Origin of the sequence: Roseimaritima multifibrata (assembly GCF_007741495.1) — a bacterium.
GTDB lineage: Bacteria > Planctomycetota > Planctomycetia > Pirellulales > Pirellulaceae > Roseimaritima > Roseimaritima multifibrata.
Genome location: NZ_CP036262.1, coordinates 2883572 through 2941242 on the forward strand (window position 1 = coordinate 2883572; position 57671 = coordinate 2941242).

Sequence of the window (57671 nt, forward strand, 5' to 3'; positions counted from 1 at the left end):
ACTGTGGTCGATCGATACCGATCTGACGGCGATGAATGTGTCGGTTTATCAATCGGGAGGCACGACTGCTCCCGCAGCAAACGGTTTTGTTGGTCCCGTGCGAAACATGGGGCCTCAACCTACCGCGACAACCGCATTGTGGTCGGAGCCTAACCTCCAGGTTCAGGGCGTGTTCCGCTATGACGATACGACCGGAGGAGCGGTTGCCGATAAGGTACAGATTGAAAGCGAGTGGTTCCGAACAACCGTTAATGGGCATTTAATCTGGAATGATATTCTGGGCGAAGTCAGCTTGAAGGGGCCCGCGGAGATTCGTATGCCGTTGGTCGCTAATCGATTGTCCGCGTTGTCGGGTCAACCTGTTGAATTGACCGGCGTGCATTCAGCGCCTCTTGATCTACTGGTGCAGCGTCGTGCCGATGGAGCGCTCGCGGTTGACCTTCGCGGCTCGTTGGGATGGCAGTCTGGAAGGATCTCCGGAATCGCCTTTGAATCGGCTGTGGCAAATTTTAAGGTAACGGACACGACCGCGACGATCGAACCGACGACGATACCGATGGAACTGGGGCGTCTGCATATCGCAGGCGATGTCCACTACGACCAAAATCCCATTTGGTTTGAGCAGCAGCCTGGGCGGTTCGCCGAAAATATTAGGCTTGAACCGGAGATGGCCAGGAAGTGGCTGAAATACCTTGCCCCATTGGCCGCCGATGCGACCGAGATTGCGGGGACCATTGATTTGGATTTGGCGCAGTGTGTGGTCGTTCCTGATCAACCAGAACGCACGCTGGTTTCTGGGCAGTTGTCGGTGCAGGGCGTCGAACTGAATGCCGGACCGCTAGCCAATCAAGTGATCGCCGGAATCGAACAGCTGAAGAACGTCAGTCGTGGGCTGACCGCCGGGCAGCCGGCCACTCGGACGCGTCGTCTGCTGACGATCCCCGCTCAGGTTGTTGAATTTGACATGCGTAACGCGGTAGTCACTCATCAACGCATGTACTTCACCGTCGATGATGCTCGCGTGATCACAAGCGGAAGCGTCGCTGTGGATGGCCGCCTAAGCATGACCGCGCAGGTTCCTCTGGATGCCAATTGGTTGGGGCAAGACCTGCAATCATTGGCGGGGGAGTCGATCACCTTGCCCATTTCGGGAACGCTTTCGGCGCCTCGATTGAATTCAGCTGCCATCGGCCAAGCCATCACCAGCTTGGGAGCGAAAGCGGCTCAGCAAACGGCTGAAAATTATCTGCAGCAGCAAGTCAATCGAGGCCTCGAAAAACTTCTTGGGCGGTAGCACCGACACTTTCGTCGCTACGCTCGCCAGTGCGTGGACGGGGCCGGAAACCGTCACCAAGCGATTTCACATCGCGGCGCGAAAGGCGACGCTCACTAAATCGACAGCTCGGTTCGTTTCTCGCGGCTTTAGATCGTGGTCGAGGAGAAGCCGCCGTCGACGACGATATTTTGGCCGGTGACAAACGACGAAGCTTTGTGAGAAGCCAACCAGATAACCGCTCCGGCAAGTTCTTCTGGTTTGCCGAATCGAGCCATGGGCGTATGTCCGATGATTTGGCCGCCGCGATCGGTGTAGCCACCGTCTTCTTTGAACAGCAGTTTTCGATTTTGTTCGCCGGGGAAGAATCCGGGGCTGATCGCGTTAACGCGAACGCCTGCGGTCGCCCATTCGCGAGCCAAAAACTGAGTCAGGTTGATGACCGCTGCTTTTGCTGCCGAGTAGGCAACCACTCTGGAAAGTGGGATCATTCCGGACATGGACGCGATGTTGATAATGCTTCCTTGTCCCGTTTCAAGCATTCCCTTTGCAAAGATCTGCGTCGGCAACATCACTCCGCCAGAAAGGTTTAGTTCGAAGACTCGGTCCCAAGCTTCGCGAGGAAGTTTGCAGAAGTCACCGCCGGGAGGAAGCGTTGCGTCGGGGTGATTGCCACCCGCAGCGTTGACCAGGATCGAAGGGGTGCCCAGTTGATCGGTGATCCGGTCACGAGCTTCCGAAAGCGATTCAGCTTGCAACGCATCGGCTTGTTGAAAACTTGCGACGCCTCCGGCATCGACGATTCGCTTCACGCATTGGTCGCCACGTTCTTGGTTGCGTCCGACCACAACCGCGTGGGCACCGGCTGCGGCGAGGGCTTCTGCCATTGCGCCACCAAGCGCTCCGGTTCCCCCTAAAACGATCGCAACTTGCTTGTTTAGGTCAAATAGATCGATGGTCACAGTCTGTACTTTGAAAAAGGAGGATTCAGAAAGATTGCAGGCTAGATACCCGCGTAGGGAAGGTCGTTTCTGCGGATCGAAAGCGGCTGCGGACCGCTACTCTCCGGAAACATCCACGACGGCCTTAAGAACGCCTGCATCGGGCCGTGTGTAGGTTGGGAAGGCTTCAATCATATCATCCCAACTGACGCGATGGGTGATCCAGGGATCGGTGTTGATGGTCCCTTCTTCGATCAACCGAATGATGCGAGCAAAATCGGTTGGCATCGCATTCCGGCTAGCCTTGATCGTCATTTCCGGCTTGTGCATGACCGCGTGCGGGAAACAGAGTTCTTGGTTCGTGATCCCAACGTATACCAAGGTGCCGGTCTGGGCAACGTAGTGCATTGCACCGGTCATCGAATGAGGGTTTCCGGTGGCGTCAATGACCAGGGCAAAGCGATCTCCGTCGGTGATTTCCATAATCGCTTGCTTCGCTTGCTCGGGATTTTCGAATTGGATTCGGTTCTCGATCCCGTAAGTCTTTTCACAGAAATCCAGTCGCGATGCAACTTGGTCCATGACGGTTAATCGCGCGCCGGTCAGTCGTGCGAACTCGATCGCTGACAATCCGATCGGACCCGCGCCGATCACCATCACGTGGTCCCCTTCAGCCGGCGCTCCACGGTCGACAGCATGGCATCCGATCGCCAAGGTTTCGACCAACGCCAGCTGTTCATAAGTCAGTGATTTCGACACGTGCAATTTGTCTGCACGGATGAGAAAACGTTCGCACAATCCACCGTCGCACATTACCCCTAAGGTCTGATTCGTTTCGCAACAGTTGGTGAACCCACGGCGGCATGCGTAACAGTGTCCGCAATTTAGGTAGGGTTCGATACTGCAGGAATCACCGACCGAGACGCTATCGACATCGGGCCCAAGTTCTAGGACTTCGACGCCCAGTTCATGACCGATGATTCTTGGATAGCCAAAGAAGGGGAACTTGCCCAAGTAGCCACCGACGTCGGTACCGCAAATCCCCATGCGATGGGTTTTTACAAGGACCTGCCCTGGCCCCGGCGAACCCGGATCCGCGATCGTCACTTGCTCAAATCGTTCCGGCTTTAGCAGGGAGATAGCACGCATTTCTCAATCGCCTTTGAAGTGATTTATGATCGCATTTACCGGAAAGCATAAACCGTATGCAGGGCGGTGTTAACCCGTGCCGGGGGGCTGGAGAGCCAGACGCAGAGACGAATCCTCCGGAGCTTTGAGCAAGCTTTTTCGTGGTTCGTGTCGCTCCCTGATCGGTACTTAAGGTCGGCAGGCAGCCGCGGTGTACCGATGCTGATGAAAGGGCCCACGCGTCACTGCATCGGCTTTGGGACTGCGTGTCAGAAGGAACGGCCGACGTTTTCGCGGCAGGTCGGGCGTTCTACTGCTGGCGGGCATCCAGAAACGGCGGTTGCCAGCTGGGGGCAAGCGTGGCGTCGTTCAGGTTGATTCCCGCAGCAATTTGTCCACGGTGATTAAGGAAGGGATGATCCTTCGTTAAGACGGCATCTTCGCGTCGCATGAACTGAACCCGGCCATCTTCAAACAATAGATTGACCCCTTTAGCCTCATGCCCGTAGTTGCCGCCTGATAGTCCTTCGGAATCGCTTTGCTGATCCTTCATCGGGACATCCCCCAGGATCGCAAATGAAGATCGTCCTTGGTATTTCGCTGGGCGATAGACCTTGCCATCCATCACCCCCAAACTGAATCCGTAACTACCCCCGCTATCGCGTTGGAGTGCGGCCAGTTGTGGGCTGCTTGAAGCCGCCAGTTGAGTGACCGTTGGGATCGATTGTCCAAGCCAGTTCGGGCGATCGAGCGATGGGCACCATAGCAGGCTGCGGGAATCGATCAGGCCGGCTTCGTGCAATCGCACCGCATAGATCCCTGCAAAGGCTTCAGGGCCTTCTGCCTTCAGTGCAGGCAGTTGCTGACGAGGATCGCTGAGGGCGTAGTTTGTAACTGCCACCCCGATCCGCCGAAGGTTATCCTGGCAACTGATCTTTCTTGCTTCATACCGTCGGTTCAGGATGCTTGGCAGTACCAAACTGACCAGGACCACCGCCGCGACTCCGCTGGCAATGACGTCGCTCCAACGAAAGCGATCGGATTGTGCGAGATGGGCTTTGCCCAACGCCGATATTCGGGAGGTTGTAGGTCCCGAGGTATTGGGTTTGTCGGTGGTTTCGCTCGATTCTAAGTCACCGTCGGAATGTGCCGGAGTCCCTGAAAGTGGGGGGATGCCGGCCATCGTTTTGGAGATCAAATCGGACGGAGGCTGAAAGACCGTTGGAGACGTATCTTCCTCAAGTGGCTCCATCGCAGCCTTCAACCGAGCTAATTCCGCTCGTAGTTCAGGGCTCGCTTGCAACGCCGCTTCGACTCGGCGCATTTCAAGCGGTTCGAGTGCGTTGAGCAAGTATCCTAAAAGGTCTTCATGCATGACATGAACCGTGGAAACGAGAAGGAAACAGCTTGGTGCGCGAAAGGAATTGCTAAGAAGAGGCAATGCAAACCGAACCATCTAACTTGATTCGTTTTTACGCCACCGCACGGCTTGGGCCGCATCGGGCACCGGGGGGGCGTACGGTTTGTTGATTTAGAGATTGTCCCCTTTCGCGCCGCGAAAGGCGACAATCTTTCTCCGCTTTGGACTAAATCAACAGGCCGCTTGCCCCGTTCGGTTCCCTCCCGATCTTGCAACTTCAACCTCTTACGCTGTTTCTACGCAGCAAAGTTGCTGCGGGTTCAATGGATCGCCAGGGCTATGGCAATGAATTGACTGCGTGGGAGTCTTCCCACATGTTTCGCAGTTGTTGCACGGTCGCGTGCATGCGGCTCTTGACGGTTCCGACTGGAACTTCAAGGCATTCCGCAGCTTCGCGATATTTCATTCCCTGGTAGTAGACCAATTCGATAACTTGACGCATTGGGTCGGCGAGCGAATCGACGGCCTGACGAACCCATTCGCCATTTTCTTTCATGGAAGCTTCAAAAAGCGGATCCGGAGTCGCTCCGATCAGCGTTTCGCTCCATTTCGTCTCGTTTTCGCCCGCGACGTTCACTCGGTCAAGGCTGGCGATGTTGTGACGGCGGTTGCGACGCTGAAGGTCGATCGCTTGGTTGGTCGCAACGCCGTACAGCCAAGGGCGAAAGCGTCGCGTCAGATCGAAGGTTTCGATTCGCAAATGGATTTGTAGGAAAGTCCCTTGGAAAGCGTCTTCTGCCATCTCGTTGTCTCCCAGGTACCTGCGGAGATAACAATAGATTTCGTTTTCGTAGCGCCGCATCAATGTCTCAAACAGCGAGCGATCACCCGTTTTTTGATACTCAGCCAGCAACGTTTCGTCGCTCGCAGCTCCCGAATCGGGTAGTGACATGCCATGGACTCCCACATTTCCGCAGTATTGAAAAGCCAAACCTGCTCCATAAAAGCCGTAAACAGGTCTGCGGAAGGACCTGTAGCAAGCCGTCAAAAAATAGAAATAAGAACCGGAGCAGGAACGTTTGACTGGATTCGGTAGAAATAAATGAAATATGCCGAATCCAGCTCAAGTCCATATTATCCTCGATGCCGAGTGCTAGGTCAAAGCCTGAGGGGCTAGGGCCCCAGAAGAATGCAAAAAACTTGAGTTTTGCGGCTTTGGCTGGATGGCATCGTTTCATTATCAAAGAGGCCACGATAAAGGAAGATTTTCCGGTTCTTCCGCTAAAAGGCTTTTGCTTCGGGGCGTGCAATTTTTAAAGTTGGCGGATTGCAGTCGTGTGGCAAACGCCGAAAATCCCAACCCGCTGCGTGAGCGAGGGATTGCAGACGGTATTCCCGGTCCCTCGCTTGCGCAGCGGGTTAGGATTTCGAGGCTGCCGCCAGCCCGTTTCAGGGGCGGTCAAGCGTTAGGGGAATCGCCTGCTGCCGAAGCGTTTCAATTTTCTTGACCATTTCGCTTTCCGGAATGGTGCCACGCGAACAAATCGCGGTGCTATTCAGGATCGCAGACAGAAGTCTGTTCGTTTGTTCAGATAGCTCGGTCAGTTTTTCCTGGACCCATTGCGGGTCTAGATCAACCATCCGTCCTTCCATGCGGTAGGTGTTATTGGCTCGCTCGCGGCGTTTCAGTCCATCCGAATCCGCGATCCACTGATGGTCGTCGAAGAAAAGACGCTTAATTTTTCCCTCGGCGGTGAAGTGAAGGACGGGCTGTTCCCCAAAGTAAATGCTCGCTGCACCGGTTGGGCGGAATCCGATAACACACGGTTCCGAGTGCCCCGGGACCTGCCACTCGGCTCTTGCGGTCATTGCTGTAGCATCGCGCACGAGGTCTTCGCGTCGCTCTGGGGAACGTGCCATTTGTATCGCCTGGGAGAACTTTTCCGGTTTTGAGGATTTTCTGAAGTTTAACGACTGGGTAGGCCGATAGACAAACAGGTGCGACGAGCCGCAGATTTGGATAGACCCAAAATCCAGGCGAAACCGGTCGCTCAACCTCCCCCCAACGTTACGTGCTGAAAGACAGGAAGTCGATCCATGCGTCTACCGAAAAATACTCGTTCAAGTTTTCTTACCATCATTGCCTCGGCTGCTCTGTTGGCGACCGGCTGCTGCGGACCATGGGCTTGTGGCCCGATGGCATGTGGCCCCGTCGGTTGCGGCGGCGGCTGCCAAAGCGGATGTGGCGAACGTTACATCGATCCGTGGATCAACGAGCCCGCCAGTTGCGGTGATTCCTGTGACCAGTGTGGGAATTACAACGGCCAGTCGTGCGGAAGTTGTCGCCCCGTTTTCGGCGGCGTTGCCAGTCTATGGGGCTATCGTTACGACGCTGGTTGTTGTGATTCGGGATGCAGTGGTGGCTGTGACGGCGGTTGTGATGCCGGTCCAAGCTGCGGAGCCGAGTGCGGCGGTGGCGATTGTGGATGCGGTGGCGGGGGCGGCGGACACTATCATGGCGAGCAAATCTACAGTGGTCATCCAACCCCCGTCGATGGATCCATTGTCGAAGGCGAAGTGATCCACGAAGGCTATCAGCCTTCGCGTACGAAACAGATTTTCCGCCAACGTGGACCTGTCGTTAATCGCTCATCGGCTCGTCACTACTAGTCAGTACCGACCACTCCTTGTTTGGGGGACGCTGGTCGAAAAGCAGTGACATTGGATCTCCCATTTAAAGCCCTGCAATTCCTGGTTGGATTTGCGGGGTTTTTTTGTTCCGGGGATATTTGTCTCCAGGATGGATTGTTTCGAACCTCAAGGGATTTTGGTGAGAGGTGCGGAAAAAGACATTCACATCGATTCAATGGTGAGGATCGGCTTTCTTGCGGCTAAAAAATCGCTGAGTCCGTCGGGCGGGAGGGGACGACTGCTTCTTAGTTGTGTTAAAACATCCCCTTTGGTTTTTGGGCTTAGCGTTCTACTACAACTACGAGAAATCGGATTATGCGTGCAGCGATCGTCGGCGTCGGCTTCATGGGCTGGATTCATTACCTGGCCTATCAAGCATCTGAGCAAGCGGAGCTTGTCGCATTTTGCAGTCGAGACGAAAAGAAGCGAGCGGGCGATTGGCGCGGGATTCAGGGAAACTTTGGGCCTCCCGCATCGCAGATCGATGTCTCCGGTTTAGCCACCTACAGCACGCTGGACGAACTGCTTCAAGACGATTCAATTGACTTGATCGATATTTGCTTGCCGCCCCATCTGCATATTGATGCTGTTGAAAAGTGTCTTGCAGCTGGCAAGAAGGTCCTTTGCGAGAAACCGCTGGCGCTAACCGGAGCCGCCGCGGCGGCCGTCGCCGCTAAGGCTCAGCCCGGTCAACTGTTGGTCGCACATATTTTGCCGTTCATGCCGGAGTTCCGGTTGATTGCAGAGGCGGTTGAGGATGGGCGATTTGGGAAGCTACTGGGTGGTTCGTTTAAGCGGATCATCGGGCCTCCTGATTGGATCCCTGATTTCTACGATCCCGAAAAGGTTGGCGGTCCGTTGATGGATCTGCATGTCCACGATGCACATTTCATTCGAATGCTATTTGGCATGCCAACCAGCGTCTTCACGCGCGGTCGCATGCGAGGTGAAACACCGCAGTATTTCGAATCGACTTTTTCAACGTCCGATCCCGATGTCGTGTTGTCGGCCTGTTGTGGAGTCATAGACCAGTCTGGCCGTGGGTTTACTCACGGCTATGAGGTGCATTTCAAGGAAGCAACCGTTCGCTTTGAATTTGCCGCCTACAGCGATGGATCGACTTCGCTGATCGCACCGGTGATCTTGCACGCCGACGGATCGATCGAGCATCCGGAGCTCGGAGACGGCGATCCGGTTAAATCCTTCGTGTTGGAACTGGATGCCGCTGCACGAGCGGTCGATCAGGGTGAGATCCATCCAGCACTTTGCAGCCAAGTGGCTGCGGATTCACTCCGGCTATGTGACGCACAATTAGAAAGCGTCCGAACCGGCAAGCCCATCGAGATTTCTTCGTAGGCGTGGATGGGAATTAGGTTCTTAACCAAACGCGGCGCAATGGCCAAAGCCCATTGCCGTCGGCTTTCTTAGCGGAACGGCGAGTGCCGTCGGGCAATCGTATTGAAAGCCCAATGGATTTGCCGGTCGGCTTGCGCCCAGTGCCATCTACTTTCTTAGCGGCCCGGCGCACGCGGCCCGGCGGCATCGAAACCGCGTGCGTTGCCAAGCGGTTACCCTGCATCGCTTATCGTTGATGTCTGGAATCCGCTGCCGTTACGGAATCATCAAAAGGTTCGGTCACGGTCTCGGTGCCGGCGCTCCAATGCATCGCCTCTTATGCATCGCCTCTTAACGACAAATCGTGCACATAAGCACGTTTGGGTCTGCGGTTTTTCGCACACTTCGACACATCGTTTCCAATCGTTTACTTCATGGTGTGGTATTCCGGCGCAGGGAGAGAAATTCGTCGCTTGGGTACGGGAACTGTAACTTGTTTGGTGCTATTCTATAGGCCTCGCGTTCCCGCTCGGATAGGAATGCTGTTCAACACTATTTAATGCCCCCAAGATCCCATGGCCACAGTGACCGCGAATGGCGCACAAGACTCTGCGCCTTCTCATCCTGACTCCACCGGTAAACTCGAGCATTTTCGATACGACGATCAGATCGTTCGAATGTTCTTGATGGCAACAATTTTCTGGGGATTGGTAGCAACCCTCGTCGGGGTTGTTGTCGCAACACTTCTGGTGGCTCCGTCCCTATCAATGGGGTTTCCGGAGATCAATTTTGCCCGGCTGAGACCGCTGCATACGAATGCCGCGATTTTCGCATTTGTGGGCAACGGGATTTTTGCGGCGGTTTATTACAGTACACAGCGACTGTGTAAAACGAGAATGTGGAGCGACATGCTGAGTGGGCTTCACTTCTGGGGCTGGCAGCTGATTATTGTCCTGGCAGCGATAACGCTCCCGCTGGGAATCACGCAAAGCCGTGAATATGCCGAATTGGAATGGCCTATCGATGTGCTGATCGCCATCGTTTGGTTGTTCATTTTTGGTGGTAACTTTTTCATGACGTTGCTAAAACGTCGCGAACGGCACATGTACGTCGCCTTGTGGTTCTATATCGCCACGATCGTTACGGTTGCCGTACTGCATGTCTTTAACAACTTGGCAGTCCCCGCTGGCTGGCTGAAAAGCTATAGCATTTATGCTGGGGTTCAGGATGCGTTCATGCAGTGGTGGTATGGGCACAACGCGGTTGCGTTCTTCCTGACCACTCCTTTCCTCGGGCTTATGTACTACTTTCTGCCAAAGGCGGCCGAACGTCCGATCTTTAGCTATCGGTTAAGTATCATCCATTTCTGGTCGTTGGTCTTCATCTACATCTGGGCTGGCCCCCATCACTTGCACTTCACCGCGTTGCCGGAATGGGCAAGCACCTTGGGGATGCTGTTCAGTATCATGCTCTGGATGCCCAGTTGGGGCGGCATGTTAAATGGTCTGCTGACCTTGCGAGGAGCCTGGCATAAGGTTGCCGTCGATCCGATTCTTAAGTTCTACGTGGTTGGTATCACGTTTTACGGGATGGCTACCTTTGAAGGTCCATTGCTTTCGGTGAAGGCAATCAATGCTTTCAGCCATTATTCTGACTGGACCATTGCCCACGTTCACGCGGGAGCGCTGGGGTGGAACGGTTTCATGCTGTTCGGAATGATTTACTGGCTGGCTCCGAGAATCTTCCAGACGAAGATCTGGAGCCCACGATTGGTTGGAACCCACTTCTGGTTGGGAACCATCGCGATTCTGCTTTACATCATTCCGATCTACGCTGCCGGTTTTGTGCAGGGGATGACTTGGTTGTCGTTGGACGACACCGGAAACCTCAGCAATCCAGAATTCATTAAGACGGTTGAATCGGTCATCCCACTATGGTGGCTGCGAGTTCTAGGCGGTCTGCTGTACTTCAGCGGCGTTGTGATGCTGGCCGTGAATGTCATGATGACTTGGATTGGACGGCCTGATAAATATGAAGACCCTGTTTTCTCGGCTCCGGCATTGTTGCCTATTTCCGATGAAGACGAAGTCCCAGCAAAGAGTGACCTGGATGACGTTCCGGTCTTAGAACTGGGTAAGAAATTAGACCTGTTTGGTAAAATGGGTTGGCATCGTCGATGGGAACGCCTGCCGGTTCGCTTTACGGTATTGACCACTCTGGCTGTGGTCATTGCAACGCTGTTTGAATTGATTCCAACGTTCTTGATTCGCTCAAACGTTCCGACCATCGCTTCGGTGAAACCTTACACGCCACTCGAGCTTGTCGGGCGAGATATTTATGTTTCCGAAGGCTGTTACAACTGCCACTCCCAAATGATTCGTCCTTTTGTGGCCGAAACCAAAAGGTATGGTGAATACAGCAAGCCGGGTGAATTCATCTATGACCATCCGTTCCAGTGGGGGAGCCGCCGTATCGGTCCCGACCTGGCGCGTGAAGGTGGTCTGCGGAGCAGCTTCTGGCACTGGACCCACTTTGAAAACCCCGCGTTTTCGACGCCAAGTTCGGTCATGCCTAGCTACGAGCACTTGCTGACCGAAGACTTGAATTTCAAAGCCATCGCTCCACATGTTGAAGTAGCCGCCTACTTGGGGGCTCCCTATAGTGAAGAGGAACTGGCGAATGTTGAATCGCTTGCCAGACGTCAAGCTGAGGAAATCACCGCCGATATTGTCCAGCAAGGTGGACCTGCTTCGGTGCATGAGAAACAGGCGATCGCCTTGATCGCTTATCTTCAGCGTTTGGGAGTCGATGCGATGAAAACCGATACCCCTGCCGCAGCGGAAGAAACGGCTCCTGCCGCCGAAGCTCCAGCGGGCGAAGAAGCCGCTGCGGATGAAACCCCTACTGAAGACGCTTCAGGCAATCCGTAATCGATTCCTTTTGGACATGGCTAAATGATTAAAGACCTTGTAGCGTCGCTTGATTATTCACTCTGTGCCGAAATCGCACTGGGGTTATTTGTAGCGACTTTTGTTGTCATTTTTTACGGAGCACTTCGCTTAAGTAGCGATGCTTCCGAACGTTTTGCTTCGATCCCACTGAGTGATCAAGTGGAGGACCCGCGTGATGAGTGAAGCTCCGAAAACCGACCATTGTTACGATGGGATTGAAGAATTCGACAATCCGTTGCCCGCGTGGTGGACCGCAATCTTTGTGCTCTCCATCTTGTTCGCTCCCCTGTACTGGGTTTATTACCAGACCGGAGTCGAAGGGCGATCGGCGATTGAGCAATACGAGCAAGCGAGTGCCGAGAATACTCGCCTGCAGTTCGCCGAGATCGGTGAATTGACACCCGATGCACCCACCATCCTGCGGTTTACCCAGCAGGACAACTGGCTAAGCGTTGGTAAGTCCGTCTTTAAGAGCCACTGCGTCTCCTGCCACGGTGCCGATGGACAGGGGCAAGTTGGTCCCAATCTGACGGACGAACATTTCAAGAACATCAACCAGATTCAAGATATTGCGACTGTCGTTGCCAATGGGGCAGGAAACGGTGCGATGCCTAAATGGTCCGATCGATTGAACGTCAATGAGATCGTGTTGGTTTCCGCTTACGTGGCAACACTACGCGGTAAGAATATCGAAGGTGGACGTGTTCCTGAGGGCAGGGAAATCGCTCCTTGGCCGGAACCGCCTGCCGAAGAAGAAGCGGTTGAACCAGAGGCCGAAACTGCCGAACCCGAAGAAACAAAGGCTTAGCTCGCGATGGAATCGCCGACGCTTCCAGTACTCAGTACGATGCAACAAGATGGCAGTCGTCGTTGGTTGCTCCCTCGGCTTTCGACGGGAAAGTGGTGGCATCGTCGTCGGTTGGTTGCCTACTCCCTGATGGTGCTGTTTGTGGTGGTTCCGCATTTGCGAATCGCTGGCAAACCGATCCTGCTGTTGGATATCGCGGAACTGGAATTCACGATTCTGGGGAAGACTTTCTTGCCCACCGATACGATGCTGTTGGCATTGTTGATCCTCAGTTTTTTGCTGTCGATCGTCTTGATAACCGCGTTGGCCGGGCGTCTTTGGTGCGGGTGGGCGTGTCCTCAAACGGTCTACATGGAGTATCTGTTTCGCCCCTTGGATCGTCTTTTTGACGGTACCACGGGCAAGGGAGGAACGCCCCGCAAAGGTCGTTCTGCAGGCTGGAAGATTGCTCGCCTGGTGACGTACGTGCTGCTCTGTATGTTTCTAGCACATACGTTCTTAGCCTATTTTGTCAGCCCAAAAATCCTGTTGTCGTGGATTCAGAGTTCGCCAGCGGAACATCCGATCGCATTTCTGGTCATGGGGGGAACCACTGGCTTGATGCTGTTTGATTTTCTCTATTTTCGCGAGCAGATGTGCACGTTGGCCTGCCCGTATGGACGTTTTCAATCGGTCATGCTGGATGAGCAGTCGCTGATCGTTGGCTATGACCATGTCCGAGGCGAACCGCGTAAGAAAGGTAAACATCGCGAAGGGGAAGCGGTTGGCGATTGCGTTGATTGCAATCAGTGTGTGGTCGTCTGTCCAACCGGTATCGATATTCGTGAAGGTTTGCAGATGGAGTGCATTAACTGCACCCAGTGCATCGATGCGTGCGATCATGTGATGGATAGCGTCGGTACGCCTCGGGGGTTGATCCGTTACAGTTCGCAGGATGCGATCGCGGGGAAGAAGAATCGCCTGCTGCGTCCACGGACGATAATCTACAGTATGATCCTGGCGGTTGTTTTCGGAGGGCTAGCGTTTGCGTTGGCGACCCACGCGAACTTCGATGCTCAATTATCTCGAGGTCGTGGTGAGCCCTATTCGGTTGTGCGGATCGGGCAAGTCACCAATCGCTTTTTTCTGGAGCTCACCAATCGCTCGGCTCAGACCCAAACGTTTACTGTAACGGTCGTATCGCCCGAGAAGGCGAAATTGCAGATTCTGGATCCCGAGCGGCTGACTGTGCCTGCTGGCGAACAGACTTCGATCCCGGTCAACGTCGACTTCCCGGCATCCTTGACCCGAGACAAAGGGAACGCGCCAGTCGAGCTAGAGGTCGCCACCGAAAACGAAGCCGGGCAATCGATCCGGTTTCATCTGTTAGGCCCACGCTAAGGCAGCGATCGGTGGCAGCTTTTTCCAAAGCCGCCATCGTCCCGTCCGGCGTGTGCGCGTGCTATCTCTTAGCGGAACGGCGCGAGCCGTCCGGCAAGTGCGCGCATCGACAATGCACCTGCCGGACGGCTCGCGCCGTACCGCTAAGAAAATTTGGCAACCTAGTCAGCACTGAACGCAAGCCGCCCAGCAAGTGCGAGCATCGACAATACACCTGCCGGACGGCTCGCGCCGTACCGCTAAGAAAATTTGGCAACCCAGTCAGCACTGAACACAAGTCGCCCAGCAAGTGCGAGCATCGACAATGCATCTGCCGGACGGCTCGCGCCGTTCCGCTAAGAAAATTTGGCAATCTAGTCAGCACTGAAAACAAGTCGCCCGGCAAATGCGCGCTTCGACAATGCATCTGCCGGACGGCTCGCGCCGTTCCGCTAAGAAAACTTGGCAATCTAGTCAGCACTGAACACAAGTCGCCCGGCAAGTGCGCGCTTTGACAATGCATCTGCCGGACGGCTCGCGCCGTTCCGCTAAGAAAACTTGGCAACCCAGTCAGCACTGAGCGCAAGCCGCCCGGCAAGAACTCCCAACTCCCACCTCCCAACTCCCACCTCCCACCTCCCAACTCCCACCTCCCACCTCCCAACTCCCACCTCCCACCTCCCAACTCCCAACTCCCAACTCCCAACTCCCAACTCCCAACTCCCAACTCCCACCTCCCACCTCCCACCTCCCACCTCCCACCTGTTCAAAAGGCCAACTGCCGTCGACACCGCGCGGCAATTTCTGTATAGCCAGAGAGTCGGTGAATCCCACCACTCCCCCCGCCCTGCACGGAGGCTTTGCTATGAAGGCCATCCCAATGATCTCACATGCCCGTCTCTTCTGTATTCGTTTCGGTTGCGTAGGGCTCGCGATCCTGTTGATTGGTTTCAGTGGTTGCAGCTCGGAGAAAAAAACGGTTGCTTCGGCTGAGAGAACCGAGCAACCGTCTGCGGAGCAAGAGCCTCAAGCGGCGGAGGCCGTTCAGGTACAGCCGAAATCGATGCAAAACGCCAGCGATACTTGGCCTGATATCGAACCTCCACAGGCGATCAAAATGCGTCGCCCCGATGAGGCTCCAGCGGGTTCCGGTTTCCCAAAACCGATGATGGCTCCTGCGGAAATTCAGTCAATGGCTCCGCAGGCTTCGCAAGCTCAGTCGTCGCGTGCACGAGCATTAGCACCTCAGGCGTTCTCGATGGAGTCCGCTGAAATGGCTGCACCGCCTAAGGCCGCGGCTATCCAGAACCCACCGGTCGCGATGCAGGAAACGCTTGAACCGCCCATGGCTTCGATGCCTGCGGGTAGCGAGGCGGGGAACGGATTTGCAACCGTGCAGGTCTTTTATGCGACCGACCGTCAGTTAGCCGATTTTTCCTTAGCTGACATCGACGTGAAGGGGAAGAAACAATGGCTGTTAACGTCGGCTGTAGGTGGTTTGGTTTTTGTTGTCCTGGCGTTGGTAGCCTGGACGACAGGGCGTTCCAAGGTTGCGGTGATGACCGTCGGAGTTGGAGGTGTCGCGTTTGCTTTGGCAGCTTTTTTGGTCTTCAGCGGGGAAGCCAATATCGAAAAACATGGTGTGACCTACTCGGGGGAACGGGGGAAATTAGTGCAGGGGGTTTGCGAGGTCACGGTCCCCAATTCCCATGAGCGGGGAATGGTCGAGCGTCCCAGCTTGTTACGCTTTGAATTCACTGAAAATCAGCAAGAGCATCTGGTTTTGACCAGTGCCGTTGAGCTGAGTGAAGGTGACTTTCAACAACGACTTAGTCAAACCGTTCAGCAGTCTCCTCAGAAAGACTTGCTGGTATTCATCCACGGTTTTAATGTCGATTTCCAGTCAGCCGTTCGTCGGACCGCGCAGATCGCCGTGGATCTTCCCTTTGAAGGCGTTCCGGTTTGCTACAGTTGGCCAAGCCAGGGAACGTTGTGGGGATACCCCGTTGATGAAAACAATGTTGAGTGGTCCGTTGTCCATCTGAAACAATTTTTGCAGGACCTGGCACAAAAAAGCGGAGCCGATTCGATCAACGTGGTGGCTCATAGCATGGGCAACCGAGCCATGACGGCTGCCATGCAACAGATTCGTTTTGAACTTGGCCCCAACGATCCAGCACCTTTTGATCGGGTGGTGTTGGCCGCGCCCGATGTCGACGCTGACCGCTTCCGTCGTGACTTTGCGCCAGTGCTTTTGGATGTCGCCGAACAGGTCACCCTTTACGCTTCATCAGACGACCAAGCGCTAGTCGCCTCCAAACAGGTGCACGGGTATCCGCGTGCCGGCGAGAGCGGCACAGAGATTGTTGTGGTTCCAGGAGTCGAAACGATCGACGTGAGTGGGATCGATCTAAGCTTGCTCGGACATAGTTACTACGGCGACAGTGAATCGATCCTAAGGGACCTCTATCAGATCGTCCGCGATGGTTTGCCAGCCAGTCAGCGAACGGCTTTGGTCGCAAGGCAATTGGGAGCAAACACGTATTGGGAATTAGCCCATCGCCCAATCTCCACCGTGCCACCTCCAACGCCTGCACGTCGCTAACCGCCGGTGGTGAGTGCTTGCGGGGCATCAAGCCTAAGTGGGCGAAATTCGGATTCTAAATGGACTCGGATTATTTCCGCTCCGTTTGGTCTGGAATCCGTTGTCTCGACGCTTCAAGCCCGCAGGCTGCCTGAATCGCAATCCGCTGCGTAGCGGTTTGTTGGTTTCGTTGGAAGCGAAGAGAGAATTTCCTTGCTTATTCTTTTCACGTCCCCCGCGAAAGAACTCGCTATCTAGCTATTTTCGCCGATTCAACGGCGACAAAATCTTTGCCGGAGCGAAAACCTTGAATCTGGGCGTTCTATGGTTCCCGCGAATCGGCACTGCGTCCGTCGGCTATCGATTTCTTCAGCAGTTCCGCCAGTTCCATTGCAATTTCCACACGAGCTGCCGCCAGGTTCTCTCGCTCACCTGGATCCATATCTAAATTGAAAAGCTGTCCTTCGGCTTCCGGCGCCGTGTCCGGTAATTCGTATTCTCGCAGCATCGGATGATTGTCATATCGGTTTCCTCCCGATCCCTTGTGTGCAAGGTATTTCCATGGGCCGCGGCGAATGGCCAAATACCTAGAACCTCCGAATCCTTGCTGGAGCAGGTAGGGGCGAATGGGGCCGTCCTGTCGTTGCTGAAGCAGGGTCGGCATCAGACTAAAGCTGTCTTCCCCAGCATCGTTAGGCAAGCGTGATCCCGTCGCTTCCGCGATCGTTGCCATCACGTCGGTAAGAGACGTCAATTCATCGGTCTTCGTGCCGGCGGCGACCTTTGAGGGCCACCGGACGATCAGCGGGACGCGGTGTCCGCCTTCCCAGTTGTCGCGTTTAACACCACGCCACGGACGAGCTCCATCGTGCTGGTGGTCGTGCCGCATGTGGTAGATGGTCGGGACTTCCGGCCCGTTGTCGCTGGTAAACAAGACGAGCGTGTTATCAGCAATCTCCAGACGATCCAGTGTCTTCATCAGTTCACCGACCACGTAGTCCAGTTCAAAAATAAAATCACCATGCGGGCCCGATTCCGTTTTCCCTTTGAATTGGTTCCCGGGGAAAGAAGGAAGATGAACCGCTTGCGTTGAATGCAGCAGGAAAAAAGGTTTGTCGGGACTCTCTTTGACGTGCTTTTGTAGAAACTGTTGGCTCTTGTCCAGAAACAGCATGTCCACTTCTTCCAAATCGAAATCGGGTGCCACCATCCCGGGGCGGTTGTCTTTGGAATACGGATGTGAAGGGAGCGTCGATTTATCGAGTTTTTTGACCGGCGGGACAGGAATGCGTTTGTTTTCGATGTAGGCGTAAAGCCAGTCCGTGGTTGGACAACATGCGGTTCCAAAAAATTGATCGAATCCACAATCGATTGGGCCTCCCTGAATTTCCCGAGAGTAATCGATACGCTCGACGCCCTTGGGGCTGCCGTCGTGAATCGGATTTCCGGCTTCGTCATAGAATGTCAGTCCAATGTGCCACTTTCCGATGCAGGCGGTGGTGTACCCGACATCACGAAGCATTTTCGGTAGCGTCAGGCGGTCCGGAGCGATCAAGGAAGGACCTCCCGCGCCGGAAAAGACACGTCCGCCATTGGGCACACGAAACGCCATTTGACCGGTCATCACACTGTAACGGGTGGGGGTGCAAACCGTGCACGGACTGTGCGCATCGGTAAACCGCATCCCTTCCGAAGCCAGCCGGTCAATGTAGGGAGTTGGTATTTTGGAATCGGGGTTGTAGCATCCAACGTCTCCGTAACCCAAATCATCCGCCAAGATGATCAGGATATTAGGGGCCGACGTTTGTTTCGCGATGGCCGCATTCTGCCCTGCGATCAGCAATGAAACGACCGCAACCACGATGGTCTGCTTGGTTGAAATTGAAATTTTCATCAGTTGGCTAGACCCGTTGGATTTCGATCTGTCAAAGAAAAGAGCTCGCGGTTTGCGGCTGGCAACAAACCTAGTTTTTATATTCCTTCTCGCGATCCGTACCCCGTTTTTGGACTTCTTCGCGAATCTTCTGTTTGCTTTCCATCAGCCCAGCAGGCCATTCAAAACGGGGAGCGGTCGAAGGATCGTAGCCAGCAAGATGTTTGGATAAGCGGTTGATCGGTTTCGTGTACACCAATTCGGTTTTGCCAAAAACCTCTTCGCAGAGAGAAGCTAATCCGGGATCGTATTCAATCAGTTCCGCTCGAGTGTCGACATGATTGTGGTCATGGTCGGGCTGGCGATTGTTGTTGAACCAAGACTGCACCCCCTCGGCAAAGTACTCGGCATGGTTCGTCGATGCATATTTGCTTTTCCATAACCCCTGTTCCATCGCTCGGTCGTAAGCCAGTTTCAAACGATCATCAAACGTCGGATCAAAGTTCACCATCCCGCGTAAATGGATATTGTGGGCAAATTCGTGGATTAAAATGTTCTCGGTAGAGTACGGGTCGCCGGGAAACGCAAGCAGGTTTTCTTCCCCACAAGAGCAGACCGGTTCGGTGCGCGAACCGCCCAGGCCACGAGCTCTCGCGTTCCAGTAGTCTTTAGGCGTGAGGTTGGAATGTTCCGGAATGTCCGTAGTGAATTCCTGATAGCTCATTACGATTAATCGCGACCCATTGGCGACCATCACTTTTCGCAGATCGGGACGCTCGGCCAGCATCATATCGATCAAGTAGGCGGCCTCTTTTAGTGCGTAATCATTGACCTTTGCAGAGCTGACAATGGGGTATCCACTGGCGCTGACGTACTTGGCGTAAAAGGGGCCGACTTTTAAATCAGAAGGGGGAGCCGTCACCTGGTAGCTCGCGATGTGCTCACGCTCGCTTTCAGCAGGATCTGCTGGCTTGTCGGCGACAGCCGCTGAGGCAATCAGAAGGGTGGCGGCTAGAAGAAGCCCCGGACGTTCAAGCTGTAACATTTGAAAACACTTGATCGAAGGAATGAAACGCGACCGAAAATCGGCGTGATATCCATCATGCTGTCGATTGTTCCAATTGTAACCTATCGATTGCAAGCGACGTGGTCCGGCGCTGCATCGCATTGGCATTGATCCAAAGCGAAGCGTATGACGGGATCGATGCCATGGTGCCACGAACCCAGTCGGGCTGTCGTTTGGATGATTGTCGCCTTTCGATCCGCGAGAGTAGCTTTGAAGGAGTGTTCTTTCGCGGAACGAAAGGCGACAATCTTTTTCCGCTTTCACTTCAATCGACAGGCCGCTGCGTCTTCGGTCGTAGTCCCCTGTTTTCTTCGCCAGACCTTAACCTGTTGGTTCCCCAAACCAGCGATCGTTCGGTTACATTCTTGTCAGCATAGGATCCCAGTCATCTCGGAATGTCGACATTTGCATCGCTCGTCGAATTGCCCTCCCGGAGTCGTTATGAATGAAAGAGTTGATACATCGCTTGCGGATTCGCTTGCAAATGTTCGCACAGGGAAGTTAAAAGTGGACGTTCTGTTTGCGTATATGGAACGCAATGGCAATAGCTTTTATGACGAATCCGTAACGGAACTGGAGCACGGCCTGCAGGCCGCTTTTTTGGCGAAAGCGAATCAAGCGACCGACATGCAGGTAACCGCGGCACTGTTGCATGACATCGGTCACTTCGTCATGAATGAGGAAGCTGGGCAGGGCAATTTCTCGCAAGAGGATTGGTGTCACGAGACCGTCGGGGCGGAGTTGCTGGAACTCTATTTTCCCGACGTCATCATTGAATCGATTCGCCAGCATGTCCCCGCGAAACGCTATCTGTGTGCCATCGATTCCCATTATCACGAGGGACTGTCGCCCGCGTCGCAGAATAGTTTGAACCTGCAAGGGGGTAAATTTTCGCCTGCTGAGGTGTTGGAATTTGAGCAAAATCCACATCTTGAAACCATCCTCTTGGTTCGGCGGTGGGATGACGGTGCAAAAACCGAAGGCTTAAAGGTGCCAGGATTGGAATCTTATCGCGACGCGGTGGAAAGTTGCCTGCTTGCCGGCCATGGATAGTGTTAGGTTGGTAGGCAATCGTTAAATTCAATGCGGTGATGATGATTGCGGTGACGACCGATGATTTTAAAAAAGGATAGTCGAATGGCATATGAAGCGTGGGTGGCGGATGAAGTCGGCGGTACTTTCACCAAACGCTCTCCTGAGCGAGGGGAACTTGGGCCTGAAGAGGTAGAGATCGCCGTGGAGCACTGTGGTATTTGTCATTCCGATTTATCGATGTGGAAGAACGAGTGGGGGATGTCCGAATTTCCCACAGTACTCGGGCATGAAGTTGTGGGGCGGGTGACCGCTTTGGGAGCCCACGCAAAAGGATTAACCGTCGGCCAGCGAGTTGGGGTCGGTTGGAATTGTGATAGCTGCATGCACTGCCGGCAGTGTATTTCGGGAGAGCAACATTTGTGCAGTCAGGCACAGCCGACGATCGCCGGTCATTTCGGCGGGTTCGCAAATTCGGTTCGGGCGCATTGGGCGTGGGCGATACCATTGCCCGAATCGCTCAATGTTGCGGATGCGGGGCCCTTGCTCTGTGGCGGGATCACCGTTTTTAATCCGCTGGCAACCTTTGCCACGCCGCAAAGCCGAGTCGGTGTGATCGGTATCGGTGGGTTAGGGCATATGGCGATAAAATTCGCCGCCGCCTACGGATGTGACGTCACCGCGTTTACTTCTAGCGAAAGTAAATTCGAAGAAGCTCGCGGTTTTGGAGCAAACCACGTCGTATCGAGTCGAGATTCAGAAGCGATCCAGAAACTTGAAAAATCGTTCGATCTTTTGATCGTGACGGTCAATGTTCAGCTCGACTGGGATTCCTTCATCGCGTCTTTGGCCGCCAACGGCCGGATGCACATGGTGGGCGCCGTTTTAGAACCAATCCCGGTTAATGTCTTTCCGCTGCTTGTTCGGCAAGCTAGTGTCGGAGCTTCGCCAACGGGCTCTCCGGTCGGAATGGCGGACATGCTTTCGTTCGCCGCGCGGCACAACGTTTCGCCCAAAACCGAACATTTCCCGATGAGCCAAATCAATGAAGCCTTCGCCCACGTCGAAGCTGGCAAAGCCCGCTACCGCGTCATCTTAGATCCCGACTTCTAACGCATTTTCGTTTGTCTAAATCGTAAACGCTGTGGGACAAGCAAGATTCTTGTTGCGAGGTGTTGGCGATTCGTTCTTGTTGGCTGATGGCTTTCTGGTTCACGGATTCGCAAAGGCATCGCCACCGCTTCGAGCCTTAGGGGCCGATTCGTCAATTCATCGATTGCCGTTCTTATCCTGAACGTTTATCAGGATCGGCGGCGTCACCAAAATTATTCTTGAAAAATATCTCCGTTTCGCGCAGCGATTGCTCGGTCGCGTTGTTCTGTTGGTGTCACCCACTCCAGCCAAACGAGCAGAATATGTTTCTTCGCCCCCAAGAACGTCAGATCCCACGACGCAAACGTCTTCAGTATGAGACTCTGTGCAAGCGAAATTTATTCGCGGGGGACGTGTTTATTTCCGAAGATTTTCAGGACCAGTCCGCGGATGGTTTTGCACCGATCTTTTCGAATACAGTATCGAATGGAATCGTTGAGGTTGCCGACGGAGAGTATGCCTACCAATCGGTTTTCGACTCGAATGAAACTCAGACCTTGCTTGGCAACAAGTTTGGGGCGACAGATGGCGTTGAGCTGTCGTATCGTGTCAAGTTTCCCGACGGAATTCCCAGGAACTCTTCAGAAGCACACGACTTCATTGCCGTCAAACTGTCTCGGCTTGTTGCACCCGACGGGACGGATGTAGAGCACAATCTTCAGAATGAACTTTCGGTGTTTCGAAACCCAGATGGCAGTAGCTATTACCAGCTTCTCTTCTTCGCGGAGAAAAATGGGACCGCCGATCGAGTCGATATCGATTTTTCACCCGATCAATGGATTGATATTCGGTATCGGGTCACCTTTAACAGTCCGGGCCTGGCTGACGGATCGTTGGTTGTATGGGTCAACGGCGTGGAAGAAGTCCGACGGAATGAGATGGTTTGGGCCGATGCCGTCACGGATCGGCCAGATAGTTTTTGGGTGGGTGGGCCGCTAACAATGCGAGGCATCGATCCTGCTTCTCCAATGCGGAGGCAACTTGACGATATCAAACTGGTGACAAATCCAAGTTCCACTGAGACCCCTCCGCTTGCCGAATGGACGGCTGTTCAACGCGATCGATATGAAGATGGACGAACTATTTCAGAACTATTGCTTGAGGGGACGGACCGTGACGACAGTGTTGCACTAAATGGAACCTCCACGTCGCTGACGGTGACGGACGGGGTTCGCGAACTGATGTTTGCAGGGGTGGACCGTGTTCTTGTCGATTTGGGGGAAGGGGATGATTTTCTAGATGTGGAGCGATCGCTCGCAGGCGTGATTGGAACCATCTCGAACACCGAATCGATTGATTTTGTCATCGGCCAACTTCCCGATCCAAGCGATCCTTCCCGATTTGACGTTAACGGCGATGGGCATGTGACCCCGTTGGACGCGCTTCATGTTGTCAACGCAATCAATCGCAATGACAATCCGCAAAATATTGATTCGGAGTTCAATTGGCTTGCGGATGTTTCACGAGATGGGTTTATCTCTGCAAAGGATGCGCTCCAGGTCATTAATTTTCTCAATACACAAGTTTCAGTGCCCGTTTCTAGCCCAGACGTCGTGGAATACACTTCATTCCAAGGCGAGACCGTTTCGCGGTATGCGTATGAGGGGAAGCACGTAACGCTGCTTGCGAAATCACCAAATCTTGCCGTCAAAGATATTGATGGACTTATCGCCGAGATCGATCGTGGGTACGAAGTCTATGCACAGACGACTGGACTTGAACCGAGTGACTATGGGCTATCTGTAGGTAAAACGATCATCGCCCAGGTCGATCAGACTTGTGGTGCGGGGTGCGGGTACCTTGGGGTGCGTGGGATCGAAGTCGACACGGAATTTTTTGACGTTGCAGTGGAAGAGTTTGCTTCATCGGGCACTCCAGATCATCTGTTCTTTTATGAATTGGGACGCAACTTTTGGTTTTATCAGTCGAAGTTAGAATTCAACGATCTGCGCTCGGATCATGAAAGTCGTGGCTCCGGTGATTTTATGGTAAATGGTTTCCCTATCCTGATGGAGCGTGCGATTAGTGAATTCTTAGAAATCCCGTTTAGTGGGCCGCCGGAAGGGGCCGGAACGCCTGCTTCGCAAGCTTCCATGGCGCGATGGCTTGACACGTACACGAGCGATCCAGAAATGAATTTCGATAGTGTCTTCTTGGATTTCGAAGGTTCGCTCTACAACGATCCATTAACGGTCGCGGGAAACATTGGCACGATGGACTATTTTTCAGAAATCATGCTAGACCTTGCTCGCGAATACGGAGAACTTGAGTTCCTCAAGCGTTTTTGGCAGGAGGTCGGCAAACGTCCTGATCTAACGGACGTTGACTCAGCGATCAGCAATCTGGTTGATGCGGCCAGCATCGCAGCTGGTGAGGACCTCCATGATCGGTTTATCAATAAATACAAGTGGAACACGATCCGATATACGTCGCGGTAAAACAGTCTTGGATTGACAAAAAACGCATTTAGGCTTCGCTGTTATAGTTCTGAATCGCGATCGCAAGTTCGTTGGCTGTGTTAAATCGTTCTTCGAGTGAGAGCGAAATGGACTTGTTGATCAAGCGAATCATTGCCTGTGGCAGCGGTGAAGCGTGAAGTTTTTCAAGCGTTCTTTTGCTTTGGAATGCCATGTTGGGAACTTCGCCGACCAGGATCCGATACAGACAGGCTCCGCACGAAAAGACGTCGTCGCTGGGCCCCGAATCGCGACTGTTATAAAGTTGTTCCGGAGACATGTATGCGATCGTTCCGCGAACCGAACGCTCATTGGTTAGACCGCTAATTCCCGCGTCCGCATAGATTTTTGCCAATCCAAAGTCTGCTAGTTTGAGGTGCAAGCGGTGTTTATTGCGATAAGCAAGAATGTTGCTCGGTTTGATGTCGCGATGAACGATTCCGTTTTTGTGTAGGTATTGAACCGCTTGAAGGACTCGCAATGTGATCCAGTTTGCTGTACGGATTCGATTGTTCAGCGGAAGTGCATCGGTCAAGTCTAGAAGGTCAATCGTGGGGACGAACTGCATTACCAAATAGGGAAAGGAGCCTTCGATTCCGAATTCAAAGGCTTGGACAATACGAGGATGACGCAGCCGTGTTAGGACGTCGGCCTCTCGCACAAATAGACGCAGACGTTTGTCGGTTTGTGGCAGGTCGCTACGAATCAATTTGATTGCGACGACTTTTCCGGTTCTGCGATGAGTCGCCTTATAAACGCTTGCCATCCCACCACTGCCAAGTAGTTCACCAAGATGGTAGGAACCAACAATTTGGTCGTCGCTGCGGTCACCAACAGAGGCAGCGTTACCGCTGACGCTATCCGCAGAAAAAAAGGCTGATGGTGTGCTTGGTGAGGGTGGGCCGCCGCTTCCGTCCAAAGTCGCAGGCAAGCCAATGGTTTCCGGCGATGGTGATTCGCTGGCCTTTGCTGCAATTGGATTCGCTGAGGGGTTGGCGTTTGAGGTCCGTTGGTTGTTTTCCTGCGGATCAAATGCCGCAGTTTGCTCAAGGGGATGGGGAGTTTTTAGGTTGGAGAGAAGCTCAATGGTCAGAAGCGTATCGCCAACTCCAAAACGATCGCCGTGGCGCAAGGTTGCCCCCGCCATTCGCAGGCCATTGACGAACGTTCCATTTCGAGAATGCTCGTCTAACATTTCAACATGGGGTGGTTCGATCTTAAGCGATAGATGCAGGCCTGAGAGTGAATTTTCTTGCGGCAAAACCAGATCCGCCCGATCGGTCCGCCCTAGTGTCACTTCCGCCGATCGATCGAAAACCCACTGCATCCCGTCGTGCGGCCCTTCGATTACCCGCAGGCGGATCGGCTGTTTTGACCGTGGTGTCGGCGGTTCAAGATCGATTGTCTGGTCATTCATCGATAGGTTGTTTCAGCGTAAAAAGACGTAGGAAGTTTGTCGACTTGCTAATCGGAGAGCGCCAAGGTTGGCAGTCGCAGTGGGCGAAGTTTGCTGTAGTAGGGCACCGTCCGTCAGCGTTCCCCGAAAGCTTAATCCTTCGCGTATTGCGAGGTCTTGAGCCATTCCGGGGTCACTAATGTTCCGTCCCTTCCATTTCCGCTGGAATCCGAAATGTGGTTTCCTTTGCCTTCGTTAAAGTCGTACAGAACGAGCGTGTGGTCATCTGCAACAAAGGGTAGCTGAGGTTCGAAATCGGTTTCATAACGTGCTGATTGCGAGACGCGAACGCTATCGATCCAACCGTTTATCGCTCCTTGCGGCCAACTGTTGATCTGCAAATTCGTGTCCTGGCCAGCCTCATCCAGATCTGCGAATGGTACCTTTGATATCCCCACAAGTTTTCCGTCAACGAACAATTTCAATTCATTGGATCCGTTGGTCACGCCTGCTAAATGGACCCACCGCGATACAATCGACCGATCTCCGGTAACAAATCGATGACCCCATTTCCCATCAATTGTTAGGTCACGGCGAAACACAGGCGTGCCGCTTTCGCGGATACCCAGATAATACCCCCAGAGTCCGAGGATGCCTCGCGTGCCCTCAGGCCGAGGATGCGACAGCTTTACCACGGCTTCCAAGGTCAGGGGAGGTTGTGAGGCATTGAGCGGGATTTTCGGAAGTTCAAATTGGTTAGCTTTCGAGTTTGCACCTAGATAATAGCCTGTTGCATGGGACGGTTGTGTTTTAGTCGTTTTTGAAACAGCGGAATCGGGCTTCGTTTCATTCGGTCCCGCGAACTGCACCCATTGTGGATCGCGAAGCCGGCCCGTGTGGTTGTTGCCGCTTGAATCGATGGCACGGTTGTCGCTGTCTCCGTCTAGGTTGTACAGAATCGCTGTGGTTTGGTCCGCTGTCATTGGTAAGGAAGGGACAAAGGTGCCGTCATATCGCTCACCGTGAGAAATCCGCACACTGTCAACGATTCCTAGCGGCGGTCCGCCGAAATCGTTTAACAAAAATTTGGATTGCCGTTTTTGTCGTTTTGCGACTTCGGGCGACCACTTGTTGGATCCGATGAGTTCTCCGTCAATGTAGAAGCGGACCTTGTCCACTCCATTGGTGACGCAGGCGAGGTGTACCCAGCGGTCGGTGATCTTTTCTTTGGAGAGAATGCCACTTTGATTCCATTTGTTATTCGGCCCCCGAGGCAGTTCTCGCCTGAACTCCCCACGTCCGTCGGGAGAAATGACGAATGCATAATTGAGCAAGCGGGCAAGTCCTCGTTGGTCCTTTCCGTTGGATGGAGCTAGCTTTGCGATCAGTTCGAGCGTAAACGGAGAATCCATGCCGATGTGCGCGGCATCGTGATCGAGACGTTGTTTCAAAGAATCAAAGCGAACCCCGCCACCATTCGGACGGATTTTCGAGGAGTTGTCGACCGTGAGAACGGGGACGTGGGGCAATGGGGCCGTCACAGGGGCTTGAGTCTGGTTGACCGGAATTGGGGGCTCGCCCTTCAGTCGTGCAGCGATCAAACCCAGGTGCAAATCGGTTGCTTCGACGCTTTTAAAGATCTCTGATTTCGGTTTGAACAATTCGGCCCAGCGAATTTGTTTTTTGGAAAATCGAATCCAACGATCACTTTGGGCGGACCTAACTAGACGTGCATCGGCGGGCCCCTGTGGGATGGTCGACTCCCGAATGATACGACCGTCATATACATCGAACGCCGTAAACCCGTCGGAATACCAAAGCGTTGCAATTCCGGATCCCGAATCGAACGAAGGCATCCGATAGGGTTGCGTCGAGCGATCGTAGTCCTTTGTTACCGGAAGATCGAACGAATCACTTTTTGCCCGTAGCAGTGTTTCAGGGCCTAGGTAGCCAGGCGATTCGGTTGGGGATGGTGGCGTTGCGATTGGCCCCCATTCCGTTTCACACTTTTGAAAACTCGATGAATACGCGGCTGCTCCGATTAGTGCGTTGCCGCTGTAACGCCGATTCCCCAGTGGGGCCGGAAGCAATGTGGTCAGGCAGCGTTTCCCGATTCCCAAGTAGGTATGATCCGAAAGTTGCCATTGGTGCGGCCAGTTGGCTAGTTTCTGCATGCCACAGTCAAACGATGTGCTTACAACATGTTCGCTTGATCGAAGGTCAAGTGAGTGAAGGAAAACAGCTGTTGTCGATTCTCCATCGGGGCGACTTGAGGAAGCCAGTAGCAAATGCTCATTTGGGTTTGTGCCGATGTCGATGAAAAAAGGAAGCAAGTCCCCAGAACTCCGAGGAGTTTTGGTCACGGGGGCTATTTTCTCGCGTTCTTCCATCGCAGAAAAGAGGATCTTTTCATCTGGAAATCGGACGACTTGTATGTCACCCTTTAATGACACCAAAGCCAACTCAAAATCAGAGTCCCCACAAACAATCGCATGAACCTGGCCTGGGCAGCGATAGCTGCGAACGGATTGATTCGTTTCAATCGAAATCCTAGCGACCACGCTCTCTCCATCTGCACTCGGACCTGCAAGGCAAAGATTGGATCCATCGGGCGAGTAGTCACCGACGCGGGGAACCCATATTCCAACCGATGTTGCAGCGGACAAGGGCAGGTCTCGTTCAGGAATCCGTTCGACTCCATAGAGAATTCTCTTTAGAGTTTCTGTTTGAGCCGCAGGTAAGATCGTTGCTTCTCGCCCGTTGGTTTCGAAAACGACGGAAAATGGTTGATAGTGCAAGTCCGCGCTTTGCGAGAATCGCTGCGTTAGTTCCTCCGTTAGCAGCCCGCGAATACTGTCACTTAACGTTTGGGATGCCGTTGTTTCATTAGTGTGCCAGTTGTCTTCTTTGTGAAATCGGTTGATTAGTTCGCGTCGGTCGGTGAGGAAATTTACAAAATTTTCGCGGCGTCTTTTCGCGCCCAATAGGAATTGTGAGTTCCGTTCAGTCTGCTGACGTTCCGACTCAACAATCCGAGTCTTAGCGACAAGTCGTTGTGTTTCCGCGAGCTTTCGTGCCGCTGAAGTTGATTTCTCTAGCACCTCACGACTGGCTGATTCAGCTTTTAGGAGCATCTTTCTTTCCGCGTCGGTGGCGATCGCAATCGCCTGACGTTGTTTGCTGATGGTCGCAAGCGTTTGTTGTAAAGACTCCTCTCGCAATTTCGCTTTTCGTGCCTTGGCTTGAAAGAGAGAGCGAGAGCGGTTTGAGGCATTTTTCTGCGAAATCGCGTAGCTCCAACCGGTCGTGCCAGCGATCGTTCCCAACGTCACTGCGAGGAAAAGACTTGCCGCCAAAACAGCTGTGGCTCGATGGCGTTTGGCCCACATCGCGGATCGTCGGATCATCGAATCGCGGCGTGCCGCCAAAGGCCGGTCCTCTAGTAACGCACGCAGATCCTCTTCCAATGCCTCAGCGCTTTGGTATCGCTCCGCGGGGGTGCTATGACAGGCTTTAGCGAGAATCGCCTGAAGTCCCTTGTCTGCTTGAACATTGACCGACCGCAATGTCGGGAACGGTTCCGATTGGATGCGGCTTAGAATACTCGTGGTTGTTCCTTCAAATGGAGGTTTGCCAACCAAAAGGAAAAACAATATCGCCCCTAACGAATAAATCTCTGACACAACGGTCGCTTTGGCATCGCCTGCAGCAAGTTCCGGAGCAAGGTATGCAGGCGTACCCGCAATCTCGTTTGCCGTAATGTTCTTCGACTTCGTAAGCAACGTCGAACTTCCAAAATCGCATAGATGTGGCTTTCCCAAGCCATCGATCAGGACGTTTGCAGGCTTCAAATCACCGTGCAAGATTCCGGTGCGGTGCAGATATGCAACGGCTTCCGTCATTTGCAATAAGCGGATAACCGCTTGTCGTTGATCGGCTGGCTTATGGTTGATTGATTCCGCCAGACTTCCGCCATGAATCATCGGCAAAACTAAAATTGCAAAATTATCGATTTCCATTGCGTCAAACGCGGAAACGATTGCGGGGTGCCTGAGGCGACAACTAATGCGGATCTCCTGACGAATCCGCTTCAACTGCAGCGGGCTCCGATTGGTAGTCTCTGTAACCTTTAGTGCGACGTCTCGTTTTAGTTTTGTATCACGCGCGAAATAGACGACACCAAACCTACCGGTCCCACAAGGACCGCGAAGTTCAAATCGCGAAGGCAAGTCAATCGTTTCGGGAAGTAAAGTCATCGTATTAGTCAAACAATGTGAGCAATGACTGACCATTGTCAGCAACCAGGTTTCCCGTTGGTGTCTGAGCAATTCCGTGTAATGGCAGTTTAAAACGTTTGAATTTTTTTTCCTTCAAATCTAGCAATAGTGTCATTCGTTCCGAGCCATAGGCTGAGTCATAGACTGTAAGGATCAATTTCTCTGATTCAATTAATTCGGCGGATAGGATTTTGTATTCTTGGACCGCAATTTTGAATGTCTGGGAGGGGGGCGCGATATTGGTGTACGTTCTGCTAATCTGAAAGCGTTCGATGTGGTTTGAGTAAATGGAGTAGAGCCCATCGGGGTCGTGGCCGTAGATGTCAATTTCGCAGTTTCGTTCTATTCTGCGTAGTAGGAAGAATTCCTTCTGTACAGCGTCATAACGAATGATCGCATTAGGCTTTCCTGATCCGAAACTAAAGTACGTATGGTTCTCGGAAACGGCGACACCGCTGATGGATTTACTAGAAAATGCCCCCGATTTGACATTGGCTAGTTTCGCCTGTGGCTCATGATGAACCGGGACAACGGTTTGAACTCCAAGAGAATTATCGTGAGTTCCGATTCCCATTTCCGTTGTGCCACGATTTGACCAGCAGATCACTGAGCTACCATCACTGCGATAGCTGATATCTGAAATGACTGGGGTATCTGCTTTGGCCTTTCCACGCCACACGTATGTTCCTATTGGCTGAGTTCGATAGCGAACCATTCCCGCGAAACGCAGGCTGACAACTTGCCCTTTCCAATAGCACTGAACCCAAATCGCTTCGGGGTTGAATGGTGGCATACGGTTGGGATTCGTGTTTAAGGGTTCCGTCACTTGATGCTTGATATCTGCGGGGCCATTCGCTTCTTTAGTGCTCTTTCGTTGAACCATGGGAGGTGGATGATTTACGGCGTCTTTCACCTGCTGTTTGACTGTAACGATTTTGGATTGAAGATCCTGTACGATTTGTTGCTCGTCGCTTAATGCTGTCTGAGATTCTAGATTCTCTTTATTGGCCGCTTCGACTTTTCTAATTGCCGCTGCCAAACGCTCGGTTTCTTGTTCCAAATCTTGTCGGGCTTGCTGCTCGCGAATCTTCGCTTCATCGGACGCGTCACGCGCTCTCGCCGCTTCTTCCACTCGGCGTTCTAATCGCTGTTCGAGGTCCAGGATCCTTTGGGTTTCCTCGCGTGTTTGCGTTTCCAGCTGAGCTGCCGCCGCGGCGTGTTTAGTAGCGGTGGACCATCCGATCAAACTGATTGCTAATAAGAGGGGACCAACGATCAAACAGGCTGCTGCGAGGCACGCTTCACGACGGTTGCTGCGGGCCCACCGCACTGTCAGAGCGAGAGGGCCCAGAGGTCGAGCGGCAACAGGGAGGCCTGCTAAGAATCGGCGGCAGTCGGATGCAAATTCGCCGCAGCTGGAATACCGATCTTTGGGGTTCTTCGCTCTTGCTTTATTACAAATCGAGATCAGATCGCTTGGAAACGACAGGGGGCCCGAACCAAGCGAAGGAGTAACGCCCTGGTTGATCTGCTGGAGCACGACCATCGGCGATCCAGTGAAAGGTGTCCTGCCCGTCAACAATCGAAACATGACCACGCCAAGACTGTACTGGTCGCTTTGGGGGCCGATCTGTTGGATCTCGCCACGCGCTTGCTCCGGGGCCATGTAGGCGGGCGTTCCCAGCACGGTTCCGTCGATCGTTTGCGAGCCATCGTCCTCAATGTTTTTTGCGAGCCCGAAATCTAAAAGTTGCGGTTCGCCACCGCGATCGATCAGAACGTTGTCGGGTTTGATGTCCCTGTGGACGATCGCTTGTTCATGAGAGTAATGAAGTGCGTCAGCAAGTTTGGCGATTACTTCAATCGTCCATGTCATGGGGGCCGGACGATTTTCGTTGACCTTTGACAGCGGGATGCCGCGAACAAACTCGGTCGCAATGTACGCTTGCCCGTTGACTTCGTCGGCGTCAAAAATCGGAACGATATTGGGATGACGCAAACCTGCGGAGGCTTTGGCTTCGGCTGCGAATCGACGCTGTCGTTTAATATCGTTTTGCTGAAATCTTGGTATCTTGATCGCCACTTCACGGTGAAGCGATTGATCGCTCGCTCGCCAAACTTCGCCAAATCCGCCTTCACCAAGTTTTTCTTTCAGTAGATAGCGGCCGATCGAAGTGCCTTCGCTGAAACGACTTGTTGAATCGCCCAGGGCGGTGCCACTGCTGCTGTCGAATGACCGGATACCCGTTTTCGAAACGGAAGATATGACGCCAGCGATCTCGCGATCGGATCGTTCGAGCGGGCGAATGGCGTTAACTAGAATCGATTCGCCGCAGGCTGGGCAGACACCAACACAACCGATCTGGTGTGGGCGAACCGCGACCATTGCCGAGCAAGTTGAACAGTCCGTTGCGTGAGTGTATTGGGTGCGCATCGGTTGGGCCAAGCAATGAAGTTTTGCCTTGCGGTCCCGATTCGTACTATCCACGTTGAAAACGACCGGAATCCCTGTCTGACAGTGGTCGTATTCTATGGAGGGGGGATAAGATACGCTAGTAGATTGGCGGTTGGCCGGGATTGTTTCACCAGGCCAGCACACCTCTGCAGCGATGATTTCAGCAGGATCCAACGAAACGGTCGCGAAAGCGTGGGATCCAAGAGAATGCGATTTGCCTCGATTGCCCACGAATCGGTTGTTAAGAGGTTTTGCTAGAATCATTCAAAGTGAGTTCGAACCGGGGACGTTCGGATTCGGTTCTCTTCGATTTTTGACCTGCGTTTTACCGACAGGCATCCGGATGTTTTTAGAAAATACAGAATCGACGATGATGTCGGTGTTGTTCGGCGTCGCCAGTGTTCATAAAGAAAGCCGCCGGGATAGCTTGGAACGATTTTGCCTGACTTACACCAATCCGCTGGTCCGTTTTTTAGTCGTTACAAAGAAAGTTTCGAGCGAGGATGCGGACGAGATCGTGCAAGAATTTTGGCTGGTTAAACTCCTTGAACCACCGCCTGAACAGAATTTGATTTCGAAATATCTGGCAGCAAAAGACGCAAATTCCGAGTTGAGTTTTCGTCGTTATCTTTCAAAATCGCTTAGTTTCTATTTCATAAACCGATACCGGTCCGCGGACGCTCGGCATGCGAGGAACAATATTGCAATCGAAGCCTTGGAAGGTTGGGAGCCCGAGCAACTTGCCGCGGAACAATTCGAATTCGATACGGAATGGGCCAACCATCTGCTCAATCGAGTTTTGAAGGATGTTCGCTCTGAATGTGTCGCCAATGGCCATCGTGCGAAGTGGGATGTGTTCGTCGAGCTTGTCCTAGTGCCCGGAATGCGGCAGGTTCCTGCTCCTTCTTATGCAGAGCTTGCAGAGAAGCTTGGGATTCAAAGTCCCAAAGCGGTCGGAAATGCGTGGATCACAGTCAAGCGAATGATTTTGAGGCATTTCCAGGCAGCCGTTCTAGATTACCTACCGTCCAGTTCCGCCGAGCAAAGTGTCATTGATGCGGAACATGAGACGCAGCAGGTTCTTGTTAGCTTGGCCGCGCGTGGAGGACTTCGGATCCTGTTGGAGGAAGAGACCGAAAGGTCTAGCTCCCTCTCTCAAACCGCTTCGTTTGCGTTGGGGGGGCCGGTAACCGCTGACATGTTCCGCGATCCTTCGGATTTAGAAGCCGCTTGGCAAAGCGTTTTAGTTACAAAGGTTGGCGACCTGACATCCGATTTAAAGCTTGCTGACACGGATGCTCGATTTGGTGAGTGGCTAAGTACCATGTGTCCGCCCTTGGATGTTCTGGACAGCGTTCGGCGACTTGCAAAGAAACAGGGTAAGCAATCAGCATTGCCATTTTCCGAACAGGATTGTTTCCCGCGCGAAATATGGGCGTTGATCTATCTGCTTGTTCTGGCAATTGCTCAAACGAAGCACGGACGTTATCTGTCAAATACGAAGCCAGAATCGTTAAAACGCCGTATGGTGCCGTTTCGTGACGCCGATTGGATTGATGATGAATCGCGACGAATACTCTCGTGCTTCATCGATACGCATAATCTTTAGTTCCAGTACCGCCGAAATGCCTGCCCGCAAACCACGTTTCTGTGACGTTTTTTGAGGCGTGGTATTGTTTGGGGCGTCGTATTGGCTGCCTGGGGAAAGGTTATGATTGTTCTGCGGTTCGTCTTTAAGCGTTTCTAGTCTTGCTAACATCGGGTGCGTTTTGAATTCCGAAATATTTGGATCCTTGCTGGGATGGCTTTTTTGCGGGCTTCGGATCGTCTTAGTGTTTGGTTCGTTTCAGGCCGCCATGGGGCAGTCGGTCCCTGTGAAAAGGCTTCCTGCTTTCCCCGGAGCCGAAGGGTTTGGGGCGGAGACTCGCGGTGGGCGGGGAGGGGCTGTGATCGAAGTGACCAATTTGGATGATCGTGGTCCTGGTAGTTTTCGTGAGGCCTGCGACGCGGCAAATCCTCGCACGATTGTCTTTCGAACCGGAGGAACGATTACCGTTGAATCAACCATTCGCATTCGAAATCCCTACCTCACCATCGCGGGGCAAACCGCTCCGGGGGGCGGCATTCTGTTGAAAGCCGATCCACGGTTCGACGGGCCCGTGCTGAATGTCGGGACTCATGACGTGGTGGTACGCGGGCTGCGTATCCGACGTGGCCCCACGGCGAAGAAAGGTTGTTGCGGCGACGGTTTGAGCATTACAAATGGACGGACGCCGCCGCATCATGTGGTGATCGACCATTGCTCGATTAGCTGGGCGACGGATGAAAATGTTGAATCGTGGTACGCCGCGAATGATTTAACCATTCAGTGGTGCATTATTTCCGAAGCCCTGCACAATAGCAGCCACGAAAAAGGACCGCACAGCAAGGGTACGATTATTGGATCCGATGTTCGCCGCGTTTCCTATCACCACAACCTGCTTGCCCATAACGTGGCGAGAAATCCCCTGGTTTCGAATCATGACGGCCCCAATCATGTTGTGAATAATTTAGTTTACAACTGGATGTATTTTGGAGCGGAATTCAGTAACGCCATGCAGAAACCGCCTCGAGTCAATTTGATCGGGAATACCTACATGCCGGGCCCTGATACGCGAACCGAGCGGTATGAAGTTTCCCTGTCGAACTATCCAAACGAACCGATGTTCTACGTTCGTGACAATGTGGGGCACCATCGCCCGAATGGGAATGGCAACGAATGGTCGTTGATCGGAGACGGGTCGTCGGGGCTTGGAAAAGACTGGATGCGCGTCGCTGCGGATAACCAGATTCAACGCGATCAACCGTGGCCGGATTCCCCGATCCCGATCACGGTCCATCCCTCCTCCACGGCGGCTGATCTTGTATTGGATCATGCGGGGGCAACGATACCGCAGCGCGATGCCGTGGATGAACGCGTTGTTTCCGATGTTAAGAACAAGACGGGCAAATGCATTGACGATCCTGCTGACGTAGGTGGTTGGCCTTCGATTCGTGTAGGGGCCCCGGTCGAAGATTCCGACCACGATGGGATGCCGGATGCCTGGGAAATCGAACAGGGATTGGACCCTTCCGATGCAACCGATCGAAACGGATTGAATCTTAGCAAGGTCGGGTACAGTAATCTTGAAGTCTACTTAAATGGTCTGTTCGAATAAGACATCGGATGGCACTGTCAGAATGACGTCGAATCGAACAACGCACCAAGTCCGTATGGCGATGAGGAACTTCTGTGGACTCTGAACTTCCCTACTATGGCGTTTTTGACCTGTTCAAAATTGGTATCGGACCTTCCAGTTCTCACTCGGTGGGACCGATGCGCGCGGCCGAAATGTTTCTGGCCGAATTGACGGATCAAAGGTTGCTGAATTCGATCCAACGGATTCGTGTCGATTTGTATGGATCGCTAGCGTTGACTGGAATCGGGCATGGGACCGACGTTGCCGTGTTGATGGGACTGCAGGGAGAGGTGCCCGATCAAATCGACCCTGATTTGGTCCCCGAGAAACTGCGGCAGATCCGTTCCGGTCACCAAATCTGTTTGGCTGGCACGCATTCGATTGGGTTTCATGAGAAAACGGATCTGGTGTTTCATCGCAAAACGTTTTTAGATGCGCATCCCAACGGGATGCGGTTTCAAGCGTTTCCTGATCGGGATTCTGAAAGCGTCGTTCATGAAACAACCTACTTTTCGATTGGGGGTGGGTTTGTCATACGTGGTCCAGCGGTATCCGAAAAGAGTTCTGGCGAGGACGGGGGGCCGGATGCAGGCGAACAAGCGGCGGAGAACCATCGCGGGCAGGCACCTGTGGTTGTTGCGGTACCGTTCCCGTTTTCATCCGCACGTGAGGTATTGGAGCTAACCGAAAAGCACCAGCTGTCGATCAGCCAGCTTGCCTGGGCGAATGAGAATGCGCTGCGGGCAGAGTCGGAAACGCGGGAAGGGATTCAACGTATCTGGCGGACGATGCAGGAATGCGTCGAACGTGGTTGTCGTACCGAAGGGGTTTTGCCCGGCGGATTGAATGTCCAACGCCGGGCCCCGGCCCTGCACCGGTCTCTCCGTGACAACGCTCCGTCGATTGCTGGCGATCCAATGTCGGTGCTCGACTGGGTCGATCTGTATGCGCTCGCCGTGAATGAAGAAAACGCGGCAGGAGGGCGAGTCGTGACCGCTCCGACCAACGGGGCGGCTGGAATCATTCCATCGGTCCTGCACTATTTGGATCGTTTTTGTCATGCGGTCACTCCGCAGACGATCGAGAATTTTTTGCTAACCGCCTCCGTTATTGGATCGCTGTATAAACGAAATGCTTCCATTTCTGGAGCCGAAGTGGGGTGTCAGGGGGAGGTGGGAGTCGCATGTTCCATGGCGGCCGGAGCTCTCACCGAAGCCCTCGGAGGGACGCCCGGTCAGGTCGAAGAGGCGGCCGAGATTGGGATGGAACATAATCTGGGATTGACCTGCGATCCGATCAAAGGGCTGGTGCAGATCCCCTGTATTGAACGCAACGCAATGGGGGCCGTCAAAGCAATCAATGCAAGTCGATTGGCGCTGCGTGGGGACGGAAAGCACTTTGTTTCGCTCGATCGCGTGATCCGCGTCATGAAACGGACCGGCGAGGACATGTCGTCTCGCTACAAAGAAACCTCACGAGGCGGATTAGCCGTCAACATCACCGAATGCTAGGGAAGTCACGAGGGTAAGCCAGAGTGAAAAGTGGCGCCCGGATCATTTTTCGGTTTAGTTCCTTTGTTGAATCCAGTGTTGGCCCGGATCGTAGGGATCTGCTTCTGGGGTGAGGGCGGTTATTGTCAAGGCGATCGCCCCTTCGGTTTGGAAGGTTGGTGCGACGGGTAAATCCATCCCAGGAGAGGTTCCAGCGGAAACGCTCGGCTGGCGTTGCTTTTACTCTCGTTCCCAGACTTTTAGCGATGGGGCCGTTCGGTCGTCGGACAGCATTCCGTGGACTTCGTAGAATTTGTTGCCTTCGATGCGAAATAGGTAGGCGGATTCCTTGGCGGTTTTGGTGCCCGCATTGGGGCCGGTCAGTATCAGACGGTTGCGGTGGATGAAGACGTTCGCTCGGCCGGTATCATCGATTTCGTAATCGGAACGATGCGAGTAGACCACTTTGTCCTGTGGATCATAGACCGTCAGGATGGTGTGGTCGCCGAAGTGCTCTTTAATCGTTTTGAAACGACCTTTGGCTGTCTTGCGGTATTGAACCCATTTGCCTTTGATTTGCTCTGCGGCAGAATCGGTGCTTGCAGCCGGTCGCTTGTCTTCGGCTTGCAGCGGGATCGCCGTCTGGAACAGGATCGCTGAAAGCAGCAGCGGCATCACGAGAAAGAGAATCCGCGTTGATTGCAAACGGGCATGAACGTGCCCGATTGCGCAGATCGGTAAAGAGAATTGGGGGATGCTCATTTGCGACACTGGTTCAAGTCACATGAATCCCCGCTCTCAGGACTGGAGGAGTCCGGGCATGGCCCGCTCCACCGTCATAAGATCACAGGCCGTAAACGCGAGGCGTGCTCGCGTGACGGGGCAGAAATCGCTTTGCAGCGATTGCTTATGCGTTCAGTTTTTCGCGTTCGATGATCGCATCCGCTCCGGTCGTCATGCGGCGAAGCTTCCGAATCACGGTGCTTTTTTCCATTGTCCCGTTTGCGGCTCGCGCCAAAAGTTTTTTAGTTTGGACAACGCGCTTACGGCGACGACGAAGTTCACGACGGCGTTCGGTTCCAGCCATATCAAAAAGCCTTTATATGAATAATATTCGTTAGAGAAATTGGTCAAAGAGTCGTCAGCATACCTAAACATGGCCTCTGAGGGGAGGCCGGGAAATTTGGAGGCGACTAGGGCCGCTTCTTGACCCCTTTGGCGGCTGCCGTCTTCTTTTTAGCGGCCTTTTTCTTAGCCGTTTTCTTCTTGGCGGTCTTCTTTGCTGTCTTTTTCTTGGCCGCTTTTTTCTTCGCCGCTTTTTTCTTTTTCTTTTTCTTAGGAGCCGCGGCGGCTCGTTCTGCCAACAGGTCCAAGGCTTCGTTCAGCGTTAGTTCCTCGGGGACCATTCCCTTGCGAAGCGATGCGTTGGTTTCACCGTCGTTGACGTAGGGCCCATATCGCCCTTCCAAGACTCGAATCGGTTTCTCGGTGACTGGCGATGGGGCATCGAACACCTTCAAAGGCTCTTTCGCGGCAGCTCGTCCGCGAGTCTTCGGTTGTTTGAGCAGTTCGATCGCTTGTTCGCGGGTGACTGCCATCGGCGAAACCCCTTCGGGCAGCGATCGCGTTTCCTTGCCGCAGCGGATGTAGGGCCCGTAACGTCCATCGTTGGCTTCGATCGTTGCGTCCAATTCTTCGTACGGCCCTAGGTCGCGGGGCAACGCGAGTAACTGATGTGCCAGTTCCAGCGTCACATCGTCCACCTGGATCATCTTGGGGATCGACTTGTTTTTCTTTTCGTCGTCGTCGTTTTCGCCCAGTTGCACATACGGCCCAAATCGGCCGTTCTTCAGATAGATCGGTTTGCCGGTTTCCTCATGAGTCCCCAGCGGTTCGTCATCACGGGAGGAGGATTCAAGCAGCTCCAGAGCAAGCGTTAGCGTCAGTTCGTCCGGGGGTAGTCCATCGGGGATACTGCCGCGGCGTTCGCCTTGCTCGAGGAACGGACCAAATTTGCCGACTCGCACGAAGACCTCTTCGCGGTGTTCGCCTTCTTGGGGCGTTCCCATCGAGAACATAGCGGTTTCGCGGGGATCGATTTCGTCGACCTTGGCGGCCAAGCGGGGCTTCAGACCGATCTCGGATTCGTTCCCGCCAAAGTAGAACGCATCCAAGTACTTCAGGCGTTCGGCTTCGTGGCGGCTGATCGCGTCTAAGAAGTCTTCCATCTGAGCGGTGAATTCGTAATCGACCAGAGCGAAGAAATGCGTTTCCAGCATGCGGACGACGCTAAACGCCGTCCAGCTAGGAACGAGCGCTCCGCCTTTTTTGTAGACGTAATCTCTCGCCTGAATGGTTTCGATAATCGAAGCGTAAGTACTCGGGCGGCCGATCCCTTTTTCTTCTAAAATCCGAGTCAAAGCGGCTTCGCTAAATCGGGAGGGCGGCTTTGTGGTGTGATCTTTGGGATTCAGGTCCAGGGCCTTCAGCGGATCGTTTTCGTTGACCGCTGGAAGGAGCGTTTCTTTGTCGGCCAGTTCCGCTTCGGGATCATCACTTCCCTCGACGTAGGCTCGTAAGAAACCTTCAAATTCGATGCTTGTCCCCGAGGCTTGAAAGCGAGCGTCGCCCCCTTCGATGACGATGGTGGTACGCCGTTTCTTGGCGTCGGCCATCTGACAGGCAACGGTTCGTTTCCAGATCAAATCGTACAAGCGGAATTCGTCGCGATTCAATTCGTCGCGGAGCGATTCCGGTTTGCGGAACGTCGTTCCTGCGGGGCGAATCGCTTCGTGAGCCTCCTGCGCGTTTTTGACTTTACTTGCGTAGGTTCGGACTTCGGGGTGCAGGAAGTTTTCGCCGTATTCGCTTGTCACCAAAGTTCGCGCCGCGTTGATCGCTTCTTTGGAGAGCGTCGTACTGTCGGTACGCATGTAAGTGATGAAACCGTTTTCATACAACTTCTGAGCGGCTCGCATCGCATTCCGGGCGGTCAGCCCAAGTTTGCGGTTGGCCTCTTGCTGCATCGTGCTGGTGGTGAAAGGAGCCTTGGGCCGTTCGGTGAACGGTTTGAAATCGACTCGGCTGACGCTGAAGGAGACTTCGTTCAGGCGTGTCGCCAGTGCCTCCGCCGCTGCCTGGTCCATTTGCAGGAGTTCCGGATTTTTTAGTTTCCCGGTGTCGGCATCAAAGTCTTTCCCGGTCGGGATCTTTCGTCCGCCCACGGAAACCAGCGTCGCTGGGAAGCTTTGCGGTTTGCCCGTTTCGAAGACCGCTTCTAGGTCCCAGTAAGATGCGGAATGGAAAGCCATTCGTTCGCGTTCGCGTTCCACGATCAGGCGAACCGCGACGCTCTGGACACGTCCAGCCGAAAGCCCTCGACCGATTTTCCGCCACAGCAGCTGCGAAACGTCGTATCCGTACAGGCGATCCAAGATCCGCCGAGTTTCCTGAGCGTTGACCAGACCGGAATCGATTTCTCGAGGCGAAGCGAGTGCGGATTCAATCGCTTCTTTTGTGATTTCGTGAAATACCAGGCGGTGAACAGGGACCTTTGGCTTGAGCAGTTCCTGCAGATGCCAACTGATCGCTTCTCCTTCGCGGTCCTCGTCCGTCGCGAGATAGAGTTGGTCGCAATCTTTGAGGGCGTCTTTGAGCTTTTTGACCTGCTTCTTTTTATCGTCGGGAACGATGTAGACCGGTTCAAAACCGTCGTTGACGTTGACTCCCAGGTACGCCCACTCCTCCGATTTATATTTCTCGGGGATTTCTTTCTTTCCACCGGGAAGATCGCGAACATGCCCGATACTTGCTTCCACCTGGTAATTTTTGCCAAGAAATTTGGAGATCGTCCGTGCCTTGGCGGGGGATTCGACGATCACCAACGATTTGCCAGTCGATTTTACCATCTTGGAGTGCAAGCTTTCTCAGGTGGGGGTCGAATATGATTGCCTATTCTGCCAGGTTCCCCTGGTCTTCCATAAAAAAGAATAGGAATTCATTTGGTTTTGCGATTTATAGCGAGTCGACTTGACCGCAAAAATCCTAGGTGTGTACGTTGCTCGGCGGGTTGCAGTTGGAAAAATCGCCTTAAAACCGATGCGGTTTTGCCAGTAGGTGGTAGCGTAATCGCGCTGAAAGCGAAACAATCTGGCTCCACCGAAGCGGTTGACAATTGCAATTCGCCGGTTCCTTAGGTTTGGACCGCAACTGTTACTTGTCAAGTGATCGACTTTTTTTACCGACCAACTGCCGCATTGTCACCGGCGCTAGCACGTTCGTTTCTCGATTGATTTTTGGATAAGGATAAGATGTCCACCAGCCCCTTTGAGATGTTTCGCCGGAACCTCAAGCCGTTAATGATTTTATTGACGATCTTGGCGATGTTTGCTTTCGTTGTGCTGCCCGCGGTCGATAGCTGGATGCGGCAGGAAGGCCCCGGAGGTTCGCCAAGCACCGTGGTTGCTAGTTACCGGGGTGGCGAATTCGATCAGGGGCGTGTCAATCAATTGACGCGGAATCATTACAACACCGTTCTGTTCCTGAACGCTTTGGCCGATCAGACGATCGAAAAAGGGGGCATGCCTTCGGTCCCAGGATTCCAGTATGACCCACAGCAGAAACAGGTCACCAGCTTAGGTATCAACGCCAATCCGTCTGCGGAAGCGACGATTTCGGCCCAGTTGCTTGCTCAACGAGCCGAAAAGCTTGGCTTGGATCTGGACCACTCGGCTGTCAAAGCTTGGTTGGGACAATTCGCTGACAATAAATTGACCGATGGCGAAATCGCTTTGGTTTTAAGAAAAGCGACCGATGGTCAATTGGGACAGTACGACATGCTGGAGCAGGTGAAGATTCACCTGTTAAGCAACGCCGTCCAGCAGGCCTCCCTCTCCGGTTTGGTCGCCTCCAATCGTGACACCATTCCACCGGCCCAGCGTTATGAACTCTTTTTGCGTTTGAATCAGCGAGCCAAAGCGGTCGCTTATTCGGTCCTTGTGGATGACTATTTGGCGAAGACCGATGCCTCGCCGAGCGAAGAGGCCATTGCCCAGCTCTACGAAGAAGGCAAAGAACGTTATCCCGACGAAAATTCTATGGAACCAGGTTTCCGCCAAGCCGCAACCGGGACCTTCGAAGTTGTCTCCGGTGACTTTCAAACGTTTATTGCCCGCCTAGCCGAAGCCCTTCCAGAAGAAACCCTGCGAGCGGAATACGATCGGCAAGTCGCTGCCGGCGGTTTCAAAATTCCTGACGCAATGCCAGGCGAAAACGAGCCAGCAACCGAAGAAGCTGTCGAAGAAGCTGTCGAAGAACCAGCGGACGATTCAAAGCCTGCCGAAGCCGAAATGAAAGAACCAGCGGACGCTGAAAAGCCAGCCGACGCTGAAAAACCAGCGGACGCTGAAAAACCAGCGGACGCTGAAAAGCCTGCGGATGCTGAAAAGCCTGCGGATGCTGAAAAGCCTGCGGATGCTGAAAAGCCTGCGGATGCTGAAAAGCCTGCGGATGCTGAAAAACCTGCGGATGCTGATCAGTCAGCGAAAATGGTTCCATCTTCGGTTCAGTTGGTTGCTTTCCGTCCGCAAGACGATGAAGCCCCTGCAGAAGACGCAAAGCCAGCTGAAGAAGCTAAGCCTGCAGAAGAAGCTAAGCCTGCAGAAGACGCAAAGCCTGCTGAAGAAGCTAAGCCTGCAGCAGAAGAAAAACCAGCTGATGAAACCAAACCAGCCGACGCTGAAAAGCCAGCTGACGCTGAAAAATCTGCTGACGCTGAAAAACCTGCCGACGGTGGGGTGCGTCCTTTTGAGGAAGTGAAAGAGCAGATCGCTCAGCAGCTAGTGACCTCCGACGCGTTCACCGAACTGCGTGCATCGATCGCGGAAGTCCAAAAGATCATGCGAGATTACTCGATCGAACGTGCGATCTACGAAGCTGAACTGGAAGACGATTACGAAGGCGAAGATGGTCCTTCCGACGAGCCAACCGCTCCGGATCTAGCCAAATTGGCTGCGGACTACAACCTGAAGTATGAATTGATCGGGCCACACGATGCTGTTTCCATCCAGGAAACGCCCGTCGGTGGTTCCGCGATGATGACCGGTCAGTTCCAGATGGGAGCATCCTTCCCGCAGGTAATGTTCGGCCAAGAGGGCGAACTTTATTCGCCCGTTGAAACGATGAGCATGCAGACCGGTGAAACCTACGTTTCTTGGAAGATCGAAGAGACGCCCGACACCATTCCACCGTTGGAAGAAATTCGCGTCGAAGTGGTTAGTGCCCTTCGCTTTCAGCAGGCTCGAGAGATGGCGCTGACCGCCGCCCAAGAGCTGGCCGATAAAGCAAACGCTTCCCCTGAAACGCCTCTGACCGAATTGGTTCCCGAAGACCGTCGCGAATTCGTGTACGAGGATTTGGGAGAATTCCCTTGGATGTTGTGGTTGGGCCCAGGCCGAATGCCAATGATCTGGAATATCGAACAGCTCAATCGTGTTGGCGATGATTTCATGGAACAGGTCTTCACGCAGCCGATCGACGAATATGGAGTCGCTCCGAATCAGCCAGGATCGGTTTATTACGTTGTGAAAACTTTGTCGCGGACGCCTAGCCAGGATGTGCTGCGAGCTCAATTCATGCAGACGACCGAACGCGATTCGGTCCGCGACATGGCTTCTCGTGAAACGAGTGAGCTGTATCAGGCGTATGAAGCGAAATGGCGTAAAGACTTGGACCTGCAATGGAATGAGGATTTGAATCAGTAATGCACTGATTCCGTCTATTTTGAGTGCAACAACCTTTCTAAAGACTTTTTTCTCGCATCCCGGCCAAGTTGGTGCGATTGCTCCGTCCTCGCGGTATCTAGCCCGCGAGATGGTCAATTGGATTGATTGGCAAAATGCGAAAGGGGTCATCGAATACGGTCCGGGGACCGGAGTCTTTACTTCGGCAATTCTCGATTCATTGCAACCAAACGCCTCGTTTTTTGCGATCGAACGCTCTCCTGAACTTGCGAACATTGTTCGCAAGCGCTGTCCGCAGGCAACCGTCTATGAAGATACGGTTGAAAATGTCGTTCAGCTGTGTGAGCGTGAAGGGCTGCAAAGCGTTGACGCAATTCTTTGTGGTTTGCCTTGGGCTTCTTTCCCGGAACCACTGCAAGAGGCTTGCCTTGATGCGATGATGAAAGTACTGAAACCGGGAGGCCAATTTGTCAGTTTCGCGTATTGGCAAGGTTTGTTGCTGCCAGCGGCTCATCGATTTCGGCGTAAACTAGATAATTATTTTAGTGACGTGCATCAAAGCCGAACCGTGTGGGCGAATTTGCCTCCTGCGTTTGTCTATCGTTGCACCCACTAAAATCGTGCAGACGCTTGGCACGGGGTTCGCAATTAACGACTAACGACTGGCGACTAACGACCGGCGACTAACGACCGGCGGATCCTTCCTGCTTGGCAGGTTCGCTTTGCGACGGCCGGTTAAGGGACCTGGCTTTTGATTGCCTCGGTCGGAACCGGATTGCACCGCCGATGGCCGCTACCTTGAATTTGAACACCTTACGAGTCCTAAAAGATCCAAGATGCCTCCTACCGATAGTCGCAAAGATGCCATCGACGACCTTCTGTCGATCATTGGTGACGCCTTAGAGACGGCGCTTCCTGAACAGGATGGTTGCCCCCAGCAGTTGCGGGAGGCGATGCGGTATTCGTTGCTCTCTCCTGGCAAGCGGCTGCGTCCCGCGCTCGTGCTGATGGCAGCGGAGGCTTGTGGCGGAGACGTTCAGCAGGTGGTTCCCGCAGCGATTGCGGTGGAAATGATCCATGCCTATTCGCTGATCCATGACGATTTGCCTGCGATGGATAACGATGCCCTGCGTCGCGGGCGCCCGACCTGCCATATCCAGTTCGGCGAAGCGACGGCAATTTTGGCGGGGGACGCGCTGCTCACCAACGCTTTTGAAGTCCTCGCGACACGGTTTGAACCAGCGTCTGAGCGAGCAACCGCGGTCGCGATGTTGGCGACCGCTGCCGGCCGGTCCGCGCTTGTTGGCGGGCAGATGGACGATCTGGCTGCGGAGACAGATGGGGACCACACTCTCGAACGTCTGCAGGCGATCCACCGGCGAAAAACCGGCGCCTTGTTCAATGTCTCGCTGCAGTTGGGCGCGCTCTCTGCGGGGGCGTCAGACGCTCAGCGAAAGGCGTTGCAGGACTATGGCGACGCACTTGGGCTCGCTTTTCAGGTCATCGACGATATTCTTGACCACGGTGGTCACTCGGCCGAGCTAGGAAAAGAGACCGGACGCGACGCCGCCCGAGGAAAATTAACTTATCCCGCCCTGATGGGGGAAGAATCTGCCCGAGAACACGCAATTCGTCTGATTAATGTTGCAGACGATGCGATTGGGTTATTTGATTCAGCTGGTTGGCGGTTAAACTGGTTGACCAGCTTCGTACTCCAAAGGATTTGAACGGCACCATGCACCCTCTGCTCTCAAAATTATCGTCCGCAGAACCTTTGAAGGATTTTTCAACGGCGGAACTGAATCAGGCCGCTGATGAAATTCGCGACGTCCTCTGCAATCTGCTGGAGACTCGGACGGCTCACTTTGCGTCGAATCTGGGCGTCGTTGAGCTCTGCTTGGCACTCCATTCGACGTTCGATTTTCGCAAAGATCGCCTGATCTGGGATACGGGGCATCAGGTTTACCCCCACAAACTGGTCACGGGCCGGTACGCCGAATTTTCGTCGATTCGCACCCAGGGAGGATTGATGGGGTATCCCAATCCTCAGGAAAGTGAATACGACCTGTTCATGACCGGACATGCCGGTTGTAGCGTCAGCACCGCGCTGGGGCTTCGCAGCGGCGATGACTTGATGGGGGAGCCGGAACGGAAAAGCGTTGCGGTGATCGGGGATGGCGCCCTGCCAAGCGGGATCGTTTTTGAAGCTTTGAACAACGCCGGATTTTTGGCCAAAGATCTGGTCGTCATCCTGAATGACAACAAAATGTCGATCTGCCCACGCGTTGGGGCTCTGGCCGGGTATTTAGATCGCCTGCGGAGCAATCCGTTTTACACCGGCCTTAAGACCGAAGTGGTTCGAGCTCTCAACCACGTCCCTGTGTTCGGAGATCCCGCCGAGCGTTTGTTGGCGCAAATGAAAGAGGGCGTCAAGGCGGGCGTGCTGGGAGGCATGCTGTTTGAGGAACTGGGGCTGCGATACATCGGTCCTATCGACGGCCATGATGTCGGACTGATGAAAAAATACTTGGCGATGGTCAAGACGATGCCGGGTCCTGTCCTGCTGCATGTCGTGACCGAAAAAGGACACGGTTATAAACCAGCCGCTGAAGATCCGGTCTATTTCCATACGCCACCAGCCTTCGATGCGAACAGTGGCCCGGCCGTTGCCAACGCCGGAAGCGGCCAACCGCCATACACTTCGGCGGTTCGCGACGCGATCCTGCGAGCCATGGATGACAATCCTAAGGTGACGGTGATGACCGCCGCGATGTGCCAGGGAACCAAGATGGAACCGGTCCGCGAACGGTTTCCCGATCGGTTCTTTGATGTCGGCATTTGTGAATCCCATGCCGTTGCGTTTGCTGCCGGTCAGTGCAAGGCAGGGATGAGGCCGATCGTTAATATCTATAGCACGTTCTTGCAGCGGAGCTATGACCAGATCTTCCAAGAGGTGGCGCTGCAGGACCTGCCCGTCGTCTTCACCTTGGACCGGGCTGGATTGACCGGCCCTGATGGACCGACGCATCATGGTGTCTACGACATCGGCTACATGCGTTTGTTTCCGAACATTGCTGTCATGGCACCCGCTTACGCCGGTGAAGTCGAACCGATGTTGCAGTTTGCGTTGCAGCATGATCACCCCTCGTCGCTACGGTATCCGAAAACCTCTGGGTTCGATTTCCAGCATCTGCCATCGCCTATCGAGCTCGGTCGTAGCGAAACGGTACGCGAAGGGACCGATGGGACGTTAATCGTATTTGGCGCCCTGTTGGATGCCGCGATGGAAGCCGCCCAGTCGCTCGCGGGTGAAATGAATTTAAAGGTCGTCAACGCTCGGTTTGCCAAACCGCTCGATCGCCAAATGATTGTCGACGCGTTATCCGACAGTCCCTTCTGTTTGACGATCGAAGAAGGGACCCTGCCGGGTGGATTTGGATCGGCCGTTTTAGAAGTCGCAAATGAACTGGGGCTGGATACGCGGTCGCTAAAACGATTGGGGCTTCCGGATCTGTTTGTTGAACACGGCAAACGGGAAGACCTGTTGGATCAGACCGGACTTTCGGCTGAAAAAATCGCCGCATCGTGTCGCGAAATGGTCGCTTCCGAACTGGAATCGCGGAACTAGCAGGTTCCACTTGCGTCTTTCTGATAGGACATCGCTATTGGGGCGATGTCGTTTCATGGGGAAGAGCGGAGCGGTCACGAGTGGGCTGACCGATACCGAATCACGGTAGGGCCTCTGTTCTTGTCTGGCTTTGCATTTGCGTTCACACGAGACCATCCGATGCTACAGAAAAGACCGCTTGCGCTTATTTTGTTGTTAGTTGCGACTTCCTTTGCGTGTGGCGACTTGTTGGCGCACGCCGCTGCGAAGCCTGTAACCCTGCGAGGCGTTTCTGCGACCGGCGATCAGGACGTACCTGCCATCGGAAAAGAGGAGATCAAGAAATTGAACCTGTTTCGCGATTGGAAAGTCGTCGAAATCCTAGGCAAACCGTTAGTCGAGAATTCCGTGGTTACTCTGGAAGTCAAAGAAGACGGGGCGGTCAGCGGGAAAGCCTCGGTTAATGGGTTTTTCGGAAAAGTCGAAATCGATGCGGAAAAACTGAAATTTGGTCCGTTGGGGCTGACTCGCCGAGCAGGACCGCGCCCGCTGATGGACCAAGAAAGTCGGTACATAAAGAGCTTGGCGATCGTGGTTGCTTATAAGATAGAGAAGAACAAGACATTGTTGCTGCTGGATAAGGACGGCAAGCCGGTCGTCCGGTGCGAATAGGCAGCAGGAACGAAGCACCCGAAATGGCTCCCGTTGTTATCCATCATGAAAAATTGTCTCTACTGGTTGTTCGTCGCATTGGTTCTAGGGCGCGTCGCAGAGGGCGACGCCGATGAGCCAGTCGTTGTGTGGCGGCAAGAGGTCGGAGTCGGTTTCTCTTCCTTTGTCGCGTCCGAGGATTCGGTTTATACGTCGGGGCATGTCGGCGACGACGACGTCGTCTACTGCTTGGATGCAAACGATGGAAAGATTCGCTGGCAGTTCGCCTACCCCGAACCGCTGGAGGCTCGTGATTTTGAAGGGGGGCCGACAGCGACGCCAGCGTTGGACGGCGATCGGCTGTATGCCCTCAGTCGTAGCGGCAAACTGTTTTGTCTGGATGCGACCGATGGCGAAGTGCACTGGAAACTAGACGTATCCGAAGTCGCCGATGTCCGTATTCCTGGCTGGGGATTCTCGGGGACGCCACGAATCGTTGATGAGAAATTGCTGTTGACCGTCGGCGAGGCGGGATTGGCACTCGACAAGATCGATGGATCGCTGATTTGGAAATCAGCGGACCGCGATGCGGGATACGCTTCGCCGGTGCTGCTTCCCGCCGCCGAAGGGACTCTGGTCGTTTTTGCATCGGGGCGATCTTATTCGGCCGTCGATTTGCAAACCGGACAGCCGCGTTGGCAAGAACGATGGCTGACGACCTTCGGATGCAATGCCGCCGATCCGATCTACCGTGATGGAAGACTGTTTCTTTCTTCAGGATACAACCGCGGTTCTGCCCTGTTTGATGTAAGCGGCGAAGAACCCGAATTGATTTGGAAATCGAAAGATTTTCAAAATCAATTGCATGGCTCTATCTTGCACGATGGTTTTCTGTATGGGTTGGATGGTGACATGGAAGCGGGCGCGCGATTGAAGTGTGTTGACTGGAAAACCGGTGAAGTCCGTTGGGTAGAAAACGACCTCCGTCCGGGGGCGATCATCCTCGTGGAAGACGAATGGATCTTGTTGACCGACACCGGGGAAATGATCCGTGGCGCGGCCACTCCTGACGGCTATCAGGAAACATCACGCAGCAAGGTTTTGGAAGGGAAATGTTGGGTCAATCCGCTTTATCATGGCGGCCGACTGTATTGCCGTAGCGTGGAGGGCGGAGTCGCATCGGTGGAATTGCGGGATTAGAATGCAGGGTTCTGTACCATGCCTTCTTCTGGAATTCGATCCCCATGTCCATTGATCGACGCTCGTTTATTGCGGCCTCTGCCGCCGCTTCGGCCGCCCTTTCCTGTCCCGCTATTCGTGCGGCCCCCAAAGACAAAAAGTATCGGACCGCATTGATCGGATCCGGTTGGTGGGGGATGAATATTCTGCGTGAAGCGCTTGCCGCAGGGCAGACCAAAGTCGTTGCGATCTGCGACGTCGATCAGGACAAATTGGAATTGGCTGCCGAGGAAGTGACGGACCTGAGTGGCGACGAACCGAAGACCTATGGCGATTTTCGTGAGCTGTTTGAAAAAGAAGACGTCGAGATTGCGATCATTGCCACCCCGGATCATTGGCATGCATTAAATGCGCTGGCCGCGATCGAGGCGGGGGCCCACCTGTTTATCGAAAAACCAACCGGTCATACGATCGGTGAAAGCCAGGCGATCGTGAAAGCGGCACAGGCCTCCGATTCGGTCGTGCAGGTCGGGCTACACCGCAGGATTGGCCCTCACCACACCTCTGGGATTCGTTTCCTTCGCGAAGGGGGAGCGGGAGATATCGGACTGGTTCGGATGTTTGTCCACAGTCGCGGTGGCAGTGAAGCCCCGACAAAAAACAGCCCGCCGCCGGAACAGCTGGACTGGGATATGTACTGCGGGCCGGCACCGCTGCGTCCGTTCAATCGCAAAATTCACCCTGGCGGGTTTCGGCATTTTCTGGATTTCGCCAACGGGACTCTGGGCGACTGGGGAGTCCACTGGATCGATCAAATGTTGATGTGGTCCGAGCAGAAATCGCCACATACCGTTTATTCGACAGGGGGCCGGCCAATTCGTGGCGCTGCGGTTTTGAATGAAGATGAACAGACAACCGACGCTCCCGATTCCCAGATCGCAACTTACGAATTCGATAATTTCACCGCGACCTGGGAACATCGCCAGTTCGGAGGCGCTGGGCCTGAGAAATCGACCGTCGGCTGCCACTTTTATGGAAACAAAGGGACCTTTCACATGGGCTGGCGTGACGGCTGGACCTTTTATCCAGCGGATTCACGAAAGCCGGTCATTCATGAAGAAAGCCAGCTGCAGGAACCGGACGGCCACAATCTGAAATTGCTGTGGGCCGATTTCTTGAAATCGATCGAATCTGGACAGAAACCCGTCGCTGACATTGCTATCGGGCACCAGGCGACTACCCTCAGTTTGTTAGGAATGCTTTCTTTAAAACTGGGCCGGAGCATCCGCTGGGATGGTGACCGCGAAGCAATACTGGACGATAGTGCCGCCACTAAATTGCTTAAACGTGAATATCGCGGTCCTTGGGTGTACCCCGTGTGATGATTCAGTGTAGCTAATGTTAGGGTTGTTTTTTATTAAATAGATGCAATTTCAGAATAGCTGTAGGCATAGGAATTAAGGGCCGTTATCATGATTTTAGATAAATTGTGATAAGTGAGTTTTTGTTTCTGTGCATTCTAATATTTTGGAATTCAAAATGAAGAGAAATCGTAGCCGCGTAGGCTTTACATTAGTAGAACTACTGGTCGTGATCGCCATCATTGGAGTCCTTGTCGGGCTCCTGCTTCCTGCGGTGCAAGCGGCCCGCGAAGCGGCTCGCCGCATGAGCTGCTCCAATAACATGAAGCAGCTTGGCTTGGCGCTTCACAACTACCACGATACGCATCGTGTCTTTCCGTACGGATATTTCGACGCTGGGACATTTCACCGTCGTGACTGCTGGATGCAGCAGATATTGCCGTTCATTGAAGGGGGGAATTTTGCAGACCAGTACCAGAGTTGGGATGGCGCATATGTAATGGACACGCCGGTTGAGCTTAAGGACGCGCCGATGCCTGCGTTCATGTGTCCTTCCGATCCAGGCGCTGGCGGTTTCGGCGGAGGCGGAGGTCTGCGTTCCGGTGGAGAAGGTTTCCAGGGGAACTATGTTGTCGCGGCGTCCAGCGTCGACATGACCCGTCCGATGACCAACCTGAACGGAATGTTTTATAACGAATCGAAAACCAAATTCCGTGACTTGGTCGACGGAACTTCCAATACCTTGATGGTTGGAGAATCGGTCGTTCGTTCTGGATTGGGCGGTTGGGGTGGCGCCGGTGGTTACTGGGGTGGCGGTCCACACGGAGCCTTTGGTTTCACCACATGGCAAGGTCCGAATACGAGCGTAGCCGACCAGGTTTATTCGTGCAAAACGGAAACCGATCCTAAAGCGCCCTGCTTGTCGATCGGTACCGCCGCTGAAATCCGGAACTTTGCTCGTAGTTACCATCCCAGCGGAGCTCAGTTCACTTTGGGGGACGCCTCGACGCGTTTCCTAAGCGATACCATCGATTTGGTCATCTATCGCGGTTTGGGCACACGTAACGGCGGCGAAGTCGTTCAGTTGCCATAGTGGATGCTCGGCAAGTAATTGCAATCTTCTTGCGGCGATCCTCTGAGGATCGCCGCACCTCTACTGTCTGATCAAGTGGGAAATGTCGCCTTTCGCTTCGCGAAACTAGCGTCTGCAAGCACTACTTTCGCGGAGCGAGAGGCGACACTAGCCAGGCTGGTCACCATAAGTTCACAGCCTCGCCGGGCAACGCCTTGCGGACGAAAAGGCTATCCCACTCGCTTTACACACCCTACCTCACCTTTAGTATGCTCATGTTATCCAAACTGCCTTCGATTCTTGCTGCTTGTTTTGTTGTTTCTAGCCTTGTGTTCACTGGCTGTGACAGCGATCCGCTTGGTCGTGTTGAAGTTGATGGGACCGTAACCGTCGACGGAACGCCTTTGAAAAAGGGAGAAATTATGTTCATCCCACAGGAACCGTCCTCTCCTACGGACAGTCTGAAAATCGTGGATGGAGCTTTCAAAGGCCCCGTCTTACCTGGTTCCAAACAAGTTCAGATCCGTGGCTACGAAGAGGTCACCTCCGATCTGTCTGCGGACTCACCTGAAGCGGGCGTATCATTCAACAAACAGATCTTGCCCGCTAAATTTAATGACAATAGTGAGCTAACCGAGACGATTCCTAGTTCAGAATCTCTGAAATACGAACTCTCGACCAAATAGCGGGTTCCTTATCCCGCTCCTTGTGAACGTGATGGAAGCCGTTATGACACATCCCGCAGCTGATTTCTTTTCAACAGGTGCGGTACTGGTTTCGCAAGCGATGCGGGATGTGTTGCGAATCGCTTCGCTTGCCGCCAGCACGGACGCGTCCGTGCTGATTGTCGGCGAAATGGGAACGGGCAAGCACTGGCTTGCCCGAGCAATCCACCAAGCGTCGTCGCGACGCGACCAGCCTTTCCAGCGATGGGACTGTGGTTCCATCGCCCCGCTAGGGATAGGAAATGGCGAGGAGGGCTTGGGGCGATCCTGCAGTCCGCCCGCCTCGGGGACGCTGTTTCTTGATCACCTGGATCGGGCCGACCTGCCGCTGCAGGATCGATTGTCGCAGTTTGTGTTCAATGCGGGCGAGCAAGCGGATGCTCATCCGGATTCGTCTTCGACCCTCCCCGCTGCCCCGTGCCGCCTGATTGCGGCCAGCTCGCTTGATCTGTTACCGCCGGTCGAAGAGGGGAGATTTCGCAGCGATCTTTTTTGGGGAGTGAACGTGATTCCGATTCTGCTCCCCCCGCTACGCGAACGCCGCGAAGACATTCTGCCGCTGATCGATCACTTCTGGAAAGTACTTAATCGGCAAATTGGCAAGCAGGTGCAGTCGCTTGAAGGGCCGCTGTTGACCTCGCTGGAAAACTATCCTTGGCCAGGGAACATCGACCAGCTGTTCAGTTACCTTCAGCGGGTGATTGTCTGTTCAGAGGGAAGCGAGCCAGCCATCGATTTTCTGCCCGAATCGATCACCGGGAAAGCGAAAGCGATTGCCGAGCCGGTCAACACCGCGGACGTAGGTTCGCTGACCACTGCAGTTGTGCAGCAAGGGCTGCAGACCATCGCTGAGGATGCGAGTGACGTCCATAGCCAGATCGTCGACCGTGTTGAACGCGAGGTCATCCGCCAGGTCCTTCTCGAATGCGACGGGGTTCAAACCCGTGCAGCGAGTCGGCTGGGAATGAATCGCAACACCCTGCACAAGAAGATCAAGGACTACGGAATGGATCAGCCACCGTCCGCCTCCTGATCACCGTCTGAGTTGTTGGGCAATGGTCGCCTTTCGCTCGGGGGATGAAAAGAATAAATGAAGAAAGTCTGGCTCCCCTCGCCCCTAAGCAAGCTCTTTGTTGCGGAAGAAATCTCTGCTAGCTCATTGCGTGATCTCTGCCTCTTTCTTTGATTTAGTGGAGCTCGCTTGGGGGAGAGGGGGAGATTTCCAGCTGGCGATTTTGCAGCGAAGACGCGGTGAAAGCCTCGGATTTCAGCCGATTATGTCACGCCTTGCCAACGCTGTCGGCCCCTCTCCCCCAGCCCCTCTCCCCCAAAACAAGCCTTTGAATCGTACTTAATTGCATTAGCTGGCGAACCGATGATCCGGTATCAAACCTGTTTTAAGCGAGCTTGTTTTGAGGGCGAGGGGAGCCAGACTTTCTTCACTTATTCTTTTCACGCCCCCCCCCCCCGCGAAAGGTTGGCGTGAGTGAGAAGCTCAAGGCGTGACCAATATCCGTCGCGAATAAATCGCACGTCCCGAGCGAAAGCCGCTTTCAGGGAGCGTTCTTTCGTGAAGCGAAAGGGGACAATCGAAAGGTGACGGTGCCGCAGTAGGAACTACCGTCTGGCGACGGTAACTACGGCAGAGAGGCAGCTATCCTTCTGTGCATCGTCGATCGCGGGTGCCAGTTACTAGTTGGTGAATTCACGTTCGACGAACGTTGTATCGCAGTTTCCTGCGATGAATTCAGGATGTTGCAGGACTTTGTCGTGGAAGCTGGCGGTCGTCGAAATGCCTTCGATTGCCAATTCTTTCAGAGCCCTTCGCATCGTGGCGATCGCTTCCAGTCGTGTCGGCTGGTAGACAATCAGTTTCCCGATCATCGAATCGTAATACGGAGGTACCGTATAGCCCGAGCAAACGTGGGAATCAAAACGAACGCCCAAACCGCCTGGGGCAAACATGTGCTGAATTTTACCTGGATTGGGTTGGAAGCCTTTGTCGGGATTCTCGGCGTTGATGCGGCATTCGATAGCGACCCCGCGGCATGGAATGTCTTCTTGTTTGAAGGGAAGAGGTTCGCCGGACGCGACAAGGATCTGCTGCTTGATCAGGTCGATGCCGGTGACCATTTCGGTGACGGGATGTTCGACTTGAATTCGGGCGTTGACTTCGATGAAGTAGAAATCATCGTTCTTGTCGACGATAAATTCGACCGTTCCCGCATTGGTATAGTTGGCGGCTCGAATCATTCGCACGGCCGCTTCGCAGATCGCGGTCCGTTTTTCTGGCGATAGCGTCGGGCTGGGGGCTTCTTCGATCAGTTTTTGATGGCGACGTTGAACGCTGCAATCGCGTTCATAAAGATGAACCACGTTGCCATGTTCATCGGCGATCACCTGAACTTCGATGTGCCGAGGTTTTTCAATGTACTTTTCGATGTAGACGGCTCCGTTACCAAACGCCGCTTGGGCCTCGGTGCGGGCTTGCGATACGGCGGTTGCCAGGACCGATTGGTCGACGGCCACTCGCATCCCTTTGCCTCCGCCACCTGCGGTTGCTTTGATCAGGACAGGAAATCCGATTTCGTTGGCAACGCGAATCGCTTCATTGTCATCATCGATCAACCCGTCACTCCCGGGCACTACTGGGACTTCGGCCTTGATGGCCAGCGACCGGGCGGTGTTTTTATCGCCCAGCATTTCCATCGCTTCGGGGCGAGGCCCGATGAAGTCAATTTTGCAGCTCCGGCAAACTTCGTTGAAGTGAGCGTTTTCGGCTAGGAATCCATAACCCGGATGGATCGCGTCGACATCCCCTAGCTCCGCAGCGCTAATGATCCGGTCGATGCGCAGGTAGCTGTCCGCGCTCCGCGCGGGGCCGATGCAAAACGCTTGATCGGCATAACGAACATGAGCCGAATCGGCGTCCGCTTGGCTGTAGACGGCAACCGATTCGATCCCCAATTCTCGGCAGGCACGGATGACACGAAGGGCAATTTCGCCACGATTGGCAATCAGGATCCGGTTGTACATGACCGTTTAGCTATCTAAAGAATTTGGGGGTAAACCAGTGGGAGCCTAGGCAGTGATTTTGCCGAGAGGCCAGAAAACGCGGTACCTTGGCTGAAAGACCTAGGCCGAGGTATCGATTTTGAAGAGCGGTTTATCGAAATCGACAGGTTGCCCGTTTTCGGCAAGGACTGCGACGACTTTCCCGCTGACTTCCGCTGGAATTTCGTTGAAGACTTTCATGGCTTCAACGATGCAGATCACGGTGTCGGGGGAAACCATCGCACCGACTTTGACAAAATTCTCGGATTCAGGATTCGGTTTTGTGTAGAAAGTCCCGACCATCGGTGATTTGATGGTCAAAATATTGGGGCCGTCTCCAGCCGGTTCGGCAGGTGTTGCAGCTGCGACCGGGGCCGCCGCCATGGGGGCAGGCATGGCCTGCAAAGGCTGTGCACCGCCCCGTTTTAGACTGATTCGGTCGGTATCTTGCTGGAGATCGATCTCTGCCAGGTCGTGCTGCTCCATCAATTCGATCAACTCTTTTAGCTGATCGATCCCAAATACGTTGACCGCTTCGCGTTTCCCACCTGCATTCATACGACGTCGTCTCACTTATTGTGATAAAAATCTATGTGACCGGCCGCGACGAGCCGTTGTCTTTAACCGGTTGTTTTACAGGAAAACGATCATGTCATCGAGGCCCTTTGCGAGCGACGACAAGACTTCGTTTCCTTCCGGGGTGACGAGAACGTCATCTTCGATACGAACGCCAAACTCGCCGGGCAAATAGATCCCAGGTTCTACCGTTACGACCATCCCCGATTCCAGCGTTTCTTCGCTTGTTGACGCCATCCGGGGGGATTCGTGGACCTGTAATCCGATTCCGTGCCCCAGTCCGTGGCCAAAATAATCTCCAAACCCCGCTTGGGCAATCACGTCTCGGGCAGCCCGATCGATTTCTTTTAGAGGGATTCCGGGACGAATTTTTTCGATCGCGGTTTGCTGCGCCAACAGCACCACTTCGTAAACTTCATGGAAACGGTCGCTTGGAGGACCGATCGACAGCGTCCGCGTGAGGTCGCTGGTATAGCCTTGGAATTTTGCCCCCCAGTCGACCAGCAACGTCGATGCCTGATTGAGAACCTGAGATCCGGGATGGGCGTGAGGCAATGCGGCGTTGGCGTCGATTGCCAAAATGGGAGCAAATCCGCAGCCACTTGCCCCCAGTTCTCGCATCGTCGATTCCAGTTCATGGGCCATCTGCAATTCGGTCCAGTCGGGCCGAAGCCGAGCTCGAATGGAGAGAAAGGTTCGTTCCGCAATCGAAACCGCTCGTCGCAAAATGGCGATTTCGTCTTCGTCTTTGATTAATCGCTGAGCTTCGATAAACGCCGAAGTTGGCACCAGCGTGCGGGCCCCGAGCGATTTAGCCAATTTTTGATAGTCGTTCCAGTGCAGATGATTGGCTTCGAATCCGATCGATTGACAGTCTGCCAGCTGACTGGCTGCGGCTTCTTCGATTAATTGGTACATGTTTTTATCGGGGCCGCGGACCAATGCCGGAAGCTGCGGGCATTCCTGCTGCAGTTGCGTTTCATAGCGTCGGTCGCTTAACAGCGTCGCCCCGTTTTCTGTCAACAGTAGGACCGTGCTGTCCCCGCTGAATCCGGTCAGATAGCTCACATTGGTTTCGTTGAACACAAAAAGTGCGTCGACTTGGTGACTAGAAAGCCGGGAGCAGGCTTCTTGCAGGCGGGCCGAATAATTCACAGGTCAGGTCCCTAAATATGGATACGGAAGGATCGAGCGATATCTAACAAACGCCGTGCAGGTCGGATGCCGTTCCAGCCGAATCCGCGAATGGACCGGCCTCATTTTTTTTGGCGTTGCAGATCCTCGACCGAGGCAGCACGGTTCATTGATTGAATCTGGATCGCCGTTCGTTCGGCGAAACGAGGCGTCGTCAACGCTCCGCTCATGGCGCGAAAGGCTACACTGAAAACGCTCGGTTCTAAACCGTTGGACAATAACAATGCGAGCGACGACGAGCAATCACCGTTTCGGTACACTAAGTCCACTCGGAAAGCCTGTCGTCTTTTCATCTAGCTTAACCTTGGATTGCGGGGGATGACCGTGTCGACCGACCCTTTTGCCGTTTCGAATCATCCGGTTCCTGCCATGCCCACTCCGCCAGCACGCGGATTGGGAGGGCTGTTCATTGTGTTGTCGGTTATCGCCGCCATTTCGTTGGCGCTCTGCTGTGGAATGGGCACGCTTGCCTATTTTTCAATGCAACAGTTTCTGGTTGGGGAGGTCGCGGCATCGCTTCCCGAGCGTCAAAATTCTTTTGCTGACGATTCAGCTCGTTTTGAACAGTCGCTTGCAAGTTTGCCAGAGAAGCCTTCTCCCGATCCAAGTTTGCAGAAATTTGTTGCCTCGGCGATCGCAACCCTTCAAGAAGAAGGGGAGCCTCCTT

At 53.8% G+C, this 57671-nt stretch carries 41 protein-coding genes (2 of these 41 running past the window's edge); 25 read left to right on the forward strand and 16 right to left on the reverse strand.

Translation table 11 applies throughout. The annotated features are described in order from the left end of the window. Positions 1 to 1294: the 3' portion of an AsmA family protein gene (locus FF011L_RS10510; protein ID WP_145351634.1), read on the forward strand. It extends 2294 nt beyond the left edge of the window; 1294 of the gene's 3588 nt are visible here — the last part of the coding sequence; the start codon falls outside the window, past its left edge; it ends in the stop codon at positions 1292 to 1294. 128 nt (positions 1295 to 1422) lie between these two features. Here the strand turns inward: FF011L_RS10510 and FF011L_RS10515 are convergent, their stop codons facing one another. From FF011L_RS10515 to FF011L_RS10535, 5 genes are all read right to left on the reverse strand, one after another. Further along, positions 1423 to 2235: an SDR family oxidoreductase gene (locus FF011L_RS10515; protein ID WP_145351635.1), complete on the reverse strand. Its 813-nt coding sequence runs from the start codon at positions 2233 to 2235 to the stop codon at positions 1423 to 1425. Positions 2236 to 2331: 96 nt separating this feature from the next. Beyond that, entirely contained in the window at positions 2332 to 3363 is a 1032-nt protein-coding gene (locus FF011L_RS10520; RefSeq protein WP_145351636.1) for a zinc-binding alcohol dehydrogenase family protein, read from the reverse strand. A gap of 289 nt (positions 3364 to 3652) precedes the next feature. Further along, positions 3653 to 4717: a DUF1559 domain-containing protein gene (locus FF011L_RS10525; RefSeq protein WP_218933121.1), complete on the reverse strand. Its 1065-nt coding sequence runs from the start codon at positions 4715 to 4717 to the stop codon at positions 3653 to 3655. A gap of 322 nt (positions 4718 to 5039) precedes the next feature. After that, positions 5040 to 5654, reverse strand: coding sequence for an RNA polymerase sigma factor (locus FF011L_RS10530; protein WP_145351638.1), 615 nt, complete (start codon positions 5652 to 5654; stop codon positions 5040 to 5042). Between the two features lie 497 nt (positions 5655 to 6151). Then, positions 6152 to 6622, reverse strand: coding sequence for a hypothetical protein (locus tag FF011L_RS10535; protein ID WP_145351639.1), 471 nt, complete (start codon positions 6620 to 6622; stop codon positions 6152 to 6154). Positions 6623 to 6799: 177 nt separating this feature from the next. On the opposite strand from FF011L_RS10535, the gene FF011L_RS26810 reads away from it, so the two are divergent. From FF011L_RS26810 to FF011L_RS10570, 7 genes are all read left to right on the forward strand, one after another. Continuing rightward, positions 6800 to 7372 carry a hypothetical protein gene (locus tag FF011L_RS26810; protein WP_246109853.1) on the forward strand — a complete coding sequence of 191 codons (573 nt, stop codon included), beginning with the start codon at positions 6800 to 6802 and terminating at the stop codon, positions 7370 to 7372. A gap of 336 nt (positions 7373 to 7708) precedes the next feature. Further along, complete coding sequence (locus FF011L_RS10545) at positions 7709 to 8749, forward strand: Gfo/Idh/MocA family protein (RefSeq protein ID WP_145351640.1); 1041 nt, start codon at positions 7709 to 7711, stop codon at positions 8747 to 8749. Positions 8750 to 9303: 554 nt separating this feature from the next. Beyond that, positions 9304 to 11658 (forward strand): cytochrome-c oxidase, cbb3-type subunit I, encoded by a 2355-nt coding sequence (gene ccoN, locus FF011L_RS10550; protein ID WP_145351641.1) that lies wholly within the window; start codon positions 9304 to 9306, stop codon positions 11656 to 11658. A 24-nt stretch (positions 11659 to 11682) separates the two neighbouring features. After that, entirely contained in the window at positions 11683 to 11862 is a 180-nt protein-coding gene (locus tag FF011L_RS10555) for a hypothetical protein (RefSeq protein ID WP_145351642.1), read from the forward strand. Continuing rightward, on the forward strand, positions 11855 to 12487 hold the full coding sequence (locus FF011L_RS10560) for a cbb3-type cytochrome c oxidase N-terminal domain-containing protein (protein ID WP_145351643.1): 633 nt from the start codon (positions 11855 to 11857) through the stop codon (positions 12485 to 12487). The genes FF011L_RS10555 and FF011L_RS10560 overlap by 8 nt, the downstream gene beginning before the upstream one ends. A gap of 6 nt (positions 12488 to 12493) precedes the next feature. Further along, positions 12494 to 13867: a cytochrome c oxidase accessory protein CcoG gene (gene ccoG, locus FF011L_RS10565; RefSeq protein WP_145351644.1), complete on the forward strand. Its 1374-nt coding sequence runs from the start codon at positions 12494 to 12496 to the stop codon at positions 13865 to 13867. Positions 13868 to 14711: 844 nt separating this feature from the next. Further along, a complete protein-coding gene (locus tag FF011L_RS10570) occupies positions 14712 to 16451 on the forward strand; it encodes an alpha/beta hydrolase (RefSeq protein ID WP_145351645.1) in 1740 nt (579 codons plus the stop codon). A gap of 301 nt (positions 16452 to 16752) precedes the next feature. Here the strand turns inward: FF011L_RS10570 and FF011L_RS10575 are convergent, their stop codons facing one another. Together FF011L_RS10575 and FF011L_RS10580 are read right to left on the reverse strand one after the other, a co-directional pair. Further along, positions 16753 to 18324, reverse strand: coding sequence for a sulfatase family protein (locus FF011L_RS10575; RefSeq protein WP_145351646.1), 1572 nt, complete (start codon positions 18322 to 18324; stop codon positions 16753 to 16755). Positions 18325 to 18394: 70 nt separating this feature from the next. Further along, positions 18395 to 19348, reverse strand: coding sequence for a zinc-dependent peptidase (locus FF011L_RS10580; RefSeq protein ID WP_218933122.1), 954 nt, complete (start codon positions 19346 to 19348; stop codon positions 18395 to 18397). A gap of 462 nt (positions 19349 to 19810) precedes the next feature. On the opposite strand from FF011L_RS10580, the gene FF011L_RS10585 reads away from it, so the two are divergent. The 3 genes from FF011L_RS10585 (at position 19811) to FF011L_RS10595 (ending at position 23991) form a co-directional block, all read left to right on the forward strand. Continuing rightward, the gene (locus FF011L_RS10585) at positions 19811 to 20422 is read left to right on the forward strand and encodes a hydroxymethylphosphonate dioxygenase (RefSeq protein WP_145351647.1); all 612 of its coding nucleotides are present in this window, start codon (positions 19811 to 19813) and stop codon (positions 20420 to 20422) included. Positions 20423 to 20506: 84 nt separating this feature from the next. Next, entirely contained in the window at positions 20507 to 21514 is a 1008-nt protein-coding gene (gene ahr / locus FF011L_RS10590; RefSeq protein WP_145351648.1) for an NADPH-dependent aldehyde reductase Ahr, read from the forward strand. Positions 21515 to 21816: 302 nt separating this feature from the next. Next, positions 21817 to 23991 carry a dockerin type I domain-containing protein gene (locus FF011L_RS10595; RefSeq protein ID WP_145351649.1) on the forward strand — a complete coding sequence of 725 codons (2175 nt, stop codon included), beginning with the start codon at positions 21817 to 21819 and terminating at the stop codon, positions 23989 to 23991. Positions 23992 to 24019: 28 nt separating this feature from the next. On the opposite strand, the gene FF011L_RS10600 is transcribed toward FF011L_RS10595, so the two are convergent. The 3 genes from FF011L_RS10600 to FF011L_RS10610 all read right to left on the reverse strand — a co-directional run bounded on the left by FF011L_RS10600 (position 24020) and on the right by FF011L_RS10610 (position 32116). Beyond that, a complete protein-coding gene (locus FF011L_RS10600; protein WP_145351650.1) occupies positions 24020 to 25426 on the reverse strand; it encodes a protein kinase domain-containing protein in 1407 nt (468 codons plus the stop codon). 131 nt (positions 25427 to 25557) lie between these two features. Next, a complete protein-coding gene (locus tag FF011L_RS10605; RefSeq protein WP_218933123.1) occupies positions 25558 to 29661 on the reverse strand; it encodes a protein kinase domain-containing protein in 4104 nt (1367 codons plus the stop codon). Positions 29662 to 29665: 4 nt separating this feature from the next. Beyond that, positions 29666 to 32116 (reverse strand): serine/threonine protein kinase, encoded by a 2451-nt coding sequence (locus FF011L_RS10610; protein ID WP_218933124.1) that lies wholly within the window; start codon positions 32114 to 32116, stop codon positions 29666 to 29668. 364 nt (positions 32117 to 32480) lie between these two features. Here FF011L_RS10610 and FF011L_RS10615 point away from each other — a divergent pair, with 364 nt between their 5' ends. From FF011L_RS10615 to FF011L_RS10625, 3 genes are all read left to right on the forward strand, one after another. Next, positions 32481 to 33746, forward strand: coding sequence for an RNA polymerase sigma factor (locus tag FF011L_RS10615; protein ID WP_145351653.1), 1266 nt, complete (start codon positions 32481 to 32483; stop codon positions 33744 to 33746). Between the two features lie 223 nt (positions 33747 to 33969). Beyond that, positions 33970 to 35334: a pectate lyase family protein gene (locus FF011L_RS10620; RefSeq protein ID WP_145351654.1), complete on the forward strand. Its 1365-nt coding sequence runs from the start codon at positions 33970 to 33972 to the stop codon at positions 35332 to 35334. Positions 35335 to 35408: 74 nt separating this feature from the next. Continuing rightward, complete coding sequence (locus FF011L_RS10625; protein ID WP_145351655.1) at positions 35409 to 36866, forward strand: L-serine ammonia-lyase; 1458 nt, start codon at positions 35409 to 35411, stop codon at positions 36864 to 36866. Between the two features lie 219 nt (positions 36867 to 37085). Here the strand turns inward: FF011L_RS10625 and FF011L_RS10630 are convergent, their stop codons facing one another. The 3 genes from FF011L_RS10630 to topA form a co-directional block, all read right to left on the reverse strand. Further along, on the reverse strand, positions 37086 to 37607 hold the full coding sequence (locus FF011L_RS10630; protein WP_145351656.1) for a hypothetical protein: 522 nt from the start codon (positions 37605 to 37607) through the stop codon (positions 37086 to 37088). A 145-nt stretch (positions 37608 to 37752) separates the two neighbouring features. Next, a complete protein-coding gene (locus tag FF011L_RS10635; RefSeq protein WP_145351657.1) occupies positions 37753 to 37932 on the reverse strand; it encodes a DUF6800 family protein in 180 nt (59 codons plus the stop codon). A 106-nt stretch (positions 37933 to 38038) separates the two neighbouring features. After that, positions 38039 to 40753: a type I DNA topoisomerase gene (gene topA / locus FF011L_RS10640; protein ID WP_145351658.1), complete on the reverse strand. Its 2715-nt coding sequence runs from the start codon at positions 40751 to 40753 to the stop codon at positions 38039 to 38041. Positions 40754 to 41155: 402 nt separating this feature from the next. Between topA and FF011L_RS10645 the strand changes: the two genes are divergently transcribed. The 10 genes from FF011L_RS10645 to FF011L_RS10690 all read left to right on the forward strand — a co-directional run bounded on the left by FF011L_RS10645 (position 41156) and on the right by FF011L_RS10690 (position 53213). Continuing rightward, a complete protein-coding gene (locus FF011L_RS10645) occupies positions 41156 to 43606 on the forward strand; it encodes a hypothetical protein (RefSeq protein ID WP_145351659.1) in 2451 nt (816 codons plus the stop codon). A gap of 19 nt (positions 43607 to 43625) precedes the next feature. Continuing rightward, entirely contained in the window at positions 43626 to 44201 is a 576-nt protein-coding gene (locus FF011L_RS10650; protein WP_246109855.1) for a class I SAM-dependent methyltransferase, read from the forward strand. 220 nt (positions 44202 to 44421) lie between these two features. Beyond that, positions 44422 to 45312, forward strand: a complete 891-nt coding sequence (locus FF011L_RS10655) for a polyprenyl synthetase family protein (protein WP_145351660.1) — start codon at positions 44422 to 44424, stop codon at positions 45310 to 45312. 8 nt (positions 45313 to 45320) lie between these two features. Further along, positions 45321 to 47213 (forward strand): 1-deoxy-D-xylulose-5-phosphate synthase, encoded by a 1893-nt coding sequence (dxs, locus tag FF011L_RS10660; RefSeq protein WP_145351661.1) that lies wholly within the window; start codon positions 45321 to 45323, stop codon positions 47211 to 47213. A 159-nt stretch (positions 47214 to 47372) separates the two neighbouring features. Then, positions 47373 to 47864 (forward strand): META domain-containing protein, encoded by a 492-nt coding sequence (locus FF011L_RS10665; RefSeq protein ID WP_218933125.1) that lies wholly within the window; start codon positions 47373 to 47375, stop codon positions 47862 to 47864. Between the two features lie 45 nt (positions 47865 to 47909). Beyond that, a complete protein-coding gene (locus tag FF011L_RS10670; RefSeq protein ID WP_145351663.1) occupies positions 47910 to 49043 on the forward strand; it encodes a PQQ-binding-like beta-propeller repeat protein in 1134 nt (377 codons plus the stop codon). 44 nt (positions 49044 to 49087) lie between these two features. Next, on the forward strand, positions 49088 to 50404 hold the full coding sequence (locus FF011L_RS10675; RefSeq protein ID WP_218933126.1) for a Gfo/Idh/MocA family protein: 1317 nt from the start codon (positions 49088 to 49090) through the stop codon (positions 50402 to 50404). Between the two features lie 157 nt (positions 50405 to 50561). Next, complete coding sequence (locus FF011L_RS10680; RefSeq protein WP_145351664.1) at positions 50562 to 51476, forward strand: DUF1559 domain-containing protein; 915 nt, start codon at positions 50562 to 50564, stop codon at positions 51474 to 51476. 254 nt (positions 51477 to 51730) lie between these two features. Further along, entirely contained in the window at positions 51731 to 52141 is a 411-nt protein-coding gene (locus FF011L_RS10685) for a hypothetical protein (RefSeq protein WP_145351665.1), read from the forward strand. A gap of 43 nt (positions 52142 to 52184) precedes the next feature. Further along, positions 52185 to 53213: a sigma 54-interacting transcriptional regulator gene (locus FF011L_RS10690; RefSeq protein WP_218933127.1), complete on the forward strand. Its 1029-nt coding sequence runs from the start codon at positions 52185 to 52187 to the stop codon at positions 53211 to 53213. Positions 53214 to 53872: 659 nt separating this feature from the next. Here the strand turns inward: FF011L_RS10690 and accC are convergent. From accC to FF011L_RS10705, 3 genes are all read right to left on the reverse strand, one after another. Continuing rightward, complete coding sequence (gene accC, locus FF011L_RS10695; protein WP_145351667.1) at positions 53873 to 55216, reverse strand: acetyl-CoA carboxylase biotin carboxylase subunit; 1344 nt, start codon at positions 55214 to 55216, stop codon at positions 53873 to 53875. Positions 55217 to 55315: 99 nt separating this feature from the next. Continuing rightward, positions 55316 to 55792 carry an acetyl-CoA carboxylase biotin carboxyl carrier protein gene (accB, locus tag FF011L_RS10700; protein ID WP_145355211.1) on the reverse strand — a complete coding sequence of 159 codons (477 nt, stop codon included), beginning with the start codon at positions 55790 to 55792 and terminating at the stop codon, positions 55316 to 55318. A 75-nt stretch (positions 55793 to 55867) separates the two neighbouring features. Further along, on the reverse strand, positions 55868 to 56965 hold the full coding sequence (locus tag FF011L_RS10705) for a M24 family metallopeptidase (RefSeq protein ID WP_145351668.1): 1098 nt from the start codon (positions 56963 to 56965) through the stop codon (positions 55868 to 55870). Positions 56966 to 57322: 357 nt separating this feature from the next. On the opposite strand from FF011L_RS10705, the gene FF011L_RS10710 reads away from it, so the two are divergent. Further along, positions 57323 to 57671 carry the 5' portion of a tetratricopeptide repeat protein gene (locus FF011L_RS10710; RefSeq protein ID WP_145351669.1) on the forward strand. 3113 nt of this gene lie beyond the right edge of the window, so the window shows 349 of its 3462 coding nt (coding positions 1-349); the start codon lies at positions 57323 to 57325; the stop codon falls past the right edge of the window.

Bases quoted from the DNA above. Each gene is read 5' to 3' on its own strand.
- FF011L_RS10630 (WP_145351656.1), bottom strand. From the start codon at position 37,607: ATGAGCATCCCCCAATTCTCTTTACCGATCTGCGCAATCGGGCACGTT.
- dxs (WP_145351661.1), top strand. From the start codon at position 45,321: ATGCACCCTCTGCTCTCAAAATTATCGTCCGCAGAACCTTTGAAGGAT.
- FF011L_RS10520 (WP_145351636.1), bottom strand. From the start codon at position 3,363: ATGCGTGCTATCTCCCTGCTAAAGCCGGAACGATTTGAGCAAGTGACG.
- FF011L_RS10560 (WP_145351643.1), top strand. From the start codon at position 11,855: ATGAGTGAAGCTCCGAAAACCGACCATTGTTACGATGGGATTGAAGAA.
- FF011L_RS10675 (WP_218933126.1), top strand. From the start codon at position 49,088: ATGTCCATTGATCGACGCTCGTTTATTGCGGCCTCTGCCGCCGCTTCG.
- FF011L_RS10595 (WP_145351649.1), top strand. From the start codon at position 21,817: ATGTTTCTTCGCCCCCAAGAACGTCAGATCCCACGACGCAAACGTCTT.
- FF011L_RS10645 (WP_145351659.1), top strand. From the start codon at position 41,156: ATGTCCACCAGCCCCTTTGAGATGTTTCGCCGGAACCTCAAGCCGTTA.
- accC (WP_145351667.1), bottom strand. From the start codon at position 55,216: ATGTACAACCGGATCCTGATTGCCAATCGTGGCGAAATTGCCCTTCGT.
- FF011L_RS10670 (WP_145351663.1), top strand. From the start codon at position 47,910: ATGAAAAATTGTCTCTACTGGTTGTTCGTCGCATTGGTTCTAGGGCGC.
- ccoG (WP_145351644.1), top strand. From the start codon at position 12,494: ATGGAATCGCCGACGCTTCCAGTACTCAGTACGATGCAACAAGATGGC.
- FF011L_RS10530 (WP_145351638.1), bottom strand. From the start codon at position 5,654: ATGTCACTACCCGATTCGGGAGCTGCGAGCGACGAAACGTTGCTGGCT.
- FF011L_RS10525 (WP_218933121.1), bottom strand. From the start codon at position 4,717: ATGCATGAAGACCTTTTAGGATACTTGCTCAACGCACTCGAACCGCTT.
- FF011L_RS10605 (WP_218933123.1), bottom strand. From the start codon at position 29,661: ATGACTTTACTTCCCGAAACGATTGACTTGCCTTCGCGATTTGAACTT.
- accB (WP_145355211.1), bottom strand. From the start codon at position 55,792: ATGAATGCAGGTGGGAAACGCGAAGCGGTCAACGTATTTGGGATCGAT.
- topA (WP_145351658.1), bottom strand. From the start codon at position 40,753: ATGGTAAAATCGACTGGCAAATCGTTGGTGATCGTCGAATCCCCCGCC.
- FF011L_RS10610 (WP_218933124.1), bottom strand. From the start codon at position 32,116: ATGCGCACCCAATACACTCACGCAACGGACTGTTCAACTTGCTCGGCA.
- ccoN (WP_145351641.1), top strand. From the start codon at position 9,304: ATGGCCACAGTGACCGCGAATGGCGCACAAGACTCTGCGCCTTCTCAT.
- FF011L_RS10545 (WP_145351640.1), top strand. From the start codon at position 7,709: ATGCGTGCAGCGATCGTCGGCGTCGGCTTCATGGGCTGGATTCATTAC.
- FF011L_RS10615 (WP_145351653.1), top strand. From the start codon at position 32,481: ATGTTTTTAGAAAATACAGAATCGACGATGATGTCGGTGTTGTTCGGC.
- FF011L_RS26810 (WP_246109853.1), top strand. From the start codon at position 6,800: ATGCGTCTACCGAAAAATACTCGTTCAAGTTTTCTTACCATCATTGCC.
- FF011L_RS10585 (WP_145351647.1), top strand. From the start codon at position 19,811: ATGAATGAAAGAGTTGATACATCGCTTGCGGATTCGCTTGCAAATGTT.
- FF011L_RS10665 (WP_218933125.1), top strand. From the start codon at position 47,373: ATGCTACAGAAAAGACCGCTTGCGCTTATTTTGTTGTTAGTTGCGACT.
- FF011L_RS10555 (WP_145351642.1), top strand. From the start codon at position 11,683: ATGATTAAAGACCTTGTAGCGTCGCTTGATTATTCACTCTGTGCCGAA.
- FF011L_RS10655 (WP_145351660.1), top strand. From the start codon at position 44,422: ATGCCTCCTACCGATAGTCGCAAAGATGCCATCGACGACCTTCTGTCG.
- FF011L_RS10570 (WP_145351645.1), top strand. From the start codon at position 14,712: ATGAAGGCCATCCCAATGATCTCACATGCCCGTCTCTTCTGTATTCGT.
- FF011L_RS10635 (WP_145351657.1), bottom strand. From the start codon at position 37,932: ATGGCTGGAACCGAACGCCGTCGTGAACTTCGTCGTCGCCGTAAGCGC.
- FF011L_RS10690 (WP_218933127.1), top strand. From the start codon at position 52,185: ATGACACATCCCGCAGCTGATTTCTTTTCAACAGGTGCGGTACTGGTT.
- FF011L_RS10580 (WP_218933122.1), bottom strand. From the start codon at position 19,348: ATGTTACAGCTTGAACGTCCGGGGCTTCTTCTAGCCGCCACCCTTCTG.
- FF011L_RS10600 (WP_145351650.1), bottom strand. From the start codon at position 25,426: ATGAATGACCAGACAATCGATCTTGAACCGCCGACACCACGGTCAAAA.
- ahr (WP_145351648.1), top strand. From the start codon at position 20,507: ATGGCATATGAAGCGTGGGTGGCGGATGAAGTCGGCGGTACTTTCACC.
- FF011L_RS10680 (WP_145351664.1), top strand. From the start codon at position 50,562: ATGAAGAGAAATCGTAGCCGCGTAGGCTTTACATTAGTAGAACTACTG.
- FF011L_RS10685 (WP_145351665.1), top strand. From the start codon at position 51,731: ATGTTATCCAAACTGCCTTCGATTCTTGCTGCTTGTTTTGTTGTTTCT.
- FF011L_RS10535 (WP_145351639.1), bottom strand. From the start codon at position 6,622: ATGGCACGTTCCCCAGAGCGACGCGAAGACCTCGTGCGCGATGCTACA.
- FF011L_RS10575 (WP_145351646.1), bottom strand. From the start codon at position 18,324: ATGAAAATTTCAATTTCAACCAAGCAGACCATCGTGGTTGCGGTCGTT.